This window comes from Altererythrobacter chaiwopuensis, assembly GCF_054957755.1.
Window position 1 is genome coordinate 501,717 of sequence record NZ_JBTXJG010000001.1, and the last position, 52,619, is coordinate 554,335.

A 52,619-nucleotide genomic window follows, 5' to 3' on the forward strand; every position below is an offset into this window, starting at 1 on the left:
GCGCGAAACCTATTCGGAAATCCAGATCCTGCTGCGAAACAATCCGGCATTGGCCGAACCCGCGCCACCGCTCGATTAAATACCGGATCAGGCGGCAGCGCGCCTCAGGCGATCATTGATGGCCTTGCCGATGCCAAGCTTGGGCACGGGCGCAACCGCGATGCGTGGCTGCTCGCTCGCGGCGGCCCTGTGCAGGCAATCATACAGACGCCGCGCAGCTTCATCGAGGTCGCCCGCCTTCGAAAGCGTGCAATCGCCCGCTATACTGCCAAAACCAATCAGATATTCGTCTGCTTCAGCCTCCCGCGCGCCCAGCCGCACCGGCTTGCCCGGCGCATAGTGGCTGGCCAGTTGCCCAGGGGCTTCGATCGCTGACGGCTCGCCCGCACCATCTGCCTGCTCACCTGTTACAGCGATCTGCACCGGGCCAGGCCGCAGTTCGTCGCACGAACCATCCTCACGCACCGCGATGATGGTCGATTCCACGCCTGCCTCGCACGGTCCCGCGTCGAGCACGAGGTCGATCCGGCCTTCAAGTGAGGCCAGCACGTGCTGCGCGGTCGTGGGACTGATAAAGCCGCTGCGATTGGCCGAAGGCGCAGCAAGCGGGAAATCGACCGCCGCAAGCAGTTTTCGCATCACCGGATGCTTCGGCGCGCGCAGGGCCACCGTGGGTAGCCCCGCCGTCACCGCCAGAGCCAGCCCGGCATCTTCCCGCAGCGGCAGCACCAGCGTGAGCGGCCCTGGCCAATGCTCTGCCATCAGCGCCTTGGCAGCAGCAGAGAGCCGGGCGTATCCCTCCGCCTGCGTCTGGTCGCGCACATGCACGATCAAGGGGTTGAAGTGCGGCCGGCCCTTTGCGGCGAAGATCTTCGCCACCGCCTCGGCACTGTCTGCCCGTGCGGCGAGCCCATAAACCGTCTCGGTCGGAACCGCTACCAGCCCGCCTCGCTCTAGAATCGCAGCCGCCCGCGCGATTCCCTCCGCGTCTGCAGGCAGCACTTCCGAAGCGTTCTTGCCGGTCATGCGTGCCCGCTATAGGTGAGGAAGCACAAAGCCAAGTTATTTGCTGCGAGACAAGGATTCGAACGCCGTGACGCCATACACGCCGCCCACCCAGGACCAACTGCTTGCGATCCGCGTGAATGCCGGAATCGAGGAACTGGCCCAAAGCCAGCGCTTCGCCGCCGCCGAACCCGATCTGGTCGAAGCCATCGTCGAGGGTGTGGGGCAATTTGCCGCCGGTGAATTCGCTCCGATCAATCGCCTAGGCGACCTTGAAGGCGCAAAACTCGAAAACGGTGTGGTTCGCCTGCCTGACGGGTTCAAAGCCGCCTATGCTGCCTATGTCGAGCAAGGCTGGAACGCGATCGCCTCGCCCGAAGAATTCGGCGGGCAGGGGCTGCCCTTCACCCTTGCGTGCAATGTGCTGGAGAACCTCGGCTCGGCCAATATGGCGTTCAACCTGCTGCCGATGCTGAGCGTGGGCGCGATCGAGGCGATCGAGCATCACGGCTCGGATGTGCAGAAGGCGAAGTACCTGCCCAATCTGGTGAGCGGCGCATGGTCCGGCACGATGAACCTCACCGAGCCGCAAGCCGGATCCGATGTGGGTGCGCTGCGTAGCACTGCAAAGCCCATCGAAGAGGGCGAGCATGCAGGCAAGTACCTGATTCAAGGCCAGAAAATTTACATCACCTGGGGTGAGCATGAACTGGCGGAGAATATCATCCACCTCGTCTTGGCGCGCCTGCCCGACGCACCGGAGGGTTCGCGCGGAATCTCGCTTTTCCTCGTTCCCAAATATCACGTGAAGGATGATGGTTCGCTCGGGCCGAGGAACGATTTGCGCTGTGTCAGCCTTGAGCACAAGCTGGGCATCAACGCCTCGCCCACCTGCGTGATGAGCTATGGCGACAATGGCGAATGTATTGGCGAAATCGTGGGCGAGCCCAATCGCGGGCTCACGGCGATGTTCACCATGATGAACAATGCCCGCATCAATGTCGGCAATCAGGGTGTGCAGATAGGCGAGCGGGCGACACAACAGGCCCTGAACTATGCCAGAGAGCGCGTTCAATCGGCCCGCGCCGGTTCGCCGGACAAGAACCCGGTCGCGATCATCGAGCACCCCGATGTGCGGCGCATGCTGCTACGGATGAAAGCGCTGACCGAGGGGGCGCGCGCGCTGCTTTATTACTGCGCGGGGCAGGTTGACCGCGGCACGCTGGATGATAGCGCGGCGAAGATGCGCGCCGAGGTGCTCGTGCCGCTGATCAAGGCTTGGGGCACTGATATTGGCGTCGAAGTGGCGGGCATCGGGATCCAGGTGCATGGCGGCATGGGCTTTATCGAAGAGACCGGCGCGGCCCAGCATTGGCGCGATTCAAAGATCGCCCCGATTTACGAAGGCACCAACGGCATCCAGGCGGCAGACCTCGTCACCCGCAAGCTAGGGCTGGATGCAGGCGGCGCGGTCGATGCGCTGATAGCCGACATCATTAGGGACAGCGCGGACGAACCCATGCTCCATGCGCTTGCCGAAGATTGCCGCGCGATTGCGCAATGGATGGGCACTGAGGCAAGCCTGGATGATCGCCTTGCCGGCAGCGTGCCATTCTGCACCATGCTGGCGGTTGCCACCGCAGGCTGGCAGCTGTTGAGGCAGGCGCAGGCCGTGGCTGCTGGTGCTGCGCCCACGCTGGCGCATACCAAGCCGGTAACCGCGCGCTTTTTCCTCGATCGGATCGTGCCGGAAGCAAGCGGCCTCAAGGCGTCAGCCACCGGTGGAGCTGGCCTGCTTTACAGCCTGCCTGCTGAAGCTTTGGGCGGATAGAGGCCGATGATGGGTAATCGCGGGCAAGATCAGGGCGATCCGCTGGCACGCATCGCCGATGCGCTGGAACGGCTTGCGCCAGCATCATCCACCAATACCGACTGGCTTGGCTACGCAGCCTATGTCTGGAATGCAGGGCGAATCGCCACCGTCGACCAGCTTGAGGCGTTGCCGCTCGATCGCATCAAGGGGATAGATCGCCAGAAACATGCGGTGTGCGAGAACGTGCGGCGCCATGCGCTTGGCCGCGCGGCGCATGATATGCTGCTTTGGGGCGCGCGCGGAATGGGCAAGTCGGCAGTGCTGCGCGCTGCCGTGGCGTCACAACAGGCCGAAGATCCTTCGCGATTGGCGCTGGTCGAGCTCGATCCGGGCAATCTGGCGGCGCTGCCCGAACTTTTCGCCACGCTCGAGCTGATTGAGCGCCGTTTCATCCTGTTCCTTGACGATCTGGCATTCAATCACTCCGCTGACCAGGTGATGCGCCATCTGCGCAGCGCGCTTGAGGGCAGCCTTGTGCCGCGCCCGGCCAATGTCAGGCTTGCGGTCACTTCCAACCACCGGGCGATTGTGGCGCGCACCGGGGATGACCAGCCCGGCCCGCTGCAGGAACGCGATGCGATGGATGATTCGCTTGCGCTTGCTGACCGGTTCGGTCTGCGGCTCGGCTTCCATCCGTGCTCGCAACAGGATTACCTTGCCATCGCCAAGGCACATGCCGATCCGCTCGGCCTGGAAGTCAACGAGAGCGAGGCGCTGGGCTGGTCGCGCGCGAGGGGCCCCCTGTCGGGCCGATCGGCGTGGCAGTTCGTGGTTGAACTGGCCGGGCGTGCCGGCACATCGCTTTAGGTTACTAGACTCGGGCTACTGCGCAGGCACGATCCGAGCGTAATCGTCCTGCGTGAACACCGCCTGCGAATCTCCCGTCAACTCGCGCTGCGGGCGCAGCGGCGCGGACTTGAGCCGCGCAATGCCCGCGCCCGGCTTCGCACCCGGTGCATGGACGCGCCAGATGATCCCGGCGGTGTCATCGCTCATCAGCAAGGCGCCATCGCCGCCCCACTCAACCCAGGTCGGGCGGCCCTTGGTGGTACCGTCCTGGTTCAGGAAACCGCCCAGCACCGGCACCGGTTTGCCCACCGGATTGCCGCGTTCGTCAAAGGCGACATAGACCAGGTCATAGCCTGAGGGGGGTTTGCGGTTCCACGAACCATGGCGCGCGACAAACGCGCCTCTGGCGAATTTTTCGCCCATCAAATGGCCCTCGGTAGTAAATACCAGGCCAAGCGCGGCAACATGGGGCCCAAGTGCATATTCGGGCTTGCGCGCATATTCGACGATATAGGCCGGTCGCGGAGCATCGACCCGTTCATCGACATTGTCCCTCCAGTAAACCCAGGGCCAGCCATACTGCGCGCCAACAGGCACATTGGTGAGATAGTCAGGCACCAGATCGCTGCCCAGCATGTCGCGTTCATTGACCGTGGTCCACAGCTCCCCGGTCCAGGGGCTGAAGGCAAGCCCGTTGGGATTGCGCAATCCAACCGCGAACTGGCGCTGGCGATTGGTCTCGAGATTATATTCCCAGATCATGGCGCGGCCCTGTTCGGCTTCCATCCCGCCTTCGCCGATATTGGAGGCCGATCCGACTGCGACATACAGCAGCGTGCCTTCTGGATTGATCTCGAGGTTGCGCATCCAGTGGCCGCCGCCAGCAGGCAGGTCCATCAGCTTGCGCGCCTTGCCGGAAACACTTTCCGCACCCAATTCATACGGAAAAGCAAGCACTTCATCGTGATTGGCAATATAAAGCGTGCCGTCATGCCAGCTCATTCCAGATGGCGAATCAAGGCCTGCGTCCGCGTCTGCTATCACGCGGCGGATCTCGGCTGCACCGTCGCCGTCGCTGTCGCGCAATAGCACGATCTGGTTGGGCGATTGGCCGGTGGCACCAGCCTTTGTCATCAGCCAGTCCGCGATCCAGGCCATGATCCCGCCATCGGCCTCGCCGGCCGGTGCACGGGTGAGCGCCACCAATACATCGCCATTGGGCAGGGCTTGCACGGTACGTGGGTGCTCGAGCCCTTCGGCAAACCGGCCAACTGCCAGGCCTTCTGCGGGTTGGGGCGCTTCACCCGCTGCCCAGCCGACAGGTTTGGCGATGCGCACAGTCGGCACTATTTCAGCGTTGGGCTCTGCAAGTGTGGGATCGGTTCCGGCAACTGCCTCCACCGAGAGGTCGGCCGTATCGCCGCGTGCGAGCCACCAGAAGGCAGCACCAAGCAGCAGCAGGATGACGAGAAGTGCGATCAGGATCTTGCGGATGATGCTCATGCCAAGATGCATAAGCCAAGGCCCGACTGGCGGCAATGGGGCTTGTGTTTGCCGCCCTGCCGCGTAGATCGCGTAGCACGATGTATGATTTCAAAGCTGACGCCGGGCTCGAGCCGCCAGAACTCTATCGCCAGTTGCGCAATGCCGCTGACGCCTTGACTGCGGGCGAACCTGATGGCGTGGCGAACATGGCCAATGTGGCCGCGCTGTTATGGGAATTTGTGCCGAACCTTAACTGGGCCGGTTTCTATCGGATGACAGACGCGAAAGAGGGCTCAAGCGAGCTGGTGCTTGGCCCTTTCGTCGGCAGGCCGGCCTGCATCCGTATTCCGCTGGGTTCGGGAGTTTGCGGCGCGGCAGCGCAAAGCGGCAAGACTCAGCTGGTGGAAGATGTTCTCGCTTTCCCCGGTCATATCGCCTGCGATTCGGCGAGCCGTTCAGAGCTGGTGGTGCCGGTAATGCGCGGCGGGATAGTGATCGCTGTTATCGATCTCGATTCACCCGAACCAGCGCGGTTTTCGCAAGAGGATGCCGAGGGAATTGAAGCGCTCGCCAGGACCCTGTCTGATCGAATTTGATCGGGGAAGAATTTTTATACGTAATTTCATTTACTTGGGCCAATGAAGTTGCGCGGCGCAACTTGCGGCGTGACCGCGGATTGGGCAGAGTCGCGCGGCGCAACTTCCTCCAGTCTTCAGATGTCGCCACCCGTCAGCCGCTGACAGATCAGATCGAGCTGGTCGAGTGTGCGATAGCGGATCGTGACGGCCCCCTTGCGCGGGTCCGCCTCTGTCTTGATTCGCACTGTCAGCCCGAGAAATTCCTCGAGATGCGCCTGGACCGCCGCAATATCGGCATCCTTGGCCGGATCATTGGTGCTGCGCTTGGCCGATTTGCGAAGCCTGGGTGCGGCATCGCCGCGCGCCAGACCCTCCACCTCGCGCACCGAGAGGTTTTCGCGCACCGCACGCTTGGCCAGTTGCGCCGCGTCATCATGCCCGATCAGCGCGCGGGCATGCCCCATCGACAGCTCACCACCCTCCACCAGGTCAAGCACGGCATCGGGAAGCGCCAGCAAACGCTGCAAATTGGCGACGTGACTGCGCGATTTTTCAACCATTTGCGCGATTTCGGCCTGAGTCAGCCCTTCATCTTCGCTCAATCTGTGATAGGCGCGCGCCTCCTCCACCGGATTGAGGTCTTCGCGCTGGATATTCTCGATCAAAGCCAGTGCCATGACTTCACGTTCGTCGAGTTCGCGCACTAGGGCGGGAATTTCGTGCAACTGGGCCTTTTGAGCCGCGCGCCAACGGCGCTCGCCCGCGACCAGCTGGTAACGCCCCTCACCGCGCGGGCGCACAATTATCGGCTGGATCACTCCGCGGGCAGCGATCGACGCCGCAAGTTCGTCAAGCGCGGCTTCGTCAAACCGTTTGCGCGGCTGCCCCGGCATCGGTTCGATCGTGGCAATTGGCAGTGATGCGAGGCCAGACGTAGGGTAAACCCCTGTTTGAACGTCATCTTTGTCAGGCGCCATGCCATCCGCCTGCATCAGCGGCTCTTCCCGCCTGGTTTCGCCGAGCAATGCGCCCAGCCCCCGCCCCAATTTCTTCTTTCTATCGGCCGAACTGCGCGCCGGCACGGAAAAACGGATCGGATCGGAGGATTCGCTCATGCTGCCTTCCTTTCGGCAGGCAAGCGGCCGATCAATTCGCGGGCAAGGGCAATATAGGCGCGGCTGCCGGCGCAGGAATGGTCATAGACCAGAGCGGGGAGCCCATGGCTGGGCGCTTCAGACAGGCGCACATTGCGCGGGATTACCGTTTCGAACACCAGATTGCCCAGGCATTCGCGCACATCGTCAGCCACCTGGTCGGTCAAACGATTGCGGCGATCGAACATGGTCAAGCCGACACCGATGATGCCCAGCGCCGGGTTGAAACGTTGCTGCACCTGCTCGACGGTCTGAAGCAGTTGGCTGAGCCCTTCGAGCGCGAAAAATTCGCATTGCAGCGGCACCAACAGCGTATCTGCGGCTGACAGCGCATTGAGAGTCAACAGTCCGAGCGAAGGCGGGCAATCGATAAAGCAGATATCGTGGCCGTGATGACCGCGCAGCGCTGCGGCAAGGCGCGAGGTGCGTTTCTCGACCGAAACCAGCTCCACCTCCGCGCCGCTCAAGTCAACCGTCGCCGGCACAAGATCCAGGCCGGGGATGCTGGTGGGAACCATTGATTCCCTTAGGGAAACTCCGTCAATCAGCACATCATAGCTGGAGGCGGTGCGGGCTTCGCTTCTCACCCCCAGGCCGGTCGATGCATTGCCTTGCGGGTCAAGGTCGATCAGCAGCGTGCGCCAGCCGATCGCCGCCAATGCGGTGGCGATATTGATTGCGGTCGTGGTCTTGCCCACCCCGCCTTTCTGGTTCGCTATGGCTATCGTAATCATCGGCCTTGTTCCGCCTTCCTGCACTCAAGTGCTTACGATGATCCCCGCCTCCGCATCGGTCAAGGAATGTTCCACGTGAAACAGCTTGCGAATCTGCGCGGGGAGTTCACTCAGTTCCTGCGCCGCTGAACGCCCCTTGGGCAACAGGTAGGCGGTCGCCTTTGTGGAAAAGGGTGCGGATAATCGCAGAAGTTTCTCGAGCGGCGCAAAGGCGCGTGCCGATATGACACGCGCGTGAAAGGGCTCGACTTGCTCCAGCCGTCGCCCCTCGACCCGGCAGAGCGGCAGGTCAAGTGCCTGCGTCATGCGCGTGAGCCACTCGGCCCGGCGCGTGCGCGATTCGACCAGTACAACTTCGCGGCGCGGATCAAGTGCGGCGATGACTAGCCCGGGAAAGCCCGCCCCTGTTCCGAGATCAAGCCATGGGCTGGACGTTTCACGTGGAACAAAGCGTAGCAGCTGCGCGCTATCTGCAACATGGCGCCGCCAGATCTGCGCTTCAGATGGGCGTGAAATCAGATTCTGGCGCTGATTCTCCTCCAGCAAGGCCGCAATCAGCGCCTCGAGCCGCTCCATCGCCGCCGCATCTGCAAGAGCCTCGACGTAGCGCCGCGCCCCGGCCTCATCGCTCAGCAATTCGTGGCTCACGCGGCTTTCTGCCTGCGCCGGGCATGGACCAGCAGGGCCGAGAGTGCCGCAGGGGTTATTCCCGGCACACGGCCCGCTGCTGCCAGGCTCGCCGGTTTGGATGCGATCAGTCGTTCGACCATCTCGTTTGACAGGCCGGGCACTTCGCCAAACGGGAAATCGCCCCCCAAGGCGAGCGCTTCGCTTGCTCGCAAGTCACGCAATTCAGCATCCTGGCGCGCCAGATAGGGCGCGTAGGCAGCATCTTCAGCCATCTCCGCGACCAGCGGATCATCAGCTAGCAATTCAGCGCCGAGCCAAGGCTGCAGATCGGCCACCCCCACGCCCTCATGCCTAAGCCATTCGCTTACCGGCTTAGTTCCGCCGTCGCGCCGAACGGGCAGGCCAGCATCGTCAAGCTCCTTCGCCGCGATCCCGGCATCGAAATGAGGCGCCAGTTCCGCCCGCCGCTCCTCGCGCCGCACAAACCATTCAGCCCGTTCGCTGCCGACACAGCCTGCGGCAATGCCGAGCGGTGTCAGGCGGGTGGAGGCATTGTTGGCGCGCAGTCGCAAGCGATATTCGGCGCGCGCGGTAAGCATGCGATAGGGCTCGCTCACACCTTGCAGGGTAAGATCGTCGACCATCACCGCGATATAGCTGTTGGCCCGGTCAAGCGCAGGCGCCTCGCGACCCAGAACCTGCGCCGCAGCATTGAGCCCGGAGATCAAGCCCTGCGCCGCCGCCTCTTCATAACCGGTAGTTCCATTTATCTGCCCCGCGCAATAAAGCCCTGAAATTGCGCGCAACTGCAAGTCAGCCGTGAGAGCACGCGGATCGATATGGTCATACTCCACGGCATAGCCAGGCACTTCCATCGCTACCTGCTCCAGCCCCGGCATGGCGCGCAACATGGTGAGCTGGACATCACTCGGCAACGAAGTGCTGATCCCGTTGGGATAGACAAGATGGGTGTCCAGACCCTCAGGCTCGAGGAAGACCTGATGCCCGTCCCGATCGGCGAAGCGGTGGATCTTGTCTTCGATCGAGGGGCAATAGCGCGGGCCCGCTGCACCGATCGCGCCGGTGAACAGGGGTGAACGATGCAGATTGGCGCGGATTACCTCATGCGCCGCCTCGGTCGTGCGGGTGATGGCGCAAAACACCTGCGGATTGATGCGCCGCCCGGTCAGCGGGGACATGGTCCAGTGATCGGCATCGGAAGGTTGCTCTTCAAGCCGCGCCCAATCGATCGTACGCCCGTCAAGCCGCGGAGGCGTGCCGGTCTTGAGCCGCGCCATCGGCAGACCTGCCCCGCGCAATTGCGCAGCCAGCCGATGCGCCGCGTTTTCTCCAATCCGGCCGCCGTCAAAGCGCTCCTCACCCCGAAACAAAGTGCCGCCCAGGAAAGTGCCGGTGCAAAGAACCACTGCCGGTGCTTCAAGCGCAGTACCATCGGCCAGGTCGAGCCCGCACACGCGATCTCCTGCAAGCCGCAATGCTGCGGCTTCGCCTGCAATCACCTCAAGCCCCGCCTGCGCCCGCACAATCTTCTGCACCGCTGCCCTGAACAATCTGCGATCAGCCTGCACACGCGGACCCCAAACGGCGCTGCCCTTCGAACGGTTGAGCATGCGGTAATGGATTGCCCCGGCGTCTGCTGCCCGGCCGATCACGCCGTCCAATGCGTCAACCTCGCGGACAAGATGCCCCTTGCCCAGTCCGCCAATCGCCGGATTGCAGCTCATCGCGCCGATAGCATCAAGATCGAAACTGACGAGTCCCACGCGCGCGCCCATGCGCGCGGCACCGCAGGCCGCCTCGACCCCGGCATGGCCGCCGCCGACCACAAGCACGTCAAAGCTTCGCATGCGCCGCCCGATACTTGAGCCATGCGGTGCGGTCAAAGAACTTTCGCACATAGCAAGCCGCAACCGCGGCCCGTGAATGTTTCACGTGAAACACTGAAGCTGGCTGGCACTACTTCCCGATACAAAAGCGCCCAAACAGCGCGTCGAGCATGTCTTCGGTCGTGGCGCGGCCGACGAGCCGGTCAAACCCCAGCCGTGCCTGGCGCAGACATTCGGCGATAATCAGCGGGTCAGAATGTTCCCCCGCCTCTCGCAGCGCCGCATGTGCCCCCGCGAGCAAGCCGTGCTGGCGCGCATTGAGCGCCGCTTCACCCGGTTTCGGCATCGCGCCCCGCGCCCGCTCGACAAGTGCCAATTTGAGCTTGGCGATGTTTTCGCCAGTGCGGGCAGACACCCGCCAATCGGGTGCGGCTTTAACCAGATGCGCCTGATCGTCGATCTGTGCCTCAATCTCCCAGCATCCAATTGGTCCGTCGTGTTCAGGCCCCAACCATAGAACCAGATCGGCACGTTCCAGCTGATCGCGCGCGCGGCCAATTCCAATCGCCTCGATCTCGTCCGCGCTTCCTTCTCGCAAACCCGCCGTGTCGACAAAGGTGAAGGGCACGCCGCCTATCGCAACCGAACGCTCAATCACATCCCGGGTTGTGCCAGCAACAGGTGAGGTTATGGCTGCTTCGCTCTCAATCAAAGAATTGAAAAGAGTAGATTTTCCTGAATTCGGCGGCCCTGCCAGCACCACCCGATAGCCCTCACCCAAACGCTCTGACTGCGGACGTGCCAGCCAATCGGCCAAATCCTCCGCAAATTGACCGAGCCGCGGCGAGAAATCCGCCGCCAGCCCGCCAACATCGTCCTCATCGCCAAAATCCAGCGCAGCCTCGACCTCGGCAGACAACCGCAACAATGCCTCGCGCCATTGCTCCACCTGGCGCGAAAATCCACCCCCTGCCATCGCGATCGCAGCACTGCGTTGAAGTTCTGTCTGGGCGCTCAGCAAATCGGCCAGCCCCTCCGCCTCGGCCAGATCGATCCGGCCATTGGCGAAGGCCCTGCGCGTGAACTCGCCCGGTTCGGCGCGGCGCAGCCCATGAAACTGCGCAAGCTCGCCTTCAACCGCCGCGATCACCGCCCGCCCGCCATGGCAGTGCATTTCGGCCAGATCTTCGCCTGTCGCTGTATCGGGGCCGGGAAACCACAACACCAGCGCTTCATCAAGCAGTCGGCCATCCGTGCCGTGCAGGCGCGCCAGGCTGGCACGGCGGGGCCCCACCTCGCGCCCCGCAAGCACGCGCAGCGATTCCCCCGCACCCGGCCCGCTGATCCGGATCACGCCGATTGCGGCGGGCGGCGCACCGCTCGAAAGGGCAAAAATCGTGTCGCTCATGCGTGAATGGCGCGCAGCCTATTGATCATCGCCGGATTTCTGCCGCGAGCCGGCCCCGCGCATCCCGCCTTCCATGAAGCTCTGGAACATTTTCAGGCCCAACTGGCCCATCGGCGCGAGTTGCTGGGCATATTCCTGCAACTGATCGGGGTTGGAAACGCCCTTCATCGCCTTGGCGATCGTATCGACATAAACGCTGTTCGCCTTGGACACATCTGGCAGGCCCATGAAGGCGCGGGCCTCTTCGGGCGTGCAGTCGATCTCGATATTGACCTTCATGGCAATTCCTCCACTGGCAAGGCGGGCTCCGGATCCGCCCTCACATATTTGGGTTTGGCAATCACCCCCCACAAGCGATAAGCCGCTTTCGCAGCAAATCAAAGGAGCAACCCTCATGACCGAGACAGTCACGATTCCCACGCTCGATGGAGGCGCCAGTTTCAACGCCTATGTTGCGCGGCCCGAAGGCGCACCTAAAGCTGCAATCATCGTGATCCAGGAAATCTTCGGCGTGAACCCGGGTATCCGCAGCAAATGCGATAGCTGGGCGGCGGACGGCTATCTCGCGGTTGCGCCGGACCTGTTCTTCCGCATGAAACCGGGGATCGTGCTCGATCCCGATGTCGAGGCCGAATTCAACCAGGCGCTCGATTATTTCGGCAAGTACAATCCCGATGACGGGGTGAAGGACATCGAAGCGACAATCCACTGGATCCGCCGGGAGGCTGGTGTGCCCAAGGTCGGCTGCGTGGGATACTGCCTTGGCGGCAAGCTCGCCTATATGACAGCGGCACGCACCGACATCGATGCTTCGGTCGGCTATTACGGGGTCATGATCGACCAGATGCTGGGCGAGAAGCACGGCATCGCCCATCCGCTGCTGCTGCATGTGCCCACGGCAGACCATTTCGTCGGGCCGGAAGCGCAGGCCGCGATGCATGCGGGGCTTGACGATCACCCGCGCGTAACCCTGTACGATTACGAAGGGCTCGACCACGGCTTCGCCACTGAAAGCGGCAACCGCCGCAATGAAGAAGGTGCGCAGCTTGCCGACGGACGCACGAAGGCCTTTTTCGCCGAGCATCTGGCATGAGCGCCGCTGCCAAGGGCCTGAAGCGCTGGCATGAAGTGATCAAGGGCGGCAGCGATCCTGCCGCGCTCGCCGCAATCATGCGCGAAGATGCCGTATTCCATTCACCGGTGGTGCACACTCCGCAGGTCGGGCGCCCGATCGTGGTCGCCTATCTTAGCGCGGCCGGTGCAACGCTGGGCAATGACAGCTTCACCTATGTCCGGGAGGTAGTGGATGGGGACACCGCAGTGCTCGAATTCACCACTGAAATGGACGGGATCCACGTCAACGGAATTGACATGATCACCTTTGACGAGGAAGGTTTCATCAAGGATTTCAAGGTGATGGTCCGCCCCCTGAAAGCCGTCAACAAGGTCTGGGAAATGATGGCTGCGCAGCTTCAGAAACCGAAGGGATGACGCACGGCCCTGACTCAGCCGCTAATTCAACGATGCGAAGTTGAGGATGATCCGGCGCAGGCTGGGATCGATATCTTGCGGCAGTTCGGCATCGAGCGCATCACGCCGCGCCGACACATCGTCGGCAATCCGGATGTGCCGCATCAGCCAATCAGGGCAGGCGCGCTCCTCGACTGCAATATCCTCGATGATTGAAACCCCGTTGTGGCGCGGATCGGCTTCGATCCGATGCAGCACCCAGGATAAATCCTCGACATTGCCTTCGAGCAATTGCAGGAAATTGCGCCCATTATAAAGCAGCAGGCCGGTCACCGCACGCTCAGCATTGTTACGCCGGCACGATTCAAGGATTGATGCGATCGCCGCTGAATCGATCCCCGCAGCGGTGCTGATATAGACAATTTGGCGCAGCATCAGCCGGGTGATAGCCGGATTGCCCGCAAAGGCAAGCGGCCCCGCAGCATGACCTGCCGGGGCCAGCCCACCCTTACTGGTTCATGGTCGCAAAGAAGTCTTCATTGGTCTTGGAATCCTTCATCTTGTCGAGCAGGAATTCCATCGAATCGATCGTACCCATCTGCATCAGGATGCGGCGCAGGACCCACATCTTCGACATCACGTCCTTGTCGACCAGCAGTTCTTCCTTGCGGGTACCGGACTTGCCGACATCCAGCGCGGGGAAGATACGCTTGTCCGAAACCTTGCGGTCGAGCACGATTTCCGAATTGCCGGTGCCCTTGAACTCCTCAAAGATCACTTCGTCCATGCGGCTGCCGGTATCGATCAGCGCGGTGGCGATGATCGACAGCGAGCCGCCTTCCTCGATATTGCGCGCCGCGCCGAAAAAGCGCTTGGGCCGCTGGAGAGCGTTGGCATCGACACCGCCGGTCAGCACCTTGCCCGAGCTGGGCACAACGGTGTTGTAGGCGCGGCCGAGGCGGGTGATCGAATCGAGCAGGATCACCACGTCCTTCTTGTGCTCGACCAGGCGCTTGGCCTTCTCGATCACCATTTCGGCAACTTGCACATGGCGATTGGCCGGCTCGTCAAAGGTAGAAGAAATCACTTCGCCCTTCACGCTGCGCTGCATGTCGGTGACTTCCTCGGGCCGCTCGTCAACCAGCAGCACGATCAGGAACACCTCGGGATGGTTGTCGGTGATCGCCTTGGCGATGTTCTGTAGCAGCACGGTCTTGCCGGTCCGCGGCGGGGCCACAATCAGCGAGCGCTGGCCCTTGCCCTGCGGCGCGATGATGTCGATCACCCGCGCGCTCTTGTCCTTCACCGTGGGATCGGTGGTGTCGAGATTGAGCTTCTCGTCCGGGTAGAGCGGCGTAAGATTGTCAAAATTGGTGCGGTGACGCACGGCGTCCGGATCGTCGTAATTGACGCTGGTAAGGCTGGTCAGCGCGAAATAGCGCTCCCCATCGCGCGGCGCGCGAATCTCACCTTCAACCGTATCCCCGGTGCGCAGCCCCCATTTGCGAATCTGATTGGGAGATACATAGATATCGTCCGGCCCTGCCAGGTAGTTGGCTTCGGGCGAACGCAGGAAGCCAAAGCCGTCCTGCAGCACTTCGATCGTGCCCAGGCCCATGATCTTGTCGTTATATTCCTCGTCTTCCGCCAGCTCGCGCAGGATGCTGAACAACAGATCCTGGCGGCGCATGGTCGAGGCGCCCTCAACCCCCAGCTCTTCAGCCATGGAGACCAGTTCGGCCGGGGTCTTCTGTTTCAGATCTTTAAGATGCATTGGTATGTCTGTCCGTTACTGAAAATGGCCGGAAGGTCGGTGTCTCGCCTGTGGTGCAAGACATTCGGGCTTGGAGAAAGCAGACCCAGGCCGCGCGGAATGCGGGGCCACAACGCCGGTTGGATGGCCCGAAATAGAATTGCTCGCGAGCCGCGTCAATCGCTGAAATTGCCCTGCCGCGCGCCCAAAGGCAGCGGGCTACATCTGGCGGACAACAATCACCAGGATCACGATCAACACCAGCAGCAGGCCGGGCACTTCGCCCAACATGCGCAATTGCTTCTCGCCCAGTGGCCGCTCGCCCGCCGCGAATTTCTTCGACTGCGAGACCATGAAGCCGTGATAACCGGTAAGCAGAATCACCAGCAGCAATTTGGCATGCAGCCAGCCAAGCCCCGGCGCGCCATCAAACAGGCCCAGCTCCACCGCCATCAAGAGCCCCAGCGCCCACACCACAATCAGGCTGGGCGTCAGGATGACCTTGCGCAATAGGCCCATCCGGTGCGCCCACAGCGCCTCTTCGGCCGATCCGGCAGGCGCGCCATGGACGTAGATCATCTGGCGCGGCAGCATGAACAACCCAGCCATCCAGAACACCACGAAGATGATATGGCCGGCCTTGAGCCAGAGATAGGTCATGGCAATAGCATCCTGCATAGCTGGATCATGTAGGAAACCAGCACGTCTACGTCACCCCCGCAGAGTCAATCAGCTGCCGCGCACCGCCGCCACGAGCTGCTCGACATGTTCGATCGGGGTGTGCTGGCCAATCCCGTGGCCCAGGTTGAACACATGCGGGCGGGCGGCAAAACATTCTAGAATGAATTCGACCCGCGCCTTGAGCGCATCGCCCCCCGCCATCAACAACAAGGGATCCAGATTGCCCTGCACCGGCATTCCTGGCGGCAATTCGCGGTGGGCCCATGCGGGATCAACCGTTTCATCCAGCCCCACCGCATCGACGCCGGTGCGGCGGGCATAGTCGATCAGCTTTTCACCCGCCCCTTTGGGGAAACCGATCACCGGGCAATCCGGGTGCGAATGCTTGATTGCCGCAGTGATCGCGGCATTGGGTTCGATCACCCAGCGCTCGAACTGGTCGGGCGCCAGGCTGCCAGCCCAGCTGTCGAACAATTGCACCGCCTCGACGCCGGCATCGATCTGCCCGCGCAGATAGGTGATGGTGACCTCTGCAATCGAATCGATTATCGACTGGAAACGCGCCGGATCAAGATAGGCCAGCTCGCGCGTGCGGTGCTGGTCGCGGCTGCCCTCGCCCGCCACCATATAGGTGGCAACAGTCCACGGGCTGCCGGCAAAGCCCAGCATGGTCACGCTGTCGTCAAGCTGCGCGCGGCATAGCCGTACGGTCTCGTATACGGCGTCAAAACGCTCATGTTTGGTTGTGAAATCGGCAAGCTCTGCTTCATGCAATGGCGGGGTTAGCCTAGGCCCTTCGCCGGCCGTGAATTCCAGCCCCTGGCCCATGGCATGCGGCACGATCAATATGTCCGAAAACAGGATTGCCCCGTCGAAACCGAATCTCCTGATCGGCTGGAGGGTGACCTCTGCAGCGGCCTCGCTGTCATAGACAAGGTCGAGAAAACCGCCCTTTTCTGCCCTAAGCTCGCGATACTCGGGCAAATAGCGTCCAGCCTGACGCATCAGCCACATGGGTACTTTGTCAGAACGCTTTCCCTTCAGCGTATCAAGCAGCAAACCAGGCATTCGGAAGGTCCAATCAAATAAATAGTATATTTAAAAAGGATTGATGGAGTCTGTTGGCCCTGTGGATTTCGGGGACAAGCGGCTCCTGCCCAATTTTTGCCGGTAATGCAAAGGCCGCAGCATAGGGCGACTCGTTGCCGGGCCCATGTCGAGTCATATTTATCCCTGCTATCCCCAGCCTGTGGGCAACCAGGCCATGCTGTAGACAGACTCGCTGGTTAAGCAGCCGATAGTGGGCATGGAATTGATCCCCGAACTTGTCGCCAGCCTTCTCCCGTGGTTTATGCCCGAAAGGCTCCACAACCCCTGCGACGGGATAAAAACACACCCGCGATGAAGCGAATGCACCTCCATCTTGTTTCGGATTCGACTGGCGAAACGCTTGAGATGATCGCCAAGGCGGCGCTCGCCCAGTTCGACAATCCCGATGTCGTGCGGCATTTCTGGCCGATGGTGCGCTCGCGCCAGCATCTTGACCGGATCGTGCCCTCGCTTGCTGCCAGCCCGGGCCTGGTCCTGTTCACCTTGGTCAATGCCGAAACCCGCGGGCGGCTGGAGGAACATTGCCGCCAGATCGGCCTGCCCGCCGTGCCCGTGCTCGATGCGGTAACTGCTGCCTTCGAAGCGCAATTGGGTGAAGAGGCGCATGGCAAGCCCGGGCGCCAGCATATGATGGACGAAGCCTATTTCAGGCGGGTCGACGCGATCCATTACACCATTGCGCATGATGACGGTGTTGGCTGGGAAGATTGGGAAGAGGCGGACATTGTGCTGGCCGGGGTATCGCGCAGTTCGAAGACGCCGACCAGCATCTATCTGGCCAATCGCGGGTATAAGGTTGCGAATATCCCCCTGGTGGTGGAATCGCCGCCGCCGCCCGCGCTGTTTGGCTTGCGCCACCCGCTGGTCGTCGGCCTCACCACTGCGCCGGAACGGCTGGTGCAGGTGCGGCGCAACCGGCTGCTCTCGCTCAACGAGGGTACCGAGACTTCCTATGTCGATTCCGAAAAGGTCCGCGATGAGGTGCAATTTGCGCGGCGCATGTTTGCCGATAATGGCTGGCCGGTGATCGACGTTACACGCCGTTCGATCGAGGAAACAGCAGCTGCGGTGATCCGCTTCTATCAGGAACGCAAGGACAGTATGCGCGGCGCAAATGACCAGCGCGGCGAAGGCGCTATATGATTATCCTGGCGTCAAAAAGCGCGTCACGCCGGGCTATGCTCGATGCGGCTGGTGTCGCCCATGAAGGGATCCCCGCTGTGCTTGACGAGCGCGCGGTTGAAGCGGGCTTGCAAGGCTGTTTGCCTGGCGAGATCGCCGAAGCGCTGAGCGTTGCCAAGGCGCAGGCGGTGGCGCGCGCAAATCCGGGGCGGCTGGTTCTGGGTAGCGACAGCTTGGTGACCTGCGGCGGTCGCCGGTTCGACAAGCCTGCAAGCCGTGCACAGGCGGAAGAGCATTTACGCTACTTTTCCGGCAAGGTGATGGACCTCCACAGCGCCGCTGCACTGGTGCGCGGCGACGCATGCGAATGGAGCGCTTCGTCGCTTGCGCAGCTGCATGTGCGCGAATTGAGCGGTGCCTTTATCGAATCCTACCTCGATGCCGAATGGCCCGAAGTCGGCCATTGTGTCGGGGTGTTCCGCATCGAGGGGCTGGGGGTGCAATTGTTCAGCGGGATCGAAGGTGACCACTTCACCGTGCTCGGCATGCCGCTGCTCGGCGTGCTGGGCGCCTTGCGCGAACTGGGGGAGCTGCCCTCGTGAGCAAACCCTATGCCGAAGTGATCGGCGATCCGATCGCGCAGTCGAAAAGCCCGGCGATCCATAATTTCTGGCTCGGCAAGCTCGGGATCGATGCCGAATATCGCGCCTGCCACGTGCGGCCTGGGGAGCTGGCTGATTATCTGGCCGCCCGCCGTGAAGATGCGGACTGGCGCGGCTGCAATGTCACCATGCCGCACAAGCAGTCTGTCATTCACCTGATCGACCAGCTTGATCCGGTCGCGCGGCGGATCGGTGCGGTCAACACGCTGGTTCCGCAAGCGGAAGGGCTGCTTGGCATCAACACCGACGCAGCGGGGTTCCTTGAGCCGTTGCGAGGCGAGCTCGAACACCGCCACCTGTTCCGCATGGCGCGGGTGCTGGGCACAGGGGGCGCGGCGCGGGCGATCATAACCGCATTGACGGGTGAGGGATTCACACTGGTCGTTGCGGGGCGCGATCCTGGCAAGGCGCGCGCATTGCTCGATGAACTTGCGCCTGCAAGCGAGCATCACGCGGTCGATCTCGCGCATTTCGCCGATCCCACCGATTTTGCCTTTGACGATCGCAATGGTTGCCTGGATCTGGTGGTCAACGCTTCACCGCTGGGTATGCGCGGGCAGCCCGATCTGGCGTTTGACTGGAGCCACGCGCCGCCCGGTGCGATCGCCTATGACATCGTCACCGATCCGCTTGAGACCCACTTCCTCAAATCCGCACGCTCCGCCGGACACAAAACGCTCGACGGGCTCGATATGCTGATCGGTCAGGCTGCCATCGCATTCGAGCATTTCTTCGGGCAGGCGCCGCCGCGCGAACATGATGCGGATATCAGAAGGCTGTTGGCACAATGACGCGGCCCATTATCATCGGACTCACCGGCTCGATCGGTATGGGCAAGTCAACCGTGGCAGAAATGTTCCAGCGCCGCGGTGTGCCGGTGTTCGATGCCGATGCCGAAGTGCGCAAGATGCAGCGCGCCGGGGGTGAGCTGATTGCACCGATCGAGGCTGCCTTCCCCGGATCGACCGGTCCCGAGGGAGTGCGGCGCGATGCGCTGGGGGCGCTGGTGTTTGGAGACAAGCAGGCGCTTGCCCGGCTCGAGGCGATCGTCCATCCGGCGGTGGCGGCAAAGCGGGCCGAATTCCTGATCGAGCATGGCGGCGCGCCGCTGGTGGTGTTCGATATTCCCCTGCTGTTCGAAAAGGGCGGGCATGAAAGCGTGGACACGGTGGTGGTCGTATCCGCGCCGGTCGATGTCCAGCGCAAGCGGGTGCTCGCCCGCGAAGGCATGTCGCCTGAGAAATTTGCGCATATCCTGTCATTACAGGTACCCGATAGCGAGAAGCGCGCACGTGCCGATCACGTGATCGAGACCGGAACTTCACTGGCTGAAACCGAGGCCGCAGTGGCGGATCTGATCGAACGATTGCGGGCCAGCGCCTGACCTTTGGCGATGCGCCGGAATGATGCCGGAAGTGCTTGCCAAATGGGATGGGTGGTCCGATACTGAACGTGATGCGGGAAATCGTTTTCGACACCGAAACCACCGGACTTGACCCAGCTTCGGGTGACCGGATGGTAGAAATCGGTTGCGTCGAGATGATCAACCGGGTGCCCAGTGGCGCCACCTTCCACGCCTATTTCAATCCTGAGCGCGACATGCCCGCCCCGGCAGAAGCCGTGCATGGATTGTCGAGCACCTTCCTGGCTGACAAACCGCTGTTCGCTGAACAGGCCGATGCGCTGTTGCAGTTTCTCGGCGATGCACCGCTGGTGGCGCACAATGCCGGCTTCGATTTCGGCTTTCTCAACAATGAGCTGGCGCTGGTTGGGCGCCCGCCGGTCGATCGCGCGCGGATGATCGATACGGTGGCGATTGCGCGCAAGCGCCATCCTGGCGCCAAGGTTTCGCTCGACGCACTGTGCACCCGCTATGGCATCGATCGCAGCCACCGCGTGAAGCACGGTGCACTGCTTGATGCGGAATTGCTCGCACAGGTCTATGTCGAGCTCACCGGCGGCCGGCAGATCGGGCTCGAACTGGCCGCTGAAACCTGCGTGACCGAGATCGTAGTGACCGGCATTTCCACCGTGTCTGGGCCGCAGCAACCCCGCCGCGAACCGCGCGCACACGCAGCAAGCGCCGAAGAGCTCGCGCGGCACCATGAATTTGTAGGCCGGATCGAAAACCCGCTCTGGTCGAACTGAATGTCCGGGGCCCGCTTCCGGGTTCCGCAAGAACGAGAAGACAGGAGATCGTGCGCAAATGGATATTCGCGTTTCAGGCCATCAGATCGAAACCGGCGCCGCGCTGCAGGAACATGTCACGGACCGGTTGGGCGGGATCGTCGACAAGTACTTCGATCGCGCGCTTTCCTCTCATGTCACTTTCGGCAAGGCGCCCGCAGGCATGTTTGCGTGCGACATCGTAACCCATGTGATGCAGGGGCTGATCCTCAAGGCCCACGCTGAAGCGCAGGACGCGCATCTTGCGCTTGATGCCGCAGCAGCGAAAATCGACAAGCAATTGCGGCGCTACAAGCGCAGGATCAAGGATCGACATGAGCAGGTGGCGCATGCCCAGCGCGAGGAAAATGCGGCCTACATCCTTGAGGAAGCAGCCTATACGATCTTCGCCAGTGACGAGTCTGAAGACGAGCTCACTAGCGATGCTCCGCCGGTGATTGCCGAGACGAGCGTCGACATTCCCGAGGCAAGCGTGGCTGACGCGGTGATGATGCTCGATCTGCGGGATACCAATGCATTGTTTTTCAAAAACGCTGGAACCGGGCGGCATAATATGGTTTACCGCCGCGCGGATGGTTCGATCGGCTGGGTCGAACCGCGTTAAAGAAGCGCGGCCGGAAGTTGCGGCGGCATGTGCAGCGTCCCTGGAAATCGTCGGTGCAAGGCTGCCCGCAAGAGGTGGTGATCGCAGGCGTTGGGGTTGCTTGAAATTTTGACGGACGTGAAACTGGTCTGAAATGAACGCAAATTTTCAATTTCTACCGGAAGCGGTTGCACTTGTGCGGCTGGATTCCAAGCAGGATGTGCTGGCACAGGTCGCGAGCATGTTCGGGCTCGCATATGGTATCGATTCGGCTGCGGTTCTTGATGGAATTGAAGAACGTGAACGGCTTGGCTCGACCGGATTCGGCGGCGGCGTGGCAATTCCCCATGCGCGCTCCAATTCAGTGACCCGGCCATCCGCCGTGTTGCTGCGATTGGCGCATCCGGTGGAATATGACGCGGCCGACGGCATGCCAGTGGAACTCGTTTTTGGCCTGCTTTCACCCGAAAATGCCGGAGCAACACATCTCCACGCGCTGGCAGCAATTTCGCGTCTGGTGCGCGATGAAAGCGTTCACGAAGCACTGCTTGAAGCGCCTGATGCCGAGGCGCTCTATGCCTTGTTCAGCAACCAGATCGAGAGCGATGCCGCCTGACGGCCCAGCCTCAGGCGCGGAGTTGCACTATCGTGCGCTTGAGCGGCTCTATGCTTCGGCTCCGATCAACACACTGTTTGCATCGCGGCTCGAAATTGTGGGTGAAGGGCGTTCGCGGATTACATTCAGCGTCGACGAATCGAGCTATCATGCCGCGGGGGCCGCACATGGCACGATCTATTTCAAGATGCTCGACGATGCAGCCTTCTATGCTGCCAATACCCGAACTACCGATCGTTTTTTGCTGACGACGTCATTCAACCTCCATTTCACCAAGCCGGTGCGCCGCGGCGAAGTGGTTGCCGAAGGCGTGTGGATCAGCGGCAAGCGCCGCGTCTTCGTTGCCGAAGCGCGGCTGGTCGATGCCGAGGGCGATGAAATCGGGCGTGGAACCGGCACATTCATGCGCTCGCGCATCCCGCTCGCCAGCCTGCCGGGCTACCAGGCAGGCTGAAGGTGGGGTCGGCTTAGTGGAAGGGCGGCTCCCCGCGCATCTCGAAGTGGCGGGAATGATTCGTGCGATCGAATCGCAAGGTGGTTTCGCAAGTGTTATCGCCAAAGGCGAGAGGGACGCCGGAACCATCCTGGTTTTAACTATCTATCGCGGCGAGAACGCAGTTCTTTTCGAAAGAATGCCGCAGCTCGATGGTTCGCGACCATATATTGCTGCAAAGCGGCAAAATCCTGAAAATCAGCAGGAAATTTTCGAATACCTTGAAAAACGGCGCAAGCAGGACCCCGATATCTGGGTTGTGGAGGCAGATATCGCTGATGGAGAACGGTTCATCGCATCCTGGGCGCGTTAACTTGACCTTTGCCGGTTCGGCTCTATTTGGCCGCGCAGCTTCCAGGTGCGTAGGCGGCGCTGTTCGGCAATACGGTCGAAGCGCAGGCACGCAGACGGGGGACGGCCGGCAGGCAAGAATTACGGACCGCTTTTACAAACGCAATTAACGCGATTGGTCCATGCCTGCGTCGGAGCGCGTTCACCGCCCAGAACCAAGAAAATATGATCCGCAGGAGCCATGGGCTCGGGCTTGCCGCTGGCGCGGTTGTGCTCGGCCTTACATTTGCCAGTGCCGAGTTTTCCGGCGCTTTCGCCCAGGTCACCGATCCGGGGCAACAAAAGGCGGTGAACGCCGCCGGTGGTTCGTCTGACGAAACTGCCCCACAGTTCATTTCGCAAGAGGTCGTGCAGCCACTCGCCGATGATTTGGCCGAGAAGTCCGCGTCCAATGCGGATACGGCGCAGGCCAAGGCCGGATCGCTGCGCAATCTGGTTGCGTCAACCGACACAGATTTCGCCCTGTCCGAGCAGATGCACTGCCTTGCCGGTGCGGTCTATTTCGAGGCGCGCGGCGAACCGCTCCCTGGCCAGCTGGCTGTGGCGCAGGTGGTGATCAATCGCGCCGCCAGCGAACGCTTTCCATCAAGCTATTGCGGGGTTGTCTATCAGCGTGCGCAATTCTCATTCGTGAAGGGCGGGGACATGCCGCAGATCAACACCGGGTCGCAGGCCTGGCGGCAAGCCAAGGCGGTTGCCCGGATCGCGCACGAGGGCATGTGGGAATCCGAAGTGCAGGATTCGCTATACTTCCATGCCAAATATGTCCGGCCCAGCTGGAGCCGCAAGAAGGTTGCCCGCGCGACAATCAGCCAGCACATCTTCTATCGCTGAGCGGGTTCGCGTTACGTGATTTGAGGGGCCCGCCGCAAGGTTGGGCCCCTTTTCCCTGCGTGGTCAATGGCGCAGATCGGCCCATACCGGCGCATGGTCGCTGGCTTTCTCGCGGCCGCGGTGATCGCGGTCCACTCCGACAGCGACCAGCCGGTCGGCAAGCTCCGGACTGAGCAATATGTGGTCGATGCGAAAGCCATGGTCGCGCTGCCAGGCACCGGCCTGATAGTCCCAATAGGTCCACACCCCGCCGCGCGGATTGTGCGTGCGCAAGGCATCGGTCCAGCCATCGGCCAGAAGCCGGGAATAGGCAGCGCGCGATCCAGGCTGCATCAGGGCATCGTCTGCCATGGCCTTGGTTGACCAGACATCATTGTCTTCAGGGATCACGTTGAAATCGCCCAGCACCACGGCGGGCACTTCCTCCGCCCAGATTTCGGCCATTCGAGCCCGCAATCGCTCCATCCAGGCGAGCTTGTAGTCGAATTTGGGGCCAGGCTGCGGGTTGCCGTTGGGCAGGTAGATACAGGCGATGCGGATCCCGCCGACATCGGCTTCAAGATAGCGGGCCTGCTCTTCGCCCGAGCCGTCAGGACCCGGAATGCCAAGCCCGCGCTGCACCTCTTTGGGGCCCGCGATCCCCGCGCGCTCGTCAGCCAGTATGGCGACACCGTTGAAGCTCTTCTGCCCGTGCCAGATCGCGCGATAGCCGATCGCTGCGAATTCTTCGGCCGGGAAATTCTCGTCCATGCTCTTGATCTCCTGCAGGCAGGCGACCGATGGGCGCGTTTCTTCGAGCCATTCCTTGAGGCGCGGCAGGCGCGCCTTGATACCGTTGATGTTGAATGTTGCTATCTTCATGACAACACTTGTGCCTGAAGACGCGCGAGCGGTCTAATTCAAATCCCGAAGCTTGAACCGCAGCCGCAACCGGCGGCGGCCTGGGGATTTTCGACCCTGAAGGCTGCGCCGCCCAGTGATTCGACGAAGTCAACCACACTGCCGGAAACCAGGTCCAGGCTCACCGGATCAACCACCAGCTGCACGCCATCGGTTTCGCTTACCGCATCTTCGCCCTCTGCCGCTTCGGCAAGATCGAACTTGTATTGGAAGCCGGAACACCCGCCCCCCTCAACCGAAAGGCGCAAGATCGCCGGCCTGGACTGTTTTTGCGCAATCCAGGCTACCCGCTTCGCCGCAGCAGGGGTGAGTGTGAGTGTTGCTGTCATCGTTACACCGATCTAGGTGCTCGCCTGCCAATTCTCAAGCACTCTGGATATAGATCCGCATCGCTTCGGCTTCATGTTCGACCTTGTCTGTCTGGTGCTTGACCAGATCGCCGATTGAAATGAAGCCCACCATCGCACTGTCATCAACCACCGGAAGGTGGCGAATCCGCCGCCGCGTCATCAGCGCCAGCGCTTCGTTGATTGGTGTTTTCGGCGCAACAGTGATCGGCGGCGCGGTCATCACTTCGGCAAGCGGGCGGTTGAGGCATACCTCCCCCTCTTCAGCCAGCCGATAGATGACATCGCGTTCCGAGAAAATCCCCACCACGGATCCTCCGCGCATTACCGGCAGCGCGCCGATTCGCTTCTGGGCCAGCAGCGCCACTGCCTCGCGCATCGGCACGGTCGAATCGCAGAAGATGATGTCTTGCGAACTGCGCTTTTCGATGATCCTTGCGATAGTCATCCCAACCTCCTGACCTCCATGCGGAGTGATTCCGAAGGGAAGAATGCCATTCTTGCACCAAAAAGGCGAGTCACGACGCATATGACGGGCATTGCATCGCCGCGCGCGAAGGCCCATGTGGCCCCCATGGTAGCCAAATCCCCACTCGATGATCCTCAGACGGCGGCGCATGCCTGGGCGCGTTATCGCCGCCTGATGCGGTTCATGTTCATGCTCACCGTGGGCACTGTCATGATTGCCATGGCGCTGCTCTACAAGTTCAACGGCATGGTTTCGGTCCATTTCTACATTGCCCTGGCGCTGGGCATGGGCTTCATGATGTTGCTCACGAGCGCGCTGATGGGGCTGGTTTTCCTGTCCAACGGGACCGGACATGATGCCGCTGTCGACAACAATATGCCCAGCCATGACGAGGAATAGACCGCTGCGCTAATCGGGGTAGCGCAGGCGAAATTCCTCCACCGGTTTCCCACTAATCAAATGCTGCTGGATAATTGCTTCAAGCACATCCTCACGCGCGGAATGATACCAAACGCCTTCGGGCCAGACGACCGCAATGGGCCCTGCGGCGCAGATTTGCAGGCAATCGGCCTTGGTCCGCTGCACGCCCCCGCAGGGCCTGCCATCGGGATTGATGCGCTTGGGGCCGGACAGCCTCAGTTCGTTCAGGCGGCGCTTGAGGTATTTCCACGAGGCCTCACCTTCCTCGCGCGAGCAGCATTTCTGCTTATCGCTCATCGCGCAGAGAAAAATGTGCCGCGCGGTGCTTTGGCCGCCGAGTTTGGCGAGCGCCAATTGTGCTTCGTGGAGCGTGACGGGGGGCGGCTTGTCGCTGGGATCCATCGGCTGCGATGTGCTAGCCACGTTTGCCGGCGATCCGGGCGATTTCGGCCTGGACCATCTTCTCGACCATGCCGGGCAGGTTCCTGTCGAGCCATTCGGCCAACATCGGGCGCAACATGTCACGCACCATGCCTTCAAGCGAGGTTTCGCCGGAGCGCACGATCTGTGGGCGCGCGCCCGGTTCGGCCAGCATGGCCAGCGCCTCGAAATTCTCGCGCATCGATTGGCGCACCGTATCGGTAGTCAGTGGGCCGTCTTCGTCAACAGCGTCATCATTGTCGCGAGCGCCACCTTCGACAAATTCCATGTCCGAAAGATCGAGCACTTCATCTTCTGTTCGCGAATTTGCTGACGGCGGCGGGTTTCCGCGCACCGGGCCGGCGGCATCACGATTGTCCCGCGCGATCACTTTCTTGATCGATTCGAGGATCTCTTCGACCGAAGCTTCACCGTGCTGCGCCATCGCGGCCTATTTCCCTGCTGCTTGTCTTGCGTCCCGCCCAAAAACCGGGTGACACTACTAAGGCGTGCCGCCATCCGATTCATCAAGCGGCCCAATCATCGCGTCAGGCGCCGGGATGTCAACGGTTCTTGTTGACGTTGCCGCAGGCTCAGGGTCGCGTTGCCAGTCAAACATCGCGCCCCGCACCCGATCGTAATTCGCCCGTGGGTCATACAGCACGCTGCCGGTGTCCAGATTGAGGTCGCGCGCCTCGGCTTTGCCCATCGCGGCAAGCACGCTGAAGCCGGCAACATAGGCGTTGCGGCGGGCCGTCACCAATTGTGCCCGCGCCGACAGCAGTTCCTGCTCTGCATTGAGCACATCAAGGATTGTCCGGTTGCCGATGGAATTCTCTGCACGCACACCCTCCAGGCTGAGCTCGGCGGCGGCCACTGCGGTTTCGGAGCTTTCGATCACGGCGTTCGACGCTTGCCAGTTCGAATAGGCGGCGCGGACTTGCGAGATGATGCTTCGCTCGGCCGCAATAACTTGCTCGAGAGCGGCAGTCTCGCGGGCAAAGGCCTGGCGCTGGCGAGCGGCGGGCAAACCGCCCTGGAAAATCGGGATGGTTACCTGCACGCCGACATTGGCGGTGGTTTCATTTTGCACGAAATTGGCTGCAACCGGACCGCCCAGCGTTCCGTAAAAGTCGGCGTAATCAAGGTTGGCGAAGACGCCCACCGTCGGCAATCGCCCAGCACCTGCCACTTCAGAATCGAACCCAGCGGCATCGGCGCGTTCGCGCGCGGCAATGAGGTCAGGATTGCTTTCCAGCGCGGTTTTTACCGCCTCGCCAACGGTTTCGGGCAGGCCGGGCAGCGGCGGCGGGGACTCAAGCTCGCCCGGTGCACGGCCAACCAGCTGGATATAGGTTTCGCGTGCGGCGATCAGGTTTGCCTGGGCATTGCGCAGGTCGCCCTGTGCCACCGCCAGGCGCGATTGGGATTGCGCCACGTCAGTGCGGGTCAATTCGCCGATCTCGAAGCGGTCAGAGGTGGCCTGCAAATTTACGCTCAGCACGTCGACCTGGTTGCCTGCCAGCGTGGCCAGCGCCTCGGTGCGCAGCACATCCATATAGGCGGCAACCACCTGACTGAAGATCACGCTTTCCGTGCCGCGCAGATCGGCCTCACCAGCGGAAACGCGCCGCTTGGCTGCCTTGATCCCGTTGCGTACGGCACCGCCGGAATAGACCGGCACAGTCATGTCCAGGCCGGCCTGGACCCGCCGTTTGGGGGCGGTGAAGCTGTTGGGCGAAACTTTCACAAACTCGATATGGTTGGCGGTCGCAGAAATATTATGCAGCCCCTGCGCGCGCTGAATCGGAACCTCCTCGTCAACCGCGCGCTGCTGTGCGCGTGCAGCGATCAAGTCAGGATTGGTCTCATAGGCACTGATCAGCGCTGAACGCAGATCATCGGCCTGTGCCGCCGCCGGGGCCAGCGCAGAGCCCAGCAGCAAGGCAGCCGCGATGCGCCGCAGGTTTGGGCCCCGGTCAGGCAAAATCAGAAACTCCATTCCTTTGGACGGTCGAAGGAATGCAGCACCGGTATGCCGATTTCAGCCAGCGGCTGCAGCGCCACGTTGCCGCCAGTCTTGCGCCCGGTGGCCAGGCGAGTGACCCCGCGCAACACCAGCCCGGTTACGATACGCCCGCCTTCTTCGATCCGTTTGGCAAGCGTATCGGGCAATTGCTCGATCGCTCCGTCGATCATGACAAGCGAAAAGGCCTTGCGGCCCCGCTTGTTTTCCAATGCTTCTTCCACCGACATGGTTTCAAGCTTTCCTGCCAGCGGACGCACAAGTTCGGCGAGATAGCTGGAACCGGATTCCACCACCAGCACGCCGTCATCAAGCCCTGGCCGCGCTTCGGCCAGCATCATGCCGTGCACCAGCGGGGCGGCGAGGAAACGTCCTTCGCCAAGCGGGATGGCGCGATCCATATAGGCGATGGAACGTACGCCTTCGGGCACGAAGTTCTCACGCGCCACCGATCCCATACGCGCGAGCACGAAGGGCTCGTTCACGCCGCTGGTGCGGAGCTGGCTATCGATCATGGCTTTGCGGGCTAAAGACATATCACTCTTCGTCATGGTTGTTACCGGCTGTATTACACACACAACACACTAGGTCAATTACCTCTAGCGATTGCGATGCTTGCAGCCAAGCGCTTTGACGCTAGGTGCGCGAGGGGACTAAGGGGCGGTGGAATCGACCGACAGGAGCGCAGCTTCGATGAGCGACATGACCATTATCCGCGAAGACGATCTGATCGAGACCGTGGCGGATGCGTTGCAATACATATCTTACTATCATCCGATGGATTACATTCAGGCGCTGGGCAAAGCCTATGACGCGGAACAGGGGCCTGCGGCGAAGGATGCGATCGCGCAGATCCTGACCAACAGCCGGATGTGCGCAGAGGGCCACCGCCCGATCTGCCAGGACACCGGCATCGTCAATGTCTTCATCAAATGGGGGCAGGAGTGCCGCCTCGAATCGCGGCAAAGTTTGCAGGAAGTGGTCGATGAAGGGGTGCGCCGCGCCTACAACCATCCTGAGAACAAGCTTCGCGCCTCGATCCTGGCCGATCCCGCCTTCACCCGCCGCAACACCCGCGACAACACTCCCTGCGTGCTTTCTGTCGAAATGGTGCCAGGCAACAAGATCAGCATTGATGTCGCGGCCAAGGGCGGGGGCAGCGAGAACAAGTCCAAGTTCAAGATGATGAACCCCAGCGACAACATCGTCGGCTGGGTGCTCGAACAGATCCCGTCGATGGGCGCCGGATGGTGCCCCCCGGGCATGCTGGGGATCGGGATTGGCGGCACGGCGGAACATTGCATGAAGCTGGCCAAGCAAAGCCTGATGGAACCGATCGATATGGCTCAGCTGAAGGCGCGCGGCGCGCGCAGCGATATCGAGCAGCTGCGGATCGATATTTTCGACGCGGTCAACGCCACCGGGGTCGGCGCGCAGGGGCTGGGCGGGCTCTCAACGATTCTTGACGTCAAGATCCTGGACTGGCCGTGCCATGCGGCGGGCAAGCCGGTGGCGATGATCCCCAATTGCGCCGCTACGCGCCATGCGCATGTGGTGATGGACGGTTCGGGCCCGGCCTATATCCCGCAGCCCGATCTCGATGCCTGGCCCAAGGTGCAGTGGCAGCCCGACGCAGAGGCCAAGCGGGTCGATCTCGACAATCTTACGCCTGAAGAGGTAGCGAGCTGGAAGGCGGGTGACCGGTTATTGCTTAATGGCACAATGCTGACCGGGCGCGACGCCGCGCACAAGCGCATCCAGGAAATGCTCGACAGGGGTGAAGATCTGCCGGTGAATTTCAAGGGCCGCGCGATCTATTATGTCGGCCCGGTCGATCCGGTGATGGGTGAAGTGGTTGGCCCGGCCGGCCCGACCACGGCAACGCGAATGGACAAGTTCACCGAGATGATGCTCGATCTTGGCCTGCTGGCGATGATCGGCAAGGCCGAGCGTGGGCATGATGCAGTCGAGGTTATCAGCCGTTTCAAGGTATCCTACCTGATGGCGGTGGGCGGTGCAGCCTATCTGGTTGCGCGGGCGATCAAGGAAGCAAAGGTGGTCGCTTTCGAAGACCTTGGCATGGAAGCGATCTACGAATTCACGGTGAAGGATATGCCTGTCACCGTCGCGGTCGACAGCGAAGGCACCAATGTCCACACGCTGGCCCCGGCGCAGTGGAAAGAACGGATTGCAAAGGATAAATTGCTCGAAAAGGGCTGAAGCCGGAACGTTCGTCGTTCGATGAACTTTCGATGAACGGCATATCTTGACCGACGACGGATTCGCCTTCCATAAAAGGCGGGTCTAGGTGGTGATGCGATGGACAAAAGCTTATTTGAATCGCATGCCCGGGTTCCGTTCCGCACCGTAGTAATCTCGATTGTATTGTTGTGGGCGGTCTATTTCGCGCTTGCGACGATCCGATGGGAGATACTCGGAGTCGGCATGGGGCTCGAGATGATGCGCCTGCGTGCGATCGTGGCTGTGGCGGGAGTCGGGGTCACAATTGTCCTGTGGTTGCTGCTCCGCCTGTTCGATTCGCGTGCCCTCTGGGTGCAGGCCACCGCCGCGCTGCTGCTGGCAGCCCCGGCATCGGTAATGCTGGCGCAGATCAACTATTACGTTTTCGCCGACATGAATACGAAAATGGAGCAAATCTTCGTTGATATCGCATCCGGAAAATCGCCACCTGACGGCGGTCCGGAATCTGCCCAATCCTCCGCCGATAGGAACGCCGCGAGCGAAAGGGAGCCTGGCGAAGCGGAGGAAGCGGGCATTTCCGAACCGGACATATTCGTGGAAAACGACGCCTTGCGGGGCGCGCGCCAGATCAATCGCAAGATCGACTTGGGCATGCTCAGCTTTTTGGGGCCTCTGACTGAAATCGCCTTCAGCCGCTATTTCATGATGCTGGCGTGGTGCTCGCTTTATTACTCGCTATTGGCGATTTCGAAAGCGCGGCTGGCCGAGCGGCGCGAGCAGGAATTTCGCAATGCAGCGAAGGCGGCCGAGCTGCGGAGCTTGCGCTATCAGGTGAATCCGCATTTCCTGTTCAACACGCTCAATTCGCTTTCGTCTCTGGTGATCACCGGCAAGGCCGAACGCGCAGAACAGATGATCCAGCTGATATCGCGCTTCTATCGCCATAGCCTGGCTGACGATCCCACGACCAATGTCACACTGGCCGACGAATTCGACCTGCAGCGGCTCTACCTCGCCATCGAGGCGGTGCGTTTTCCGGAGCGGCTGCGGAGTGAATTGATCCTGCCGCCCGAACTCGCCGATGCGCGCGTGCCGGGCATGATCCTGCAGCCGTTGATCGAAAACTCGGTCAGATATGCAGTCTCGCCGGTCAATCGGCCGGTCCTGATCCGGGTGGAGGCGCGCGAGGAGTTCGATCGACTGGTGATCACCGTCAGCGATGATGGGCCCGGAGTGCCAGATAATGTGCGCAACGGTTTCGGGATCGGCCTAGCCAATGTGCGCGACCGGCTGGAGGCCCGTTTCGGCCCCGATATCGTACTTGAGTCGGGCCCGGTTCCTGGTGGATATCGCACCGAAATGCGCATACCATTGACGCGCAATGGCTGAATCAGAGCAAACCGATGCGCCGCTGAGAACGTTGATCGTTGACGACGAGCCTCTCGCCGTCGAACGGATCCAGGTGATTTGTGCTAAGCTGAGCAAGATCAACGTCATCGGAACGGCAAGCGATGGCGCGGCGGCACTGCGCCTCGCCGAGGCGCTTGCGCCCGACCTTATGCTGCTCGATATGACCATGCCTGAACTCGACGGGTTGGGTGTCGCACACCAGTTGGCCGGGCAGGAGAATCCGCCTGCAATCATTTTCGTGACAGCCCATGATGGCTTTGCGGTCGAAGCATTTGACCTCGAAGCGGTCGATTACGTGCTGAAACCGGTTGCCGCCGATCGGCTCGAGCGGGCGATTGAAAGAGCGGTCTCTCGCCGCGGGTCAGAGCGCAACAGCACCAGCGAATGGCTTGAAGAACTGTGGGTGCCGCACCGTTCGGAACTGATCCGTATCGCAGTGAACGAAGTGAGCCGGATCGATGCCGAGCGTGACTATGTGCGGCTGTTTGTCGGCGATCCGGCCGAAGGTGGGCGCAGCTATCTGCTGCTGCAGACCATCGCGGGGCTGGAGAAGAAACTCGACCCGAGTGAGTTCATCCGCATCCACCGATCCACCATTTTGCGTAAGGATCGCATCAGGGGTCTGAGGCACGATGGACTGGGAGTGTGGTCGGCAGAGCTGGATTGCGGCGAGGCATTAAGGATCGGGAGGACATATCTGCCAAAGGTCAAAGCGATGGCCGGGCGCTGATAGTGCTGTGTTTGAGCCGCTGATAAGGCCGCCTGTAAAGATGCGGCCTGAACCCCGGGACTGGAAAGGGCTCAGGCCGCAAGGCCGCACTTGCGTGCTTGGGGGTGCGTCGGGTTAACCGCCGAGCTGTTGTTCGCTGACAATTTGCGCGAATTGCGCCTTGGCACTTTTGCGCGCTTCATTCAGGCAGCGGCTCTGATCGGGCGGGGTAATGCGGCTGCCAGTGCGAAGGCCGTCAACGCCGCAAGCCTGGCGAGCTGCACGTTCGAGGCGCTGCTCGAGCTTCTTCTGTCCTTGCTCGGTCGCGAGATTGAGATCGTGATAGGACACAGATACGCTTTCGCCCTGGGCCTCTCCGGCAATTGCAGGCGTGGTTGCGAGCGCTGCACTGATCGCGGCAGCTGCAAACATGGATTTGAACATAGTTTCCTCCATTTGCGGCGATCTCGGAAATGAGGGGGGAGAGAGACCGGATCCGCACAACAGGAGATAGGCGATTGCCGGTGCCCAATCAGCTTGCACTCGACATGCACGCAATCCGTATCGACCGGAGCTACGACATACTGATCGATGTCAGATCGCGCCCGACGAACAGCCATTTCCAATCGATGGAAGTTTGCGCAATAATATGACCATGGCGATGGTGATCATCTTTCTGCTGGGGATCGGCAATTTCACTCTGCACAAGGCGGTGCTCGAAAGCCGCCATCCTATGCTGGGGCAGATGCCGTGGTTCGTGCACATGCTAGGCGGCAGGCTGACGCTGGTAACGGAATTCCTGATCCTGCTTGCCGCGCTGCTGCTGGCGTCCAACGGCTGGCCGGGCCTTGCGTGGGGCTATCTCGCCTACACAGCGCTTAACTGCTTCGCCGCCTGGCTGATACTGACCGACCGGATCTGATGCTTTGCTTTCATGCTGCAGCGAATCTGCTAGGCGCCAAACATGGCTAGTGACGCCTCCGTACTGTTCCATGTCAGCGATACCCATTTCGGGGTAGAGGATCGCGCTGCCACGGCCTGGTTTGAGGCGGCGGTGCATCTCGAGCGCCCCGACGCGGTGATCTGCACCGGTGATCTCACTCAGCGCGCGACCCATCGGCAATATGCCCTTGCCGCAAAGTGGTTCGCCAGCCTGGGCGTGCCGCTTATGGTCCAGCCTGGCAATCATGACATGCCCTATTACAATTTGTGGGAGCGCTTCCGCAGGCCCTATGCACGCTTCGGATCGCTTGAGCGGGCCGTGGGTGCAGAGATCGTTCTGGAACATGCCCTGATCGTGCCCTTCGATACCAATGTTCCCGCGCAGTTGCGCTGGCCCTGGTCGGACGGGGTGGTCACGCGGCGTAACCTCGATGCGGCGCTGGCGCGGTTGGAAGCTGTGCACTCAGATCCACGCCCCAAGCTGGTTGCTTGCCATCATCCCCTGTTGGCGGATGAGGATGGGCGCAGGAATCCGACCATTCGCGGGGATATGGCCTTCGCTGAACTGGCCGCGGCAGGGGCCGCCATGGTGCTATCGGGCCATGTGCATTTCCCGTTCGACCAGGTCCGCTCGCGCGAAAACCATGCCATGCGGATGGTAGGGGCGGGGACATTGTCGACCCGGCTGCGCAGGGCGGCGCCGCCGTCCTACAATGTCGTGCGGATTGACGCCGCAGGCATCATCGAAGTTGAGCAACGCGATTTCATCGCTCAGCCTGCCTGACCTTGAGCGCAAACAAAAAGGGCGGCCCCGAAGGACCGCCCCTTGATTTTCCGCAAGGCTGGAAATCAGCGCTTCGAGAACTGGAAGCTGCGGCGAGCCTTGGCCCGGCCATACTTCTTGCGTTCGACCACGCGGCTGTCGCGGGTAAGGAAGCCAGCGGCCTTGACTGTGGAGCGCAGCGCCGGCTCGTACTTGGTCAGCGCCTGCGAAATGCCATGCTTGACCGCACCGGCCTGGCCCGACAAGCCGCCGCCACGCACAGTGGCGATCACATCATACTGGCCTTCACGCTCGGTGATGCCGAAGGGCTGATTGATGATCAGTCGCAGCGTCGGACGCGCGAAGTAGGCTTCCTGATCCTTGCCGTTGACAGTGATCGTTCCCTTGCCGGGCTTGATCCACACGCGGGCCACGGCATCCTTGCGGCGACCGGTGGCATAGGCGCGGCCCTGCGGGTCGAGTTCCTGTTCGCGCAGGGGCACTTCGGCCACAGCGGCGATTTCGGCTGCATCGCCTTCGGGCACATCGCTGGCGATGTCCTTCAGATCCGCCAGATCCGAAACGGTTTCGTTGCTGGTTTCGCCAGAGTTCTCGATACTCATTATGCGGTGACCTTGTTCTTGCGATTCATGGAAGCTACGTCGAGCAGCTGCGGCGCCTGGCCATCATGCGGATGCTCGGTACCGGCATAGAGGTGCAGCGCCTTCATCTGCTGGCGACCTAACGGGCCGCGCGGGATCATGCGCTCGACAGCCTTTTCCAGCACGCGCTCGGGGAAACGGCCTTCCAGCACCTTGGCCGGGGTGGTTTCCTTGATGCCGCCGGGATGGCCGGTGTGCTTGTAATATACCTTATCGCCCATCTTCTTGCCGGTGAACTTCACCTTGTCGGCATTGATGACGACAACATGGTCACCGCAATCGACATGCGGGGTGTAGCTCGGCTTGTGCTTGCCGCGCAGGATGTTGGCGATGATCGTTGCAACGCGGCCGACAACCAGGCCATCGGCATCGATCAGGTGCCATTTCTTTTCGACCTCGGCCGGTTTTATGGACCGGGTCTGCTTGCTAAGCGCCTTCATGGGTTCAACTTCCTAGATTTGGGTAGCCGCAGCGTCTGCCGCCCCAGCCTCGAATCGCGCCCGTGACTTTTTGCCGCAGGTGCGAGAACGGGGCGCAAATGCCGCCTGAGTGCGCGCAAGTCAAGCAAAACCGCGCTTTTCAGTGGAGGTAAAATAATACCGTTTGATTTTGCGCGTCCAGGTTTCGCGCATGGCCCAGCGCTCGCGCGAGCTCCGTTTGCTCCAGCCGCCGCGCGCCCTCGATCAAGCCGTCAGCGCCGGGCATGACCGGGGATATGCCATCAATCTTCTCACTCCCTCAAAGAGCCAAGCCAGGCCTGTGTGGCAGTTGAAGCTGCATCGCACTTCCAACCCATAATTGCAGGAGCATCATAGGGATGGAGTGCCGCCAACCGCCCGGCAGCACGGTCAAGCAAGGCGGCATCGGTCTTGAACAGCACCCCTATTTCCTTGCCGCTCTCGCGCGCACCGCCCCATTCGAAGATCGATTCCACATCCGGGAGCAGGTTGGCGCAAGCGATCAGTTTCTCATCCAGCAAGGCATTCGCTACTTCGCGCGCAGCGCTGCGATCGGGAAAGGGGCACCAGATCAGCGCGCTCATGCCCCGCCCCGACTGCGCCGACCGTCTGCATGCATGCCCCAGGCAAGGCCCGCCACCAGCAAAGCCCCGGTCAATTGGTGTGCCACCGCAACCCACAGCGACACTTCGCTCAGGACCGTGGCTATGCCCAGCACTACCATGGTTCCGAACGCACTATGGATGGCGATCGAAGCGCCGCGTTCACGTGTGCGTACGCGCCGTGCCAGCCACACCAGCGCGGCGACAGCAACCCAGGCCCACCAGCGATGGAGAAAGTGCAGCAGGAAGGGATCATGCGTCAGCGCCCAAAGCCAGCCCCGGGCCAGGTCCGGCTGCGGGAAGAACCGCCCATTCATCAACGGCCAGTCATAGGCGGCGTGACCCGCGTTGAGCCCCGCCACCCAGGCCCCGAGCAAGAGCTGGACAAACACCGTGATTGCCACGATCAGCGATGGGCCGGTGAGGCCGGCGGGCCGCGCAGCAGGATCCTTCGCAAGCTGCTGCAGATCGCGCGCGGTCCATACCAATCCGCCCAACGTGAAGAAGGCAGTAAGCAGGTGCACCGAAAGCCAGAAATGGCTGACATCGGTCATTTCGCCGCTAAGGCCAGAACGCACCATCAGCCAGCCGAAGGTCCCCTGCAACCCGCCCAGCGCCAGCAGCGCCAGCAAGCGCAGCTTGTAACCCTTAGGAATGGCTCCCTTGATCCAGAACCAGGCCAGCGGCAGGGCAAAGGCAAGTCCGATGAGGCGGCCGAGCAAGCGGTGGAACCACTCCCAGAAGAAGATGAACTTGAAATCTGCCAGCGTCATGCCCGCCGGCCCGGCCTCGTAAAGATATTCGGGCGTTTGGCGGTAAAGGTCGAACTCGGCTTGCCACGCCGCCTCGCTCAGCGGGGGCAGCACGCCGGTAATCGGATTCCATTGCGTAATCGAGAGCCCGCTTTCGGTTAGCCGGGTAATTCCGCCCACCATGACGATCACGATCACCATCGCGGCGATCACATACAGCCAGAATGCAAGTGCCAGGGGGCGTGCCGTTTCACGCACTGGCGCCCCGCAGGTGGTTTGCGTTTCGACGTGTGTAGCCATGGACCGGCATCTGCGCAGCGCGCCAGAAAAGTGCAAGTCCATTCGCCGCAAGATCGCTTGCACCTCTTGCAAGATGATACACCATAACATAGATACAACCGGTACCATGCCAGTAAACAACATCTCGATTCGCCGCCGGCTTGACCGTGCGGGCATCTGGCTTTCGAGCCTTTGCCTGCTGCATTGCCTTGCGACTATCCTGATTGTTTCGGTGTTGGGATTGGGCGGGCAATTGCTGCTTGCGCCGGAAATCCACCGCTACGGCCTTGCCTTGGCGCTGATCATCGCGGCGGTGGCGATCGGCTGGGGCGCGCTGCGCCACCGGCGCCCTGCGCCGTTCGTGACGGCAATGATGGGGCTTACCTTTATGGGCGGCGGGCTTGCCGTGCCGCATGGCTGGCACGAGGCGGCGCTAACTATTATCGGCGTGGCGCTGGTTTCAATCGGCCATTTGCTCAATATGCGATCGCACTTGCCTGACACGCATTGAGGCTTATGTGGCCCTTGTATGAGCGCCACCAAGACCATCACACTCAACGGCGATACGCGCCGGACCACAGCCCGAACCATCGCTGCGCTTGTACGCGAGCTCGAGCTTGAACCGGCCAAGGTTGCGGTTGAGCGCAATCACGTGATCGTGCCGCGCTCGACACTGGAAGAGACCGCCCTGTCCGATGGAGATATGCTGGAGATCGTGCATTTCGTTGGCGGCGGTTCTGCTGCGGCAAAGGCGGATGACAGCTGGAGCGTGGCGGGCCGGACATTTCGCTCGCGCCTGATCGTGGGCACCGGCAAATACAGGGATTTCGAGCAGAATGCCGCCGCGGTCGAGGCGTCAGGGGCGGAAATCGTTACCGTGGCGGTGCGCCGGGTCAACGTCAGCGATCCCAAGGCACCGATGCTGACCGACTATATAGATCCCAGGAAGATCACCTATCTGCCCAACACCGCCGGGTGCTTTACTGCCGATGAAGCCATCCGTACCCTGCGGCTGGCGCGCGAGGCGGGCGGTTGGGACCTGGTGAAGCTGGAAGTGCTGGGCGAGGCGCGAACGCTTTATCCCGACATGCGCGAAACGCTTAGAGCGACCGAAGTATTGGCGGGCGAAGGCTTTCTGCCGATGGTCTATTGCGTTGATGATCCGATCGCGGCGAAGCAGCTGGAAGATGCCGGCGCGGTGGCGGTGATGCCGCTCGGCGCACCCATCGGTTCCGGCCTTGGCATCCAGAACCGCGTCACGATCCGCCTGATCGTCGAGGGCGCGAGCGTGCCGGTGCTGGTCGATGCGGGTGTGGGCACTGCGTCGGATGCGGCAGTGGGCATGGAGCTGGGCTGCGACGGGATTCTGATGAATACCGCGATCGCCGAGGCAAAGGATCCGGTCCGCATGGCGCGCGCAATGAAGCTGGCTGTCGAGGCAGGGCGCGAAGCCTATCTCGCCGGGCGCATGGGGCGGCGCATGTATGCCGATCCGAGTTCACCGCTGGCAGGCCTGATCTGACTTCGGGTTAGTTTCCGGCGGCTGACCATGGCCCTGTGCGCAAGCAATCCCGCTATAGTTACCGTTAATTAACCACGCTCGGCCAAAATGCTCCTTGCAACAGGGAGCAAGAGCCATGCCGGTAACTGGCACCGCCTCGATGACCATTAGCGAGATGCGCGAATTTGCGAGCTTTTCGGCCGCAGAGCAGCGTTACATCAAGCGCAGCCTGGATATCGGGCTGGGACGGCAGGATGCGTTCAAGCTGTGGGCGCGCAGCGAAGGCGAGAACGCCGCGATCCGCTGCCAGTATGTTGCCTATCAGGAACTGAAGACGCTCCGCGCGACCATTCCAAATGATGTCACCATTGCGCAGATCGAAACCTTCATCGGCAAGCTGGTGCGGGTTGCCGCTTTTGACCTGTCACAAGAACGGATCAGCAGCTTCTCGGCATTCCGCTTTCTCTACGAGCGCTTGCTGGGCGCCGATGTGCGCCCTTGGCTGCCCAGCGCATTCTGTGCTGCCGCTGCGCTGCCGCAAATCCGGCCCGATTGCCGCAAGGAGTTGCTGCAAAGCCTGAGCGAAGCCGCCGCCACCGCACCAGGCTGGTCGGATCGCGAGCCGAGCTTCTATCCCGAATATGTTGAGGATGTTGAGGCTGCGTGAGCGAGCCCCATCCGGAGGGACAGGGCCCTTACAAGAATGCCCGAACGGAGATCGACTCGTGGCGCGGGCGCTGTCTTGATCTATACGCCCGCTCCGAAAAGGCCGTCGCTTTAACGCTGGAGACTGCAAAACAGCATGGTCATTCAGTCAAACTAAGGCACTTAGCAGGCCAAAGGCTCGACGATCTTTCGTTAATAACGGACCAGGACAACGGAACCGCCAAGCAGAAGGAAGCTCTCGCCCGCGCAATTGATGGTTGGCGCGCCATTGAGAGTTACCGAGTTTTCCTGGCCCATGGAACCATGAAAGAACTTATTGACCGCAAGGGTAAGTGGCACGCGCAATTCGATGTGACGACTTACAAGTCTAACAATCCAACGCCTGGTCGAATGACGATCAGCCAAACCGAGGCTTTGGAACTGCAGGCGGATTTGGAGAAGGGCTTTAAATCACTTTCGGCTCAACTCGGCCAGTTTCGAAAGCGCCTCGCGACCTAACCCTTGTAAAGCCCGTCGATCCGGTCCTGGTAGCGCTCGCGAATCTTGTGGCGGCGGATCTTCATGCTCGGCGTCAGCTCCTCGTTCTCGATACTGAACGGCTCGTCAGCGCAGGCGAACTTGCGTACTTTCTCGATCACGGAAAGGTCATGGTTCACGCGGTCGATTGCTACGCGCAACGCGCTCTTGAAAGCGGGCAGGTCCTGCAGCGCCGCCATGTCGAACTTCTCGTCATTGGCCTTGGCCCATTCCAAAGCCCATTCGGCGTCGGGCACGATCAGGCCGACGATATAGGGCCGCTTGTCGCCGCTCACCATGGCCTGCGCGATCTCGGGCTGTAGCGTCAGCATGCCTTCGATCTTCTGCGGTGCGACATTGTCGCCCTTGTCGCTGATGATCATGTCCTTCTTGCGATCGGTGATCACGATCCGGCCCTTGTCGTCGAGATGGCCAATATCGCCGGTGTGGAGCCAGCCATCCCTGATCGTGCGCGCGGTCTCCGCCTCGTTGCGCCAATAGCCGTGCATCACCAGTTCGCCGCGCACCAGAATTTCGCCATCTTCCGCGATCTTCACTTCAACCCCGCGCATTGGCGGGCCAACCGTGTCCATCTTCAGCCCGGCCTTGGGCCGGTTGCAGCTGATGACCGGGCCGGCCTCGGTCTGGCCATACCCCTGCAGCATGGTGAGCCCCAGCGCGTCAAAGAAATTGCCGACATCGGGGTTGAGCGGTGCGCCGCCGGAAACCATGGCCTTGATCCTGCCGCCAAAGCGTGCCCGGATCTTGGGCCGAAGGGTCTTTTCCAGGATAAAGTTCATCGGCTTGTCACGCTTGCGCAAGCGCCCGTGCTCGCCTTCCTTTTCGCTGATCATCAGCGCCCGGCCCATCAGATAGTTCGCGACCTTGCCCTGCTTTTCGACCTGTTTCATGATGCGTGCGCGCAGCACTTCGAACAGGCGGGGCACCACCACCATGATCGTGGGGCGAGTTTCCTCGATATTGCTGGCAAGCTTTTCCAGCCCTTCGGAATAGAAAATTTCCGCGCCTACGCTGATCGGCAGGTACTGCCCGCCGGTATGTTCATAGGCATGGCTGAGCGGCAGGAAGCTGAGGAAGCGTTCGTCACTAATCCCGAAATCCTCGATCAGGATCTCCGCCGCCCCGGCGACATTGCACAGGATCGCGCCGTGATGCTGCAACACGCCGCGCGGTGCCCCTCCAGTGCCGCTGGTATAGATGATGCAGGCGGTCTGCTCGCGATCGATTCCCGCCATTCGCTCGTCCACCGCCTTGCGCGCTGCCACAGGATCGCCAGCGATCATCTGCTCCCAGCCATGGTAATCGAAGCTGCCCGACTGATGCCGATGCAGGTCCTCGATACCGATAACGTGCTCGATGATTCCTGTTGCCAGGATCGCTGGATGAAGTGGCTGAAGCAGCCTTTCGGTCGACACGATCACCGCCCGGGCGCCCGAATTGTCGAGAATATGCGCATGGTCGCGCTCGGTATTGGTAACATAGGTCGGCACGGTCACACAGCCCGCCGCCATGATGGCCAAGTCTGCTATGCACCATTCGGGGCGGTTTTCGCTTACCAGGCAAACCCGGTCGCCATCCCTCAGGCCCAGTGTGCGCAGGTTTTCTGCCAATAGGCAGACGTGATCCGCCACTTCACGCCAGCTTTGCGTCACCCAGCTTCCGCCTTCCTTGCGGCCAAGGAAGGGCGCATCACCTTTGGCGTCCGCGCGTGTAAGGAAAAGCTCAACCAGATTTCTGGCATTGTCGATATCGGTCAGCTGCACTGACTTGCTCCTGCTCCCGGGGAAGCCCCCTTTATTCCATGGCCGGGGTCTAGGGTCCTGCCCGCCGCACCGCAAGAGCGACTGCACTTGCGCGCCGTGCAAGCCACATTGCCTTGTCCTGCGCGCCGCCTTAATGGGCGGCGCATGACACTGCACCGTCTGCTCCTTTTGCTGCTCGCCGCCCTCGTCACCGCCTGTGCCACTGTGCCGCCGGGCGATGCCGCCACACCTCGGGCGGGAGTGGCCCAGCCATTCGTGATCGCGGCAAATCCAATGGCGGCACAGGCCGGTATGGACGTGCTCGATCAGGGCGGGAGCGCAGTCGATGCAGCGATTGCGGTGCAGGCGATGCTTTCGCTGGTTGAGCCGCAGTCTTCGGGCATCGGCGGCGGTGCATTCCTATCCTATTATGACCAGCAGTCGCGCAAGATAGCCATCTATGACGGGCGCGAAACCGCGCCTGCCGGGGCCACGCGAACGATGTTTCTGGGGCCGGATGGGGCGCCACTGGCGTTCCGCGAGGCAGTCGTCAGCGGCCGGGCCACGGGAGTTCCCGGGGCTGTGGCGGCGCTGGCAATGGCACACCGCGAACACGGCGCATTGGCATGGAGCAGCCTGTTCGATGCCGCGATCGAGACAGCGCAAGAAGGCTTTGTCATCAGCCCGCGGCTCGGGCGGTTCCTGACAATACCCTTTCCCCAGCTGTCCACGCCAGATGCCAAGGCCTATTTCTCGCGGCCCGATGGCACTCTGCGGCAGGCCGGTGACCTGCTGGCCAACCCCGACTATGCGCGCTTCCTGCGGCGGCTGGCCGAGCATGGGCCGGAAGCGCTTTATGGCGGCAGCACTGCGGCAAAGATCGTTGAGCGTAGCCGCGCCGCACCGCTGAGCGGCACCATGACCATGGCCGATATCGCCGCCTATCGCCCGGTCAAGCGCGAAGCTGTGTGCCATCCCTATCGCGCCTATCTGGTATGCGCTCCGCCGCCGCCATCGAGCGGCGCGGCGCTGCTTCACCTGCTGGGCCTGCTCGAGCGGACTGATATCGCCGAGCGCGGCCCGCACGATCCGCAAGGGTGGTACCTGTTCGCCGAGGCAAGCCGGCTGATGTATGCTGATCGCGACGCCTATTTCGGCGATGGGGATTTTGTCTCGGTGCCGGTGCAGGGCATGCTCGCAGCTGCCTATCTTGATCGCCGTGCCGCGCTGATTGGCGAGCGTGCGGCGATAAAGGCTTTGCCTGGCGAGCCGGAAGGCTCGACGCAGGGCGTAGCGGACCAGACGCTGGAGCCAGCGGGCACATCGCATTTCATCGTGCGCGACGCGGCGGGCAATGTGGTTTCCATGACTACCACGGTCGAATCGATCTTCGGCACGGGCAGGATGGTCGACGGCTTTTTCCTCAACAACCAGCTGACGGATTTTTCGTTCAACCCGCTGCAGCCCGATGGAGAGCTGGCCCCCAATGCGGTTGCACCGGGCAAGCGGCCGCGCTCGTCGATGAGCCCGCTCATCCTGCTTGATCAGGACGGAAGCTTCGCCGGCGCGATTGGATCGGCTGGTGGCAATTCGATCCTGGCCTATGTCGGCAAGTCGCTGGTAGCCGCGATCGACTGGAACCTCCCGATGCAGGAGGCGCTCGCCCTGCCCAATCTGGTCGCGCGCGGAGACAGGCCGATGGGCGAAGTGGAGAAGTTCGATCCTGCGGTCATCGCGGGGTTGAAGGAACGCGGCATCGCGCTTGTTCCCGGGCAAGGAGAGGATTCAGGGGTCCACGCCGTGCTGATCCGCCCCACTGAAGACGGGCGCGGCAGGGTTGATGGCGGATATGATCCACGCCGCGAAGGTGTGGTGCTGCCCGGCGCGCGTTAGAGTGATTTCGAGTGAAATGGAACATTTCGCGGCTCGGAAATCACGGTAAAACAAGAATCTAGACTCAGATTTTGGTTCAATCAAAATCGAGCAGAGTCTAGCGGTTTTCGGCGCCCACCGCCTCGGCAATGCTGGCGAAGCCTTCGCGCCGCATCAGGCGCTCCAACCCGCGAACGATCCTGGCTCCCAACCATGGGCCCTCATAGACCATCGCGCTGTAGATCTGCACCAGGCTGGCGCCGGCCTTGATCCGTTCCCATGCATCATCTGCGCTGGCAATACCGCCCACGCCAACCAGCGGGATCGCGCCGCCGGTGGCCTTGCGGAAATCGCGCAAACGCTCGAGCGCAAGTGGGCGCAGTGGCGCGCCCGAAAGCCCACCAGTTTCCCCGGCATGGGTTGATCTTAGCGGTGGGCGCGAAATGGTTGTGTTGGACACGATCAGCGCGCCGAGCTGCTTGTCGAGTGCGATTCGGGCGATTGCATCAATGTCGGCCGGTTCGAGATCGGGCGCGACCTTGAGGAATATCGGCGGCGGTGCTTCGGGCATTGCTCCGGCACGCGCAGCCAGCACGGCATCGAGCAATTCCGCCAGAGCGCCTTCGTCCTGCAGCGCGCGCAGCCCCGGCGTGTTGGGGCTCGAGATATTTACCGCCAGATAGCTTGCATGCGGCGCCATCAGCCGGGTCATGGTGGCATAATCGGCAATGCGATCCTGCGAATCCTTGTTGGCGCCGATATTGATACCGACCACGCCGGTGCGCCCTTTGCGCGCAGCAAACTGTTCGAGCGCGGCCTGTGCACCACCATTGTTGAAGCCCATGCGATTGATCACTGCGCGATCCCGGGTCAGGCGAAACAGCCGCGGGAGCGGATTGCCTGCTTGCGGGAGCGGGGTGATTGACCCCACCTCTGCAAAGCCGAATCCCAGCCCCAGCAGCGCGTCGGGCACTTCCGCATCCTTGTCGAAACCGGCCGCCACGCCCACGGGGTTGGGAAAAGCAATTCCGGCGACTTCGGTGGCGAGAATCCCGGCTTTGGGCGGGTTGCGCTGCGGCAACATCTTCAGCCCGCCCACCGCGAGTCGGTGCGCGGCTTCCGAATCGAGCAGGAAAAGTGCCGGGCGAAGGAGGTCAAAGAGCATGAAGCACGCCTATGGCAAGCGTGGGCGCGCCTGTCGAGCACCGATCAAGCTTGACCGATTTATTTAATTGTTTCAGAATAATGACTTAAAAAGACCTGATTCAAATCAACTCTTGTCGTTTGCATACAATTCAGGACACTACGAATCGGTTAAGTGGGGACTGCGACCCGAAGGGCTCAGAGCAGCGATGCGAAGAGTTCCTCAACTTCAACGGCGGTCCCCCACAAGGGGACCGCCTTTTTTCGTTGAATTGGAGGCTGATGAAGAATCCAGACGAGCCGGGTGCTCCGCGTGAACGGAACAGATCCGACTTTGCGCTCACGCCGCAAAGCCTGTTTCAGCTCGACTATATCGCCGCGCCGCCTGCGCTCAGCGACTTCATCACTACGCTTTATCACTTTCGCTGCGATGCAGCGCTGATTCGCGATATCCAGCCGGCGGCGCTCGGTCAGCTCTCCATTTTCCCTCATGGTGTGGGTGAGATGCGGTTTCTTGATGGGCGGGTTGATCCCAGCCATGAAACCAATCTGCTCTCCCCCTTTTCAATGGCGGCACCGTTTGTGGTCGATGGACCATTCCATGCGATCGGGGCGGCCCTTTCGCCACTTGGCTGGGCCGCGTTGACCGGGCGCAGTGCGGCGAAATATAGTGATCGGTTCGTTCGTGCGGGCGAGTGGCTTGGCGATGAAGCAGACGCGATGGGCGGTGAATTATGCGCGGCCTATCGCAGTGGCGAGAAGAGCGGGCGCGATTGCGCGCTGGGTCTGTGCGATTATATCGCCGCGCATCTCAGGCCCGTGAAACCGCGCCACATCGAGCTTATTCATATCACCACACGCTGGCTTGGCTCCTCGCTCAATCCCGATCTTGCACAGCTCAACCATGAGGCGAGCTATTCAGAACGGCAGGTACAACGGCTGGTTGAGCGCTATTTCGGCCTTCCGCCGCGGGCCCTGGCGAGGAAGTACCGCGCTTTGCGCGCAGCTGCATTGATGGGCCTGCCGCAGCTTTCCGACGAATATGAAGCGCAATTGGGCGAGGCCTTTTACGACCAGTCGCACATGATTCGCGAGATCAGCCTGTTCGTGGGGCGCACGCCTGCGCGCCTGGCGGGCGATGAAAACCCCTATCTCGCGGAAATGCTCACGCCCAAGAATCTGCGCGAAGTGCGCATTCCCGGCGAAGTTGGAAACAAAGCGGCCCATCCGCTTGATGAGCCCTGACGCCGGCGAGGTGATCTTGATGCGGGCGCTTGTGACAACTTCTGCGGCAAGATGGCCTGCCATGTCGCTGAGCTACAATGGAAGTGACTAGCTATGGACTATCCCTGCTCACGCACCAAAAGAATGAGTTCCTCGCAAAGCCCTTGTTCGGTGCATGGGGCGGTTCGGTCCGTGGTTGGGTCGTAGATGACAGGCTATGCCGCCCCACTTTCACCTGGAATATTACGAACCGCCTCAAGGACTTGAGCGCCATCTGCTGGCGCTGTTTCATTTCGCCTGGGACGCGCCGGTGATCCATGAGCGCCACCCCGGTGCGCTCGCCCAATTGGTGCTTTTTCCACATGGGACCGGGACGGTGACGTTCGGGCAACGCGAAGATGCCATTCTGGGCGAAGCGTATATGATCAGCGCGTTTTCGACCGCCGTGCCCTATTCGATGAACGGCCCGTGGCACGCCATTGGGGCTTCGCTTTCCCCGTTCGGATGGGCCGCGCTAACCGGCCGCTCGGTCAAGGACCTGCTGGACAGAGTCCATCCCGCACACGAATTGCTGGGAGATGATATCAGGCAAGCCGCCCATAACATCAACACCGCCTATCGCGCCGGCAAACTAGACGGGCGGCAGGCCTGCAAGTGCCTCGCGCAATGGATCGAGGCACGGCTGCAACAACTGCCTCCTGCGCATGAACGCCTGATCGAACGCACAATCGACTGGCTCGGGCAGTCGCTCAAGCCCGATGTCGAAGCCCTGTTTGATCGCCTTGACTATTCACGCCGCCAGGCTGAGCGCCTGATCGAACAATATTTTGGCTTTCCGCCCGCCGCATTGGCACGCAAATATCGTGCGGTGCGCGCCGCATCGCTGCTGGCCCGTGCAAATCTTAGCGACAGGGCGGAATCCGAAATCGCGGAGGCATTCTATGACCAACCGCATATGGTGCGCGAAATCCGGCGCTATTGTGGCTATACACCTGCCAAGCTTGGCGGAAGCGATGAGCCGCTGTTTCTTACCCTGCTGCGGATGAAGAATCTCAGCCAGTTGGGCCGGTCGCGCACGAATGGTTGAGACCTTTTGCTAACGACTCGCAACAAGGGATTTCGCATTGAAACCCACCGAACCCGCTCCTAACTGCAAATACGAACGAATCAGTCTGATTTAAGTAGGAGCGCTATGCGCCTGTCGAACCTAGCCGATTATGCCGTCGTGACGATGAGCGCCGCCGCGCGCCATTGCGGCGGTGGGCGCGTATCGGCAGCGGAACTGGCGGCGGAAACCGGCTTGCCCGCTCCGACGGTGCAAAAACTGGTCAGCAAGCTGACGGCGGCGGGCCTGCTGCGATCGATGCGCGGCGCGGGCGGCGGGCTGCAACTGGCGCGTCCGGCAGCAGCAATCAGCCTGGCCGATATTGTCGAGGCCGTGGAAGGGCCGATTGCGCTCGCCCAATGCATCGATGCGCATGCCTGCGGTTATGAGAAGGGGTGCGAGGTCAAACCGCATTGGCCGGTCATCAACCAGGCCCTGCGCGGAGCCCTGGCGGCCATTCCACTCACCCAACTGACTCGCATGGAAGAAGCCGTATGAGCGAAGAACTGAACATTCAGGATCGCCCCGAAATCGACAGGGAGGCGCACGAAGCTGCCGCCAAGGCCGCCGATTACGAGCACGGCTGGTCATCCGAAATCGAGACCGAATTCGCCGAAAAGGGCCTCAGTGAAGACACCGTCCGGTTCATTTCGGCCAAAAAGGGCGAGCCGGAATGGATGCTCGAATGGCGCCTCAAGGCTTTTCGCCTGTGGCAGACCATGGAAGAGCCTGACTGGGCCAAGGTTGGCTATCCGCCGATCGACTACCAGAACGCCTATTATTATGCCGCGCCGAAGAAGAAGCCGACACTCGCCAGCCTTGATGAACTCGATCCCGAGATCAAGGCGGTCTATGACAAGCTCGGCATCCCTGTAGCGGAGCAGGAAGTGCTCGCCGGGGTGGAGGGCGCGCGCAAGGTCGCGGTCGATGCGGTGTTCGACAGCGTCAGCGTTGCCACCACTTTCCGTGAGGAGCTGAAGCGCGCGGGCGTGATCTTCCTCTCGATCTCCGAAGCGATCAGGGAATATCCCGAACTGGTGAAAAAGTGGCTGGGCAAGGTGGTGCCGCAGCATGACAATTTCTTCGCTACATTGAACTGCGCGGTCTTTTCCGACGGCACCTTTGTCTACGTGCCCGAGGGGGTGCGCTGCCCGATGGAACTCAGCACCTATTTCCGCATCAATGCCGAAAATACCGGCCAGTTCGAACGCACGCTGATCGTGGCGGAAAAGGGCAGCTATGTCAGCTACCTCGAAGGCTGCACCGCGCCAATGCGCGACGAGAACCAGCTCCACGCCGCAGTGGTGGAACTGGTCGCGCTGGAAGATGCCGAGATCAAATATTCGACCGTGCAGAACTGGTATCCCGGCGATGCCCAGGGCAAGGGCGGGATCTACAATTTCGTCACCAAGCGCGGGCTGTGCCAGGGCGCGCGCAGCAAGATTTCATGGACGCAGGTGGAAACCGGCAGCGCAGTGACGTGGAAATATCCGTCATGTGTCCTGAACGGCGAGGACAGCGTGGGCGAATTCTACTCGGTCGCCGTCACCAATAATTACCAGCAGGCCGATACCGGCACCAAGATGATCCACAATGGGCGCGGTTCGCGCTCGACCATCATCTCCAAGGGAATTTCTGCGGGCAAGAGCAACAACACCTATCGCGGCCTGGTGCGCGTCGGCCCCAATGCCGACGGGGTGCGCAACTTCACCCAGTGCGATTCGCTGCTGCTGGGCGATCAGTGCGGCGCGCACACCGTGCCCTATATCGAGGTCAAGAACCCCACGGCGCAGATCGAGCACGAGGCGACCACTTCGAAAATCTCCGACGACCAGCTGTTCTACGCCATGCAGCGCGGATTGCCGCAGGAAGAGGCAGTGGCGCTGATCGTCAACGGCTTCGCCAAGGACGTGCTCAAGGAACTGCCGATGGAATTCGCGGTCGAGGCGCAGAAGCTGCTGGCGATTTCGCTTGAGGGGAGTGTGGGGTGATTGATTTTAGCCTCTATCGTCATGCCGGACTTGATCCGGCATCCCGCTTTTCTTCCGCCGTGCCAACCAGACTCAGCGGGACCCCGGGTCAAGCCCGGGGTGACGAATTGTCGATTTCGCTGGAAGGGAGCGCCAATTGAACGTTAAAAAAACCCTCAAGCTTCCCGATCCGTCGGAAACACCCGAAGCCCCCGCGCTCAGGAAGCGCGGCCGCGGCTGGGAAATCTCGGACAAGCGGCTTGACGTGCTGCACGAGCAGGCGCGCGAGATGCGGCGGCATTCGTCCGAAGCGCACAAGGCGCTCGCGGCGCGCTTCGCCAAGGCCGATCTCGGGCGCCACAAGTTCACCCGCCACGCGGTGGTGGGCAGCGCGATCGTCGATTTCAACTGCCACAGCCTCGGCATGGCGATCGATATCGACGAGGAAGGCGAAAACGAAGCGCTGGCGAAACGCCGCGACAAGAGCCTGGAGAGCGTCGGCATCCGGGTGATGCGGATCAAGGCCGCCGAGATTCTCGAAAACATGGACGATGTCCTCGCCCGGATCACCGCCGGAATGCGCCTACGGATCGCCGACAAGCGGGATGCCGCGCGCGCGCACAAGGAAGCCAACCCGCGCCAATCCTATTCACGGCCCAGGAAAGATTACCCCAAGAAAGATTACAATGCTGACAATCGATAACCTCCACGCCACTGTCGCCGACAAGCCCATCCTCAAAGGCCTGTCCCTCACCGTTGCGGCGGGCGAAATCCATGCGATCATGGGGCCGAACGGCGCGGGCAAATCGACGCTGGCCTATGTGCTGGGCGGGCGGCCCGGCTATGAAGTGACCGAAGGCAGCGTCACCTTCATGGGGCAGGATCTGTTTGCGATGGAGCCGCATGAGCGAGCGGCTGCCGGCCTATTCCTGGGCTTCCAGTATCCGGTCGAAATCCCCGGCGTCTCATTTGTGCAGTTCCTGCGCGAAGCGCTCAATTCGCAGCGTAAGGCGCGCGAGGAAGACCCACTGTCGGGCGGCGATTTCCTCAAGCTGGCAAAGGCAAAGGCGGCCCTGCTCAAGCTCGATATGGATATGCTCAAGCGGCAGGTGAACGTCGGCTTTTCGGGCGGCGAGAAGAAGCGCGCCGAGATGGTGCAGATGGGAATCCTCGATCCCAGGTTTGCAGTGCTCGACGAAACCGACAGCGGGCTCGATATCGACGCTCTGCGCGTGGTGGGCGAGGGGATCAATGCGATCATGCGCGATCCCTCCAAGGGCGTGTTGCTGATTACGCATTACCAGCGCCTGCTCGACGTGGTGAAGCCAGACAAGGTTTCGGTGCTTGCCGCCGGGCGGATCGCCCAGACCGGCGGGCCCGAGCTGGCGCAGCGGCTCGAAGAAGAAGGCTATGACGCGGTTATGGCTGATGCCTGAAGCGGCGATCCTTGAGCGGCCTACCAATAGGGACGAGGCCTGGCGCTATGCCGATGCCGGCTATCTGGCGGAGGCGGAACTTGCCTTGCTGACCGGCTGGCAAGAGCTCCACATTCCGGCGGGCGAAGCGCGTGAGGAAACGCGAATTGTCGAAGCGGGCGTCGAACGTCTGCGCGTCAACGTGGGGCAGGGCGCGCGCTATGCCCTGTTCGCGATCAACGCGGCGGGGCCTTACGCTCGGCTCGAAGTCGAGGTGACGCTGGAAGAGGGCGCGCATTTCGAATTCGGCGGCGTGACCCTTGGCGGCGGCGACAAGGTGCAGGAATTTGTCACCCGCACGATCCATGCACAGCCCAATGCGACCTCAAACCAGATTGTGCGCGCGGTGCAGTGGGGCCGCTCCACGGGCAATTTCCTTGGCCGGATCGAAGTGGTGAAGCACGCGCAAAAGACCGACGCCGCACAGAATTTCCGCGCGATGCTGCTGGAGAAGGGCGCCAGCGCGAATACCAAGCCGGAGCTCGAAATTTTCGCCGACGATGTGCAATGCGCGCATGGTGCGGCGATCGGCCAGCTTGATGAAGCAGCGCGTTATTACATGGCTGCGCGGGGGATCGCGCCCGATGTTGCGCGCAAGCTGCTGGTACAGGCATTCATCGGCGATGCCTTTGTCGAAATGAGCGACCAGTCACAGGCCGAATCGATGCTGGAGCGTGCGCTGGCGCAGCTTGACGAGGCCGCGCTGTGAGCAGCGCCGCCACCCTTTCACGCCTGGCTGATGCGCGGGCGCAGTTTCCCGGCATGGTGACCGCGGACGGCAATCCGTGGCACTATCTCGATACTGCTGCCACCGCGCAAAAGCCGCAAGCGGTGGTGGATGCGATGGCGCGCGCGCTGGGCAAGGATTATGCCACCGTGCACCGCGGGGTCTATGCGCGCTCGGCAGAGATGACCCTGCGCTATGAAGCTGCGCGTCGGCGGGTGGCGGAATTCATCGGCGGCAGGGAAGAAGAAGTGGTCTTCACTCGCGGCGCGACCGAGGCAATCAACCTGGTCGCCGCGACATGGGGCGCGGCCAATATCGGTGCGGGGGATCGCATTCTGCTGTCCACGCTCGAACATCACTCCAACATCGTGCCGTGGCAGATGCTGGCCGAGCGGGTGGGCGCGCAGATTGACGTGTGCCCGCTCACCGATGACGGGCAGATTGACCTTGATGCTGCCGAGGCCATGCTGAGCGAGCGGCACAAGCTGGTTGCGCTGGCGCATGTCTCGAACGTGCTCGGATCGGTGCTTGATTGCCGCCGCGCGGCGCGCTTGGCGCACAAGGTTGGCGCAAAGCTGTTGCTTGATGGCTGCCAGGCCGTTCCGCGCCTCCCCGTGGATGTGGCCGCGATTGATTGCGATTTCTATGTTTTCAGCGCGCACAAGCTCTATGGCCCGACCGGGATCGGTGCGTTGTGGGCGCGGGCCGAAGTCCTGGCCGGGATGCCGCCATATCAGGGCGGCGGCTCGATGATCGATCGCGTAACCTTTGCCAAAACCACATATGCCCCGCCGCCGCAGCGCTTCGAAGCGGGAACCCCGGCGATCGCAGAGGCAGTGGCATTGCATGCGGCGATCGACTTTGTCGAAGCCATCGGGCTCGATAGGATCCATGGGCATGAGGCGCAGCTGGTGGCGCAGTTGCGGGCAGAGCTTGGCGCCATGAACGATGTCACGCTGTTCGGCCCGGCAGATAGTGCCGGAATCGTAAGTTTCATGATGGACGGGGTTCACCCGCACGATCTGGGCACCATATTGGATGAAGCGAATGTGGCGATCCGCGCCGGGCATCATTGTGCGCAGCCGCTGATGGATCATCTGGGCGTGCCGGCTACGGCGCGGGCCAGTTTCGGGCTCTACTCGGATGAAAGCGATATCGCGGCGCTGCTCGAAGGCATCGCCAGAACCAGGAGGATATTCGGATGAACAAGCCATCCGAGGATAAGGAATTCGTGGCGGCTCCCTCGCCTGCCGAAGCGGTAGGGGGCGCGCTTCAGAAGCCAAGGCGCGCACGAGTGGAGGATGCTGTCGATCCTGATGAGACGCCGCGCGAAACCTTGGAGCGCAAACGCGATTATCTTGAGGGCTTTCTGGCCAAGAAGCCGGAAAATGTCTCGCCCGGCGAACCGGGAGGCGAGCTGCATGACGCAGTGATCGCGGCGCTCAAGGAAATCTATGACCCCGAAATTCCGGTCAACATCTATGATCTTGGCCTGATCTATGGCGTCGAGATCACTGACGATGCCGATGCGCTTGTAACCATGACGCTTACCACGCCGCATTGCCCGGTGGCCGAATCGATGCCCGGCGAAGTCGAGCTGCGCGCCGCCAGCGTGCCCGGTATCCGCGATGCCGAGGTCAGCCTGGTGTGGGATCCACCTTGGGGGCCGGACAAGATGAGCGACGAGGCCCGGCTCGAACTGGGGATGCTGTGATGCCAGAATCAGATAACGCAACGAAAACCCGCGAAATTCCCGCAGCCGTCAAGCTGACGCCCGCCGCCGAGGCGCGCATTGCCGAATTGATGGGCATGGCGCCTGAAGGCGCGATCGGGGTGAAGCTGTCGACCCCCCGGCGCGGCTGCTCGGGCCTTGCCTATTCGGTCGATTACGTCACCGAAGAGGCGAAGTTCGACGAAAAGATAGTGACCCC

The 52,619-nt window shown here is 61.6% G+C and carries 63 protein-coding genes (2 of these 63 cut by a window edge); 37 read left to right on the forward strand and 26 right to left on the reverse strand.

The genetic code is table 11. The annotated features are described in order from the left end of the window. Nucleotides 1-79, forward strand: partial view of a hypothetical protein gene (locus ACX2DJ_RS02530; protein ID WP_462570814.1) — the 3' end only. Its footprint begins 209 nt before the window's first position; only the last 79 of its 288 coding nucleotides appear in the window; its start codon lies off the left edge, out of view; the stop codon is at nucleotides 77-79. Nucleotides 80-87: 8 nt separating this feature from the next. Here ACX2DJ_RS02530 and ACX2DJ_RS02535 read toward each other — a convergent pair whose 3' ends face one another. After that, nucleotides 88-1,026 (reverse strand): L-threonylcarbamoyladenylate synthase, encoded by a 939-nt coding sequence (locus ACX2DJ_RS02535; RefSeq protein WP_462570815.1) that lies wholly within the window; start codon nucleotides 1,024-1,026, stop codon nucleotides 88-90. A 67-nt stretch (nucleotides 1,027-1,093) separates the two neighbouring features. Between ACX2DJ_RS02535 and ACX2DJ_RS02540 the strand changes: the two genes are divergently transcribed. Both ACX2DJ_RS02540 and ACX2DJ_RS02545 read left to right on the forward strand, forming a co-directional pair. Beyond that, nucleotides 1,094-2,836, forward strand: a complete 1,743-nt coding sequence (locus tag ACX2DJ_RS02540) for an acyl-CoA dehydrogenase family protein (protein WP_462570816.1) — start codon at nucleotides 1,094-1,096, stop codon at nucleotides 2,834-2,836. Nucleotides 2,837-2,842: 6 nt separating this feature from the next. Beyond that, nucleotides 2,843-3,685 carry a DUF815 domain-containing protein gene (locus ACX2DJ_RS02545; protein ID WP_462570817.1) on the forward strand — a complete coding sequence of 281 codons (843 nt, stop codon included), beginning with the start codon at nucleotides 2,843-2,845 and terminating at the stop codon, nucleotides 3,683-3,685. Between the two features lie 15 nt (nucleotides 3,686-3,700). Here ACX2DJ_RS02545 and ACX2DJ_RS02550 read toward each other — a convergent pair whose 3' ends face one another. Then, nucleotides 3,701-5,170 carry a PQQ-dependent sugar dehydrogenase gene (locus ACX2DJ_RS02550; protein WP_462570818.1) on the reverse strand — a complete coding sequence of 490 codons (1,470 nt, stop codon included), beginning with the start codon at nucleotides 5,168-5,170 and terminating at the stop codon, nucleotides 3,701-3,703. 80 nt (nucleotides 5,171-5,250) lie between these two features. On the opposite strand from ACX2DJ_RS02550, the gene ACX2DJ_RS02555 reads away from it, so the two are divergent. Then, nucleotides 5,251-5,748, forward strand: coding sequence for a free L-methionine (R)-S-oxide reductase MsrC (locus tag ACX2DJ_RS02555; RefSeq protein WP_462570819.1), 498 nt, complete (start codon nucleotides 5,251-5,253; stop codon nucleotides 5,746-5,748). Between the two features lie 116 nt (nucleotides 5,749-5,864). Here ACX2DJ_RS02555 and ACX2DJ_RS02560 read toward each other — a convergent pair whose 3' ends face one another. From ACX2DJ_RS02560 to ACX2DJ_RS02585, 6 genes are all read right to left on the reverse strand, one after another. Then, nucleotides 5,865-6,845: a ParB/RepB/Spo0J family partition protein gene (locus ACX2DJ_RS02560; RefSeq protein ID WP_462570820.1), complete on the reverse strand. Its 981-nt coding sequence runs from the start codon at nucleotides 6,843-6,845 to the stop codon at nucleotides 5,865-5,867. Next, entirely contained in the window at nucleotides 6,842-7,618 is a 777-nt protein-coding gene (locus ACX2DJ_RS02565) for a ParA family protein (protein ID WP_462570821.1), read from the reverse strand. The genes ACX2DJ_RS02560 and ACX2DJ_RS02565 overlap by 4 nt, the downstream gene beginning before the upstream one ends. Before the next feature lie 24 nt (nucleotides 7,619-7,642). After that, nucleotides 7,643-8,254, reverse strand: coding sequence for a 16S rRNA (guanine(527)-N(7))-methyltransferase RsmG (gene rsmG, locus ACX2DJ_RS02570; protein WP_462572528.1), 612 nt, complete (start codon nucleotides 8,252-8,254; stop codon nucleotides 7,643-7,645). A gap of 8 nt (nucleotides 8,255-8,262) precedes the next feature. Next, complete coding sequence (mnmG, locus tag ACX2DJ_RS02575) at nucleotides 8,263-10,116, reverse strand: tRNA uridine-5-carboxymethylaminomethyl(34) synthesis enzyme MnmG (protein WP_462570822.1); 1,854 nt, start codon at nucleotides 10,114-10,116, stop codon at nucleotides 8,263-8,265. A 109-nt stretch (nucleotides 10,117-10,225) separates the two neighbouring features. Continuing rightward, nucleotides 10,226-11,503, reverse strand: a complete 1,278-nt coding sequence (gene mnmE, locus ACX2DJ_RS02580) for a tRNA uridine-5-carboxymethylaminomethyl(34) synthesis GTPase MnmE (RefSeq protein ID WP_462570823.1) — start codon at nucleotides 11,501-11,503, stop codon at nucleotides 10,226-10,228. Between the two features lie 18 nt (nucleotides 11,504-11,521). Beyond that, nucleotides 11,522-11,782 carry a DUF6489 family protein gene (locus tag ACX2DJ_RS02585; RefSeq protein ID WP_462570824.1) on the reverse strand — a complete coding sequence of 87 codons (261 nt, stop codon included), beginning with the start codon at nucleotides 11,780-11,782 and terminating at the stop codon, nucleotides 11,522-11,524. A 115-nt stretch (nucleotides 11,783-11,897) separates the two neighbouring features. On the opposite strand from ACX2DJ_RS02585, the gene ACX2DJ_RS02590 reads away from it, so the two are divergent. Next, complete coding sequence (locus tag ACX2DJ_RS02590) at nucleotides 11,898-12,596, forward strand: dienelactone hydrolase family protein (protein WP_462570825.1); 699 nt, start codon at nucleotides 11,898-11,900, stop codon at nucleotides 12,594-12,596. Then, nucleotides 12,593-12,994 (forward strand): nuclear transport factor 2 family protein, encoded by a 402-nt coding sequence (locus tag ACX2DJ_RS02595; RefSeq protein WP_462570826.1) that lies wholly within the window; start codon nucleotides 12,593-12,595, stop codon nucleotides 12,992-12,994. Before ACX2DJ_RS02590 ends, ACX2DJ_RS02595 begins: the two co-directional genes overlap by 4 nt. 21 nt (nucleotides 12,995-13,015) lie before the next feature. Here the strand turns inward: ACX2DJ_RS02595 and ACX2DJ_RS02600 are convergent, their stop codons facing one another. The 4 genes from ACX2DJ_RS02600 to hemE all read right to left on the reverse strand — a co-directional run bounded on the left by ACX2DJ_RS02600 (nucleotide 13,016) and on the right by hemE (nucleotide 16,475). Next, entirely contained in the window at nucleotides 13,016-13,408 is a 393-nt protein-coding gene (locus tag ACX2DJ_RS02600; RefSeq protein ID WP_462570827.1) for a BLUF domain-containing protein, read from the reverse strand. 73 nt (nucleotides 13,409-13,481) lie between these two features. Then, nucleotides 13,482-14,747: a transcription termination factor Rho gene (rho, locus tag ACX2DJ_RS02605; protein WP_462570828.1), complete on the reverse strand. Its 1,266-nt coding sequence runs from the start codon at nucleotides 14,745-14,747 to the stop codon at nucleotides 13,482-13,484. Nucleotides 14,748-14,945: 198 nt separating this feature from the next. Next, the gene (locus ACX2DJ_RS02610; RefSeq protein ID WP_462570829.1) at nucleotides 14,946-15,404 is read right to left on the reverse strand and encodes a CopD family protein; all 459 of its coding nucleotides are present in this window, start codon (nucleotides 15,402-15,404) and stop codon (nucleotides 14,946-14,948) included. A 51-nt stretch (nucleotides 15,405-15,455) separates the two neighbouring features. Next, the gene (hemE, locus tag ACX2DJ_RS02615) at nucleotides 15,456-16,475 is read right to left on the reverse strand and encodes a uroporphyrinogen decarboxylase (protein ID WP_462570830.1); all 1,020 of its coding nucleotides are present in this window, start codon (nucleotides 16,473-16,475) and stop codon (nucleotides 15,456-15,458) included. A 333-nt stretch (nucleotides 16,476-16,808) separates the two neighbouring features. Here hemE and ACX2DJ_RS02620 point away from each other — a divergent pair, with 333 nt between their 5' ends. The 10 genes from ACX2DJ_RS02620 (at nucleotide 16,809) to ACX2DJ_RS02665 (ending at nucleotide 23,365) form a co-directional block, all read left to right on the forward strand. Further along, on the forward strand, nucleotides 16,809-17,660 hold the full coding sequence (locus ACX2DJ_RS02620) for a pyruvate, water dikinase regulatory protein (RefSeq protein ID WP_462570831.1): 852 nt from the start codon (nucleotides 16,809-16,811) through the stop codon (nucleotides 17,658-17,660). Continuing rightward, entirely contained in the window at nucleotides 17,657-18,241 is a 585-nt protein-coding gene (locus tag ACX2DJ_RS02625) for a Maf family protein (RefSeq protein ID WP_462570832.1), read from the forward strand. The genes ACX2DJ_RS02620 and ACX2DJ_RS02625 overlap by 4 nt, the downstream gene beginning before the upstream one ends. After that, on the forward strand, nucleotides 18,238-19,092 hold the full coding sequence (gene aroE, locus ACX2DJ_RS02630) for a shikimate dehydrogenase (RefSeq protein ID WP_462570833.1): 855 nt from the start codon (nucleotides 18,238-18,240) through the stop codon (nucleotides 19,090-19,092). Before ACX2DJ_RS02625 ends, aroE begins: the two co-directional genes overlap by 4 nt. Then, nucleotides 19,089-19,685, forward strand: coding sequence for a dephospho-CoA kinase (gene coaE, locus ACX2DJ_RS02635; protein ID WP_462570834.1), 597 nt, complete (start codon nucleotides 19,089-19,091; stop codon nucleotides 19,683-19,685). The genes aroE and coaE overlap by 4 nt, the downstream gene beginning before the upstream one ends. Nucleotides 19,686-19,756: 71 nt before the next feature. Further along, nucleotides 19,757-20,449: a DNA polymerase III subunit epsilon gene (gene dnaQ / locus ACX2DJ_RS02640; RefSeq protein ID WP_462570835.1), complete on the forward strand. Its 693-nt coding sequence runs from the start codon at nucleotides 19,757-19,759 to the stop codon at nucleotides 20,447-20,449. 58 nt (nucleotides 20,450-20,507) lie between these two features. After that, on the forward strand, nucleotides 20,508-21,092 hold the full coding sequence (gene hpf / locus ACX2DJ_RS02645) for a ribosome hibernation-promoting factor, HPF/YfiA family (RefSeq protein ID WP_462570836.1): 585 nt from the start codon (nucleotides 20,508-20,510) through the stop codon (nucleotides 21,090-21,092). Nucleotides 21,093-21,225: 133 nt separating this feature from the next. Continuing rightward, entirely contained in the window at nucleotides 21,226-21,687 is a 462-nt protein-coding gene (locus ACX2DJ_RS02650) for a PTS sugar transporter subunit IIA (protein ID WP_462570837.1), read from the forward strand. Continuing rightward, nucleotides 21,677-22,141 carry a PaaI family thioesterase gene (locus ACX2DJ_RS02655; protein ID WP_462570838.1) on the forward strand — a complete coding sequence of 155 codons (465 nt, stop codon included), beginning with the start codon at nucleotides 21,677-21,679 and terminating at the stop codon, nucleotides 22,139-22,141. Before ACX2DJ_RS02650 ends, ACX2DJ_RS02655 begins: the two co-directional genes overlap by 11 nt. Nucleotides 22,142-22,157: 16 nt before the next feature. Beyond that, entirely contained in the window at nucleotides 22,158-22,493 is a 336-nt protein-coding gene (locus tag ACX2DJ_RS02660; protein WP_462570840.1) for a DUF1491 family protein, read from the forward strand. 203 nt (nucleotides 22,494-22,696) lie between these two features. Then, the gene (locus ACX2DJ_RS02665) at nucleotides 22,697-23,365 is read left to right on the forward strand and encodes a cell wall hydrolase (RefSeq protein ID WP_462570841.1); all 669 of its coding nucleotides are present in this window, start codon (nucleotides 22,697-22,699) and stop codon (nucleotides 23,363-23,365) included. A 63-nt stretch (nucleotides 23,366-23,428) separates the two neighbouring features. On the opposite strand, the gene xth is transcribed toward ACX2DJ_RS02665, so the two are convergent. From xth to ACX2DJ_RS02680, 3 genes are read right to left on the reverse strand one after another with little or no spacing between them, the layout of a single operon-like run. Then, on the reverse strand, nucleotides 23,429-24,226 hold the full coding sequence (gene xth / locus ACX2DJ_RS02670; protein ID WP_462570843.1) for an exodeoxyribonuclease III: 798 nt from the start codon (nucleotides 24,224-24,226) through the stop codon (nucleotides 23,429-23,431). A 38-nt stretch (nucleotides 24,227-24,264) separates the two neighbouring features. Further along, on the reverse strand, nucleotides 24,265-24,594 hold the full coding sequence (locus tag ACX2DJ_RS02675) for a HesB/IscA family protein (RefSeq protein ID WP_462570844.1): 330 nt from the start codon (nucleotides 24,592-24,594) through the stop codon (nucleotides 24,265-24,267). Nucleotides 24,595-24,628: 34 nt separating this feature from the next. Then, nucleotides 24,629-25,060, reverse strand: coding sequence for a CBS domain-containing protein (locus ACX2DJ_RS02680; RefSeq protein ID WP_462570846.1), 432 nt, complete (start codon nucleotides 25,058-25,060; stop codon nucleotides 24,629-24,631). Between the two features lie 126 nt (nucleotides 25,061-25,186). Here ACX2DJ_RS02680 and ACX2DJ_RS02685 point away from each other — a divergent pair, with 126 nt between their 5' ends. Further along, nucleotides 25,187-25,480, forward strand: coding sequence for a hypothetical protein (locus ACX2DJ_RS02685; protein WP_462570848.1), 294 nt, complete (start codon nucleotides 25,187-25,189; stop codon nucleotides 25,478-25,480). Between the two features lie 9 nt (nucleotides 25,481-25,489). Here the strand turns inward: ACX2DJ_RS02685 and ACX2DJ_RS02690 are convergent, their stop codons facing one another. Genes ACX2DJ_RS02690 through ACX2DJ_RS02705 form a run of 4 tightly spaced genes read right to left on the reverse strand, consistent with a single transcriptional unit; the run spans nucleotide 25,490 to nucleotide 28,462 of the window. Continuing rightward, the gene (locus ACX2DJ_RS02690; RefSeq protein ID WP_462572529.1) at nucleotides 25,490-25,903 is read right to left on the reverse strand and encodes a (2Fe-2S) ferredoxin domain-containing protein; all 414 of its coding nucleotides are present in this window, start codon (nucleotides 25,901-25,903) and stop codon (nucleotides 25,490-25,492) included. Between the two features lie 13 nt (nucleotides 25,904-25,916). Continuing rightward, a complete protein-coding gene (locus ACX2DJ_RS02695) occupies nucleotides 25,917-26,366 on the reverse strand; it encodes a DUF2497 domain-containing protein (RefSeq protein ID WP_462570850.1) in 450 nt (149 codons plus the stop codon). A gap of 57 nt (nucleotides 26,367-26,423) precedes the next feature. Then, a complete protein-coding gene (locus ACX2DJ_RS02700) occupies nucleotides 26,424-27,923 on the reverse strand; it encodes a TolC family outer membrane protein (protein ID WP_462570851.1) in 1,500 nt (499 codons plus the stop codon). Continuing rightward, the gene (locus tag ACX2DJ_RS02705; RefSeq protein WP_462570852.1) at nucleotides 27,911-28,462 is read right to left on the reverse strand and encodes a protein-L-isoaspartate O-methyltransferase family protein; all 552 of its coding nucleotides are present in this window, start codon (nucleotides 28,460-28,462) and stop codon (nucleotides 27,911-27,913) included. The genes ACX2DJ_RS02700 and ACX2DJ_RS02705 overlap by 13 nt, the downstream gene beginning before the upstream one ends. A gap of 178 nt (nucleotides 28,463-28,640) precedes the next feature. Here ACX2DJ_RS02705 and ACX2DJ_RS02710 point away from each other — a divergent pair, with 178 nt between their 5' ends. The 3 genes from ACX2DJ_RS02710 (at nucleotide 28,641) to ACX2DJ_RS02720 (ending at nucleotide 32,289) form a co-directional block, all read left to right on the forward strand. Beyond that, entirely contained in the window at nucleotides 28,641-30,167 is a 1,527-nt protein-coding gene (locus tag ACX2DJ_RS02710) for a fumarate hydratase (protein WP_462570854.1), read from the forward strand. A gap of 99 nt (nucleotides 30,168-30,266) precedes the next feature. Continuing rightward, nucleotides 30,267-31,538 carry a sensor histidine kinase gene (locus ACX2DJ_RS02715; RefSeq protein ID WP_462570856.1) on the forward strand — a complete coding sequence of 424 codons (1,272 nt, stop codon included), beginning with the start codon at nucleotides 30,267-30,269 and terminating at the stop codon, nucleotides 31,536-31,538. Then, nucleotides 31,531-32,289 carry a LytR/AlgR family response regulator transcription factor gene (locus ACX2DJ_RS02720; protein ID WP_462570857.1) on the forward strand — a complete coding sequence of 253 codons (759 nt, stop codon included), beginning with the start codon at nucleotides 31,531-31,533 and terminating at the stop codon, nucleotides 32,287-32,289. Before ACX2DJ_RS02715 ends, ACX2DJ_RS02720 begins: the two co-directional genes overlap by 8 nt. Nucleotides 32,290-32,403: 114 nt before the next feature. On the opposite strand, the gene ACX2DJ_RS02725 is transcribed toward ACX2DJ_RS02720, so the two are convergent. Continuing rightward, nucleotides 32,404-32,700, reverse strand: coding sequence for a UrcA family protein (locus tag ACX2DJ_RS02725; RefSeq protein WP_462570858.1), 297 nt, complete (start codon nucleotides 32,698-32,700; stop codon nucleotides 32,404-32,406). A 223-nt stretch (nucleotides 32,701-32,923) separates the two neighbouring features. Between ACX2DJ_RS02725 and ACX2DJ_RS02730 the strand changes: the two genes are divergently transcribed. Further along, the gene (locus ACX2DJ_RS02730) at nucleotides 32,924-33,190 is read left to right on the forward strand and encodes a hypothetical protein (protein WP_462570859.1); all 267 of its coding nucleotides are present in this window, start codon (nucleotides 32,924-32,926) and stop codon (nucleotides 33,188-33,190) included. A gap of 42 nt (nucleotides 33,191-33,232) precedes the next feature. Then, a complete protein-coding gene (locus ACX2DJ_RS02735) occupies nucleotides 33,233-33,994 on the forward strand; it encodes a metallophosphoesterase family protein (RefSeq protein WP_462570860.1) in 762 nt (253 codons plus the stop codon). Nucleotides 33,995-34,059: 65 nt separating this feature from the next. Here ACX2DJ_RS02735 and rpsI read toward each other — a convergent pair whose 3' ends face one another. From rpsI to ACX2DJ_RS02755, 4 genes are all read right to left on the reverse strand, one after another. Further along, nucleotides 34,060-34,596 (reverse strand): 30S ribosomal protein S9, encoded by a 537-nt coding sequence (rpsI, locus tag ACX2DJ_RS02740; RefSeq protein ID WP_462570861.1) that lies wholly within the window; start codon nucleotides 34,594-34,596, stop codon nucleotides 34,060-34,062. Further along, nucleotides 34,596-35,075, reverse strand: a complete 480-nt coding sequence (gene rplM / locus ACX2DJ_RS02745) for a 50S ribosomal protein L13 (protein ID WP_462570862.1) — start codon at nucleotides 35,073-35,075, stop codon at nucleotides 34,596-34,598. Before rplM ends, rpsI begins: the two co-directional genes overlap by 1 nt. A gap of 290 nt (nucleotides 35,076-35,365) precedes the next feature. Beyond that, on the reverse strand, nucleotides 35,366-35,677 hold the full coding sequence (gene cutA / locus ACX2DJ_RS02750; RefSeq protein ID WP_462570864.1) for a divalent-cation tolerance protein CutA: 312 nt from the start codon (nucleotides 35,675-35,677) through the stop codon (nucleotides 35,366-35,368). Then, a complete protein-coding gene (locus ACX2DJ_RS02755; protein WP_462570865.1) occupies nucleotides 35,674-36,747 on the reverse strand; it encodes a COX15/CtaA family protein in 1,074 nt (357 codons plus the stop codon). Before ACX2DJ_RS02755 ends, cutA begins: the two co-directional genes overlap by 4 nt. Nucleotides 36,748-36,853: 106 nt before the next feature. Here ACX2DJ_RS02755 and ACX2DJ_RS02760 point away from each other — a divergent pair, with 106 nt between their 5' ends. From ACX2DJ_RS02760 to ACX2DJ_RS02775, 4 genes are all read left to right on the forward strand, one after another. Then, nucleotides 36,854-37,237 (forward strand): MerC domain-containing protein, encoded by a 384-nt coding sequence (locus tag ACX2DJ_RS02760; RefSeq protein WP_462570866.1) that lies wholly within the window; start codon nucleotides 36,854-36,856, stop codon nucleotides 37,235-37,237. 18 nt (nucleotides 37,238-37,255) lie between these two features. Next, complete coding sequence (gene thiS, locus ACX2DJ_RS02765) at nucleotides 37,256-38,248, forward strand: sulfur carrier protein ThiS (protein ID WP_462570868.1); 993 nt, start codon at nucleotides 37,256-37,258, stop codon at nucleotides 38,246-38,248. 115 nt (nucleotides 38,249-38,363) lie between these two features. Further along, nucleotides 38,364-38,894, forward strand: coding sequence for a hypothetical protein (locus ACX2DJ_RS02770; RefSeq protein WP_462570869.1), 531 nt, complete (start codon nucleotides 38,364-38,366; stop codon nucleotides 38,892-38,894). Beyond that, nucleotides 38,891-39,391 carry a hypothetical protein gene (locus ACX2DJ_RS02775; protein WP_462570870.1) on the forward strand — a complete coding sequence of 167 codons (501 nt, stop codon included), beginning with the start codon at nucleotides 38,891-38,893 and terminating at the stop codon, nucleotides 39,389-39,391. The genes ACX2DJ_RS02770 and ACX2DJ_RS02775 overlap by 4 nt, the downstream gene beginning before the upstream one ends. Here the strand turns inward: ACX2DJ_RS02775 and ACX2DJ_RS02780 are convergent. Then, nucleotides 39,388-41,193 carry an AMP-dependent synthetase/ligase gene (locus tag ACX2DJ_RS02780; RefSeq protein ID WP_462570872.1) on the reverse strand — a complete coding sequence of 602 codons (1,806 nt, stop codon included), beginning with the start codon at nucleotides 41,191-41,193 and terminating at the stop codon, nucleotides 39,388-39,390. The two genes, ACX2DJ_RS02775 and ACX2DJ_RS02780, sit on opposite strands and share 4 nt — an antisense overlap. Before the next feature lie 144 nt (nucleotides 41,194-41,337). Between ACX2DJ_RS02780 and ggt the strand changes: the two genes are divergently transcribed. Next, on the forward strand, nucleotides 41,338-43,065 hold the full coding sequence (gene ggt / locus ACX2DJ_RS02785) for a gamma-glutamyltransferase (protein ID WP_462570874.1): 1,728 nt from the start codon (nucleotides 41,338-41,340) through the stop codon (nucleotides 43,063-43,065). 97 nt (nucleotides 43,066-43,162) lie between these two features. On the opposite strand, the gene ACX2DJ_RS02790 is transcribed toward ggt, so the two are convergent. Further along, nucleotides 43,163-44,209 carry a quinone-dependent dihydroorotate dehydrogenase gene (locus ACX2DJ_RS02790; RefSeq protein WP_462570875.1) on the reverse strand — a complete coding sequence of 349 codons (1,047 nt, stop codon included), beginning with the start codon at nucleotides 44,207-44,209 and terminating at the stop codon, nucleotides 43,163-43,165. Between the two features lie 260 nt (nucleotides 44,210-44,469). On the opposite strand from ACX2DJ_RS02790, the gene ACX2DJ_RS02795 reads away from it, so the two are divergent. The 10 genes from ACX2DJ_RS02795 to ACX2DJ_RS02840 form a co-directional block, all read left to right on the forward strand. Continuing rightward, nucleotides 44,470-45,432: a helix-turn-helix domain-containing protein gene (locus ACX2DJ_RS02795; RefSeq protein WP_462570877.1), complete on the forward strand. Its 963-nt coding sequence runs from the start codon at nucleotides 44,470-44,472 to the stop codon at nucleotides 45,430-45,432. 196 nt (nucleotides 45,433-45,628) lie between these two features. After that, the gene (locus ACX2DJ_RS02800) at nucleotides 45,629-46,498 is read left to right on the forward strand and encodes a helix-turn-helix transcriptional regulator (protein ID WP_462570879.1); all 870 of its coding nucleotides are present in this window, start codon (nucleotides 45,629-45,631) and stop codon (nucleotides 46,496-46,498) included. A gap of 105 nt (nucleotides 46,499-46,603) precedes the next feature. Further along, nucleotides 46,604-47,014 (forward strand): SUF system Fe-S cluster assembly regulator, encoded by a 411-nt coding sequence (locus tag ACX2DJ_RS02805; RefSeq protein ID WP_462570880.1) that lies wholly within the window; start codon nucleotides 46,604-46,606, stop codon nucleotides 47,012-47,014. Continuing rightward, nucleotides 47,011-48,507 carry a Fe-S cluster assembly protein SufB gene (sufB, locus tag ACX2DJ_RS02810; RefSeq protein ID WP_462570882.1) on the forward strand — a complete coding sequence of 499 codons (1,497 nt, stop codon included), beginning with the start codon at nucleotides 47,011-47,013 and terminating at the stop codon, nucleotides 48,505-48,507. The genes ACX2DJ_RS02805 and sufB overlap by 4 nt, the downstream gene beginning before the upstream one ends. Nucleotides 48,508-48,643: 136 nt before the next feature. Beyond that, a complete protein-coding gene (locus tag ACX2DJ_RS02815) occupies nucleotides 48,644-49,189 on the forward strand; it encodes an endonuclease domain-containing protein (protein ID WP_462570884.1) in 546 nt (181 codons plus the stop codon). Beyond that, nucleotides 49,173-49,922, forward strand: a complete 750-nt coding sequence (sufC, locus tag ACX2DJ_RS02820) for a Fe-S cluster assembly ATPase SufC (protein WP_462570885.1) — start codon at nucleotides 49,173-49,175, stop codon at nucleotides 49,920-49,922. Before ACX2DJ_RS02815 ends, sufC begins: the two co-directional genes overlap by 17 nt. Then, nucleotides 49,897-50,670, forward strand: coding sequence for a SufD family Fe-S cluster assembly protein (locus tag ACX2DJ_RS02825; RefSeq protein WP_462570887.1), 774 nt, complete (start codon nucleotides 49,897-49,899; stop codon nucleotides 50,668-50,670). Before sufC ends, ACX2DJ_RS02825 begins: the two co-directional genes overlap by 26 nt. Before the next feature lie 53 nt (nucleotides 50,671-50,723). Beyond that, the gene (locus ACX2DJ_RS02830) at nucleotides 50,724-51,893 is read left to right on the forward strand and encodes a cysteine desulfurase (protein WP_462572530.1); all 1,170 of its coding nucleotides are present in this window, start codon (nucleotides 50,724-50,726) and stop codon (nucleotides 51,891-51,893) included. Then, on the forward strand, nucleotides 51,890-52,402 hold the full coding sequence (locus ACX2DJ_RS02835) for an SUF system Fe-S cluster assembly protein (protein ID WP_462570888.1): 513 nt from the start codon (nucleotides 51,890-51,892) through the stop codon (nucleotides 52,400-52,402). The genes ACX2DJ_RS02830 and ACX2DJ_RS02835 overlap by 4 nt, the downstream gene beginning before the upstream one ends. Further along, nucleotides 52,402-52,619 carry the 5' portion of a HesB/IscA family protein gene (locus ACX2DJ_RS02840; RefSeq protein WP_462570889.1) on the forward strand. The gene runs 151 nt beyond the window's last position, so only the first 218 of its 369 coding nucleotides appear in the window; its start codon is at nucleotides 52,402-52,404; its stop codon lies beyond the right edge, outside the window. Before ACX2DJ_RS02835 ends, ACX2DJ_RS02840 begins: the two co-directional genes overlap by 1 nt.

Bases quoted from the DNA above. Each gene is read 5' to 3' on its own strand.
- ACX2DJ_RS02535 (WP_462570815.1), bottom strand. From the start codon at position 1,026: ATGACCGGCAAGAACGCTTCGGAAGTGCTGCCTGCAGACGCGGAGGGA.
- ACX2DJ_RS02545 (WP_462570817.1), top strand. From the start codon at position 2,843: ATGATGGGTAATCGCGGGCAAGATCAGGGCGATCCGCTGGCACGCATC.
- ACX2DJ_RS02550 (WP_462570818.1), bottom strand. From the start codon at position 5,170: ATGAGCATCATCCGCAAGATCCTGATCGCACTTCTCGTCATCCTGCTG.
- ACX2DJ_RS02555 (WP_462570819.1), top strand. From the start codon at position 5,251: ATGTATGATTTCAAAGCTGACGCCGGGCTCGAGCCGCCAGAACTCTAT.
- ACX2DJ_RS02560 (WP_462570820.1), bottom strand. From the start codon at position 6,845: ATGAGCGAATCCTCCGATCCGATCCGTTTTTCCGTGCCGGCGCGCAGT.
- ACX2DJ_RS02565 (WP_462570821.1), bottom strand. From the start codon at position 7,618: ATGATTACGATAGCCATAGCGAACCAGAAAGGCGGGGTGGGCAAGACC.
- mnmG (WP_462570822.1), bottom strand. From the start codon at position 10,116: ATGCGAAGCTTTGACGTGCTTGTGGTCGGCGGCGGCCATGCCGGGGTC.
- mnmE (WP_462570823.1), bottom strand. From the start codon at position 11,503: ATGAGCGACACGATTTTTGCCCTTTCGAGCGGTGCGCCGCCCGCCGCA.
- ACX2DJ_RS02585 (WP_462570824.1), bottom strand. From the start codon at position 11,782: ATGAAGGTCAATATCGAGATCGACTGCACGCCCGAAGAGGCCCGCGCC.
- ACX2DJ_RS02590 (WP_462570825.1), top strand. From the start codon at position 11,898: ATGACCGAGACAGTCACGATTCCCACGCTCGATGGAGGCGCCAGTTTC.
- ACX2DJ_RS02595 (WP_462570826.1), top strand. From the start codon at position 12,593: ATGAGCGCCGCTGCCAAGGGCCTGAAGCGCTGGCATGAAGTGATCAAG.
- ACX2DJ_RS02600 (WP_462570827.1), bottom strand. From the start codon at position 13,408: ATGCTGCGCCAAATTGTCTATATCAGCACCGCTGCGGGGATCGATTCA.
- rho (WP_462570828.1), bottom strand. From the start codon at position 14,747: ATGCATCTTAAAGATCTGAAACAGAAGACCCCGGCCGAACTGGTCTCC.
- ACX2DJ_RS02610 (WP_462570829.1), bottom strand. From the start codon at position 15,404: ATGCAGGATGCTATTGCCATGACCTATCTCTGGCTCAAGGCCGGCCAT.
- hemE (WP_462570830.1), bottom strand. From the start codon at position 16,475: ATGCCTGGTTTGCTGCTTGATACGCTGAAGGGAAAGCGTTCTGACAAA.
- ACX2DJ_RS02620 (WP_462570831.1), top strand. From the start codon at position 16,809: ATGAAGCGAATGCACCTCCATCTTGTTTCGGATTCGACTGGCGAAACG.
- ACX2DJ_RS02625 (WP_462570832.1), top strand. From the start codon at position 17,657: ATGATTATCCTGGCGTCAAAAAGCGCGTCACGCCGGGCTATGCTCGAT.
- coaE (WP_462570834.1), top strand. From the start codon at position 19,089: ATGACGCGGCCCATTATCATCGGACTCACCGGCTCGATCGGTATGGGC.
- dnaQ (WP_462570835.1), top strand. From the start codon at position 19,757: ATGCGGGAAATCGTTTTCGACACCGAAACCACCGGACTTGACCCAGCT.
- hpf (WP_462570836.1), top strand. From the start codon at position 20,508: ATGGATATTCGCGTTTCAGGCCATCAGATCGAAACCGGCGCCGCGCTG.
- ACX2DJ_RS02650 (WP_462570837.1), top strand. From the start codon at position 21,226: ATGAACGCAAATTTTCAATTTCTACCGGAAGCGGTTGCACTTGTGCGG.
- ACX2DJ_RS02655 (WP_462570838.1), top strand. From the start codon at position 21,677: ATGCCGCCTGACGGCCCAGCCTCAGGCGCGGAGTTGCACTATCGTGCG.
- ACX2DJ_RS02665 (WP_462570841.1), top strand. From the start codon at position 22,697: ATGATCCGCAGGAGCCATGGGCTCGGGCTTGCCGCTGGCGCGGTTGTG.
- xth (WP_462570843.1), bottom strand. From the start codon at position 24,226: ATGAAGATAGCAACATTCAACATCAACGGTATCAAGGCGCGCCTGCCG.
- ACX2DJ_RS02675 (WP_462570844.1), bottom strand. From the start codon at position 24,594: ATGACAGCAACACTCACACTCACCCCTGCTGCGGCGAAGCGGGTAGCC.
- ACX2DJ_RS02680 (WP_462570846.1), bottom strand. From the start codon at position 25,060: ATGACTATCGCAAGGATCATCGAAAAGCGCAGTTCGCAAGACATCATC.
- ACX2DJ_RS02685 (WP_462570848.1), top strand. From the start codon at position 25,187: ATGGTAGCCAAATCCCCACTCGATGATCCTCAGACGGCGGCGCATGCC.
- ACX2DJ_RS02690 (WP_462572529.1), bottom strand. From the start codon at position 25,903: ATGGATCCCAGCGACAAGCCGCCCCCCGTCACGCTCCACGAAGCACAA.
- ACX2DJ_RS02695 (WP_462570850.1), bottom strand. From the start codon at position 26,366: ATGGCGCAGCACGGTGAAGCTTCGGTCGAAGAGATCCTCGAATCGATC.
- ACX2DJ_RS02700 (WP_462570851.1), bottom strand. From the start codon at position 27,923: ATGGAGTTTCTGATTTTGCCTGACCGGGGCCCAAACCTGCGGCGCATC.
- ACX2DJ_RS02705 (WP_462570852.1), bottom strand. From the start codon at position 28,462: ATGATCGATAGCCAGCTCCGCACCAGCGGCGTGAACGAGCCCTTCGTG.
- ACX2DJ_RS02710 (WP_462570854.1), top strand. From the start codon at position 28,641: ATGAGCGACATGACCATTATCCGCGAAGACGATCTGATCGAGACCGTG.
- ACX2DJ_RS02715 (WP_462570856.1), top strand. From the start codon at position 30,267: ATGGACAAAAGCTTATTTGAATCGCATGCCCGGGTTCCGTTCCGCACC.
- ACX2DJ_RS02720 (WP_462570857.1), top strand. From the start codon at position 31,531: ATGGCTGAATCAGAGCAAACCGATGCGCCGCTGAGAACGTTGATCGTT.
- ACX2DJ_RS02725 (WP_462570858.1), bottom strand. From the start codon at position 32,700: ATGTTTGCAGCTGCCGCGATCAGTGCAGCGCTCGCAACCACGCCTGCA.
- ACX2DJ_RS02730 (WP_462570859.1), top strand. From the start codon at position 32,924: ATGGCGATGGTGATCATCTTTCTGCTGGGGATCGGCAATTTCACTCTG.
- ACX2DJ_RS02735 (WP_462570860.1), top strand. From the start codon at position 33,233: ATGGCTAGTGACGCCTCCGTACTGTTCCATGTCAGCGATACCCATTTC.
- rpsI (WP_462570861.1), bottom strand. From the start codon at position 34,596: ATGAGTATCGAGAACTCTGGCGAAACCAGCAACGAAACCGTTTCGGAT.
- rplM (WP_462570862.1), bottom strand. From the start codon at position 35,075: ATGAAGGCGCTTAGCAAGCAGACCCGGTCCATAAAACCGGCCGAGGTC.
- cutA (WP_462570864.1), bottom strand. From the start codon at position 35,677: ATGAGCGCGCTGATCTGGTGCCCCTTTCCCGATCGCAGCGCTGCGCGC.
- ACX2DJ_RS02755 (WP_462570865.1), bottom strand. From the start codon at position 36,747: ATGGCTACACACGTCGAAACGCAAACCACCTGCGGGGCGCCAGTGCGT.
- ACX2DJ_RS02760 (WP_462570866.1), top strand. From the start codon at position 36,854: ATGCCAGTAAACAACATCTCGATTCGCCGCCGGCTTGACCGTGCGGGC.
- thiS (WP_462570868.1), top strand. From the start codon at position 37,256: ATGAGCGCCACCAAGACCATCACACTCAACGGCGATACGCGCCGGACC.
- ACX2DJ_RS02770 (WP_462570869.1), top strand. From the start codon at position 38,364: ATGCCGGTAACTGGCACCGCCTCGATGACCATTAGCGAGATGCGCGAA.
- ggt (WP_462570874.1), top strand. From the start codon at position 41,338: ATGACACTGCACCGTCTGCTCCTTTTGCTGCTCGCCGCCCTCGTCACC.
- ACX2DJ_RS02790 (WP_462570875.1), bottom strand. From the start codon at position 44,209: ATGCTCTTTGACCTCCTTCGCCCGGCACTTTTCCTGCTCGATTCGGAA.
- ACX2DJ_RS02795 (WP_462570877.1), top strand. From the start codon at position 44,470: ATGAAGAATCCAGACGAGCCGGGTGCTCCGCGTGAACGGAACAGATCC.
- ACX2DJ_RS02800 (WP_462570879.1), top strand. From the start codon at position 45,629: ATGCCGCCCCACTTTCACCTGGAATATTACGAACCGCCTCAAGGACTT.
- ACX2DJ_RS02805 (WP_462570880.1), top strand. From the start codon at position 46,604: ATGCGCCTGTCGAACCTAGCCGATTATGCCGTCGTGACGATGAGCGCC.
- sufB (WP_462570882.1), top strand. From the start codon at position 47,011: ATGAGCGAAGAACTGAACATTCAGGATCGCCCCGAAATCGACAGGGAG.
- sufC (WP_462570885.1), top strand. From the start codon at position 49,173: ATGCTGACAATCGATAACCTCCACGCCACTGTCGCCGACAAGCCCATC.
- ACX2DJ_RS02825 (WP_462570887.1), top strand. From the start codon at position 49,897: ATGACGCGGTTATGGCTGATGCCTGAAGCGGCGATCCTTGAGCGGCCT.
- ACX2DJ_RS02830 (WP_462572530.1), top strand. From the start codon at position 50,724: ATGGTGACCGCGGACGGCAATCCGTGGCACTATCTCGATACTGCTGCC.
- ACX2DJ_RS02835 (WP_462570888.1), top strand. From the start codon at position 51,890: ATGAACAAGCCATCCGAGGATAAGGAATTCGTGGCGGCTCCCTCGCCT.